This is a genomic window from Qipengyuania benthica (genome assembly GCF_030717865.1).
In the GTDB taxonomy this organism is placed as follows: domain Bacteria; phylum Pseudomonadota; class Alphaproteobacteria; order Sphingomonadales; family Sphingomonadaceae; genus Qipengyuania; species Qipengyuania benthica.
The window spans coordinates 224,285-281,955 of the sequence record NZ_JAVAIL010000003.1; the positions used below are offsets into that span (position 1 = coordinate 224,285).

A 57,671-nucleotide genomic window follows, 5' to 3' on the forward strand; every position below is an offset into this window, starting at 1 on the left:
CGCTCTCGGGCTCCAGAGCGAAGGATTCTTCGCCGCGGATTTCGAGCGTCACCGTCTTGCGGTCGGGCGCCCAGAGGCGGAAACGCGCCCGGCCCTCGCCGGTCGGTTCGGGGCCCCAGCGCCTATCCATCATTCCACCCTGCCGGTGCCGACGACGACCTTGACCGCGCGGTCCTCGACCTCGATCGTATCGCCGACCTCGCTTTCGGCCGCTTGAGGGTTGGCGCTGTCGATCACCAGAATGCGCAGCAGTTCGGCAGGCGGCGGGAGACGGAAATCGAGCGTCTCGCCGCTGCCGTTCATCAGCAGCGTGACCGCTTCGATGCTGCCGTCTTGCAGCCTGCGCGCACGCCGCATGACGAGCGCCCGGCCCTGTTCATTGTGCCAGTCCTCGTCGCTCAGATGCAATCCGCGCTCGTCGAACCAGTCGATGTCGAGAATACCCGGAGCGACCTCGGTCTCGCCATGGAGGAAATGGTTGGCCCTTATCAGCGGATATTTGCGCCGCATGTGCACCAGTCGCTGCACGAACTCGGTAAAGGCGCGCCCCTGTTCGCTGTCCAGCTGCTGCCAATCGAACCAGCTGATCTCATTGTCCTGGCAATAGGCGTTGTTGTTGCCCTGCTGGCTGCGGCCGAATTCGTCGCCGCCCAACAACATCGGCGTGCCGAGCGAGGCGAACAGCGTGGTCAGCATCGAACGCGACACGCGGTCCCGGATCGCGTTGATTTCAGGATCGTCGCTGGGTCCTTCCTCGCCCCAGTTGCAGCCGTAGTTTTCCGAGTGGCCGTCCCTATTGCCTTCCTGGTTCGCCCAATTGTGCTTCTCTTCGTAGGTGACCAAATCGCGCAGCGGCTGCCCGTCATGCGCGGCGACGAAGTTGAGGCTCGCCCAGGGGCGGCGCGCGCGGCGGTCGAACAGATCGGCCGAACCGGCTATGCGGCGGGCGAATTCGGGGCGCATCCCGTCGTCTCCGCGCCAGAACCGCCGGGTAGCGTCGCGAAACTTGTCGTTCCATTCGGCGAAGCCGGGCGGGTGATTGCCGAGCTGATAGCCGCCGGGGCCGATGTCCCAGGGTTCGGAGATCAGCTTGAGCCCATTGAGCACCGGGTCCTGACGCAGCACGTCGAAGAAACCGGAACGCGGATCGAAGCCGTTGTTGCCATCCCGTCCCAGCGTGACGCCCAGATCGAAGCGGAACCCGTCCACCCGATAGCTGGTCGCCCAGTGGCGCAGGCTGTCGGCGACCATCTGCAGCACCCGGGGATGCGACAGGTCGAGCGTGTTGCCGGTCCCGGTGTCGTTGACGCAATAGCGCGGCTCGCCTTCGACCAGGCGGTAGTAGGTGGCGTTATCGAGGCCGCGCAGGTTGAAGGTCGGCCCGAGCTCGCTGCCCTCGGCGGTATGGTTGAAGACCACGTCGAGGATGACCTCGATCCCCGCGGCGTGCAGTCGCCGGATCGCGATCCGCAATTCATCGCCATCGTCCGCCAGATAGCGCTGCTCCGGGGCGAAGAATGACAGCGTGTTGTAGCCCCAGTAATTCGCCAGACCGGCTTCCTGAAGACGGCGATCCTGCACGAAGGCATGGATCGGCAGCAATTCGAGTGCCGTGACGCCGATACGCTGCAGATGCTCGATGACCTTGGGATGGGCGAGTGCCGCATAGGTCCCGCGCTCGGTCACCGGCACATCCTCGAGCAGTCGGGTTAGCCCCTTTACATGAGCCTCGTAGATCACCGTATCGGTCCAGGGGGTGTTGGGGCGGACGTCGCCGGTCCAGTCGAAGGCATCGCTGGTGACCACCGCCTTGGGCATGGCTGCGGCACTGTCCCGGCGGTCGAAGCTGAGATCCTTGCGGCTCGAACGTACGCGGTACGAATGGAGCGAGTCCGTCCAGCGTACCGAACCCGAAAGCTGCTTCGCGTAGGGGTCGAGCAGAAGCTTGTTGGGATTGAAGCGGTGGCCGTTCTCGGGCTCGTAGCGGCCATGCGCCCTGAAGCCGTAGAGTAGGCCGGGCTTGGCTCCCGGCAGATAGCCGTGCCAGACCTCGTCGGTCCACTCGGGCAAGGGCAGGCAGGCGATCTGGCGTCGACCGCTGGGATCGAACAGGCACAGGTCGATCCTATCGGCATTGGCGGAAAAGACTGCGAAATTCACGCCGAGACCGTCGAACGACGCGCCGAGCGGGTAAGGCGAGCCGGCCTCGAGCCGGTCCGGGATATCCATCACTGGTGTGCAGCTCCCGGCTTGAGCAAGACCGCGCCCAGCGGCGGCAGCGTCAGCGCGGCGGAGGCGGGTTGCCCGTGCAACGCTTCGCCGTCGGCCTCGACCAGACCCGAATTGCCGATATTGCCGCCGCCGTAATCCATCGCATCGGAATTGAGGATCTCGTGCCACTCTCCGGATCGCGGCAGCCCCATGCGATAGGCATGGCGCGGCTCGGGGGTCATGTTGAAGACAGCCACGATCGGGTCGTGGCCCTCGACCATGCGGACGAAAGAATAGACGCTGTTGCGGGCATCGTCGCCGACGATCCAGGAAAAGCCCGCATGATCGCAGTCGCGGGCGTGGAGCGCCGGTTCGCCGGCATAGAGCCTGTTCAGATCGCCCAGCAGGCGCTGGACGGCCGCATGATCGGGCTGTTCGAGCAGGTGCCAGGGCAGCCCCTCGTCATGGTTCCATTCCTTTTCCATTCCCAGCTCGCAACCCATGAACAGCAGCTTCTTGCCCGGCTGCGTCCACATGAACGCCAGATAGGTGCGCAGATTGGCGAATTTGCGCCAGCGATCGCCGGGCATCTTGTTCCACAGGCTGCCCTTGCCATGAACGACCTCGTCATGGCTGATCGGCAGGACGTATTTTTCCGACCAGGCATAGACCATCGGAAAGGTCAGCTCGCCGTGATGCCATCCACGATGGACCGGATCGCGCTCGATGTACTGGAGCGTGTCGTGCATCCAGCCCATGTTCCATTTGTATTCGAAGCCCAAACCGCCCTCGGCCACCGGCGCGCTGACGCCCGGCCACGCGGTCGATTCTTCGGCGATGGTCATGGCGCCGGGGCAGCGCTCGGCGACCGCCTCGTTCATCGCCTTGAGAAAGGCGACGCTTTCGAGGTTCTCGCGTCCGCCATGGACATTGGGGACCCATTCTCCATGCTCGCGCGAATAATCGCGATAGAGCATCGACGCGACAGCATCGACGCGTAAACCGTCGATATGGAAGGTCTCGAGCCACCACATCGCGCTCGAAAGCAAGAAGCCTGAGACTTCGCGCCGCCCGAGATTGTAGATCAGCGTGTTCCAGTCTTGATGGAAGCCTTCCTTGGGGTCGGCGTGCTCGTAGAGCGGCGTGCCGTCGAATTGCGCCAGACCGTGGGCATCGGTGGGGAAATGGGCCGGAACCCAGTCGAGGATGACACCGATCCCCGCGCGGTGGCAGGCATCGACGAAACCGGCGAAATCGGCGGGCGAGCCGAACCGGGCTGACGGCGCGAATTGCGACAGCGGCTGATAGCCCCACGACCCGCCGAAGGGATGCTCCATGATCGGCAGCAATTCGATATGGGTGAACCCCATCTCCACCACATAGGGCACCAGCTTGTGAGCCAGGGCGTGCCAGTCGAGCGGACCGCCTTCGTCGTTCGTCATCCACGAGCCGGCATGAACTTCATAGGCTGCGATCGGGGCGTCCGGCGCATGCCGGTCCGCCCGTTCGTCCATCCAGTCGTCGTCGCTCCAGGTGAATTCGGGTGCAGGGGCGACGATCGAAGCGGTGCCGGGCGGCACCTGGGTTGCGCGGGCCAGCGGATCGGCCTTCTCGATCACATTGCCGTCGGCTCCGGCAATCTCGAACTTGTAAAGTTCGCCCGGACCGATCCGCGGGACGAACAATTCCCAGATGCCGGCGGAGTGCCGCAACCGCATCGGGTGGCGGCGTCCGTCCCACATGTTGAAGTCGCCGATCACGGATACCCTGCGCGCGTTTGGCGCCCACACCGAAAAGGCGACGCCCGACACGCCGTCCATCTCCTTGGGCTGCGCGCCGAATACGCGTGCCAGTTCGAGGTGGCGGCCTTCGCTGAACAGGTGAAGATCGTAATCGCCGATCACCGTACCAAACGAGTAGGGGTCTTCGGTCACTTGTTCCGCCCCACCCGGCCAAGTGATCCGCAGCGCGTATTCCTCGCCTTTTTTCTTGAGCTTTCCGGCGAACAGGCCCGGCGCCACCTCTTCCAGCGTTCCGCGCGGCGCGCCCTTCTTGCGGGTCACCAGCTCGACCTCCTGTGCCCCGGGCTGGAAGGTGCGCACGATCGTTCCTCCGGAGCCCTCGTGGGGGCCGAGCAACGCAAAGGGATCGTCGAGACGCCCCTCGAGCAAGGCGGCGGCGGCGGCTCCGAGCAGGTCTTCGGATGCGGTCATTCGGTTTCTCCGGAAAGCAGTTTCGCGGCAGCGCGCGCGAGACCGGCTGCGGGAACGCCGATCCAGTCGGGGCGGTTCGCCGCCTCATAGGCCACCTCATAGGCAGCCTTCTCGAGCACCAGCAGATCGAGCAGCGGGTCGTCCGCGCCGGTGTCGCTGCGGTAGCCTTCGAGGAAGGCGTCGACCGCGCGGCTGCGGAATATGGCCGCGCCTTCGTCGGCACGCGCCTCCCAAGTGTCGGCCCCCGCAGCACGCCCGCGTTCGGCCATGGCGGCGGCATAGTCGAAGGAACGCACCAGCCCTGCGACGTCGCGCAAGGGCAGATCCTTGGCGCGGCGTTCGGCGAGCGGACGGGTCGGCTCGCCCTCGAAATCGATGATCATCACATCGCTCCCGGTCACCAGCACCTGCCCCAGATGAAGATCACCGTGAATCCGCGTACGGCGACGGCCCTCGGCCCGCCGCGCGACCGCGCCAATCCGGTCGATCAGCGCGTCGCGATCCGTGTTGAGACGCTCCGCCAGCTTCGCTGTCTCCTCGTCCTGCGAGGCGCCGCGGAGCCGTTCGAGCGCGGTGTCGAATTCGCCCTTGATGCGCCCGCCCAGCTTGTCGGCCTGTTCGAGCGTCATTTCCTCCGGAGCGAACGCCGCTTCTTCGGTTTCGCGCGCGAGCACATCGTGCATCTCGCGCAGGCGACGCCCCAGATTGGCGGCGAAATTCTCGTAATTGCTGAAGCTCCAGTCGGTGTCGGTGGCCAGTCGTTCCAGCGCGCCCAGGGTCCACTGCCAGCCGTCGCCCTGATTGTAGACGAAGGCCTGCAGCAGCATGACCAGCGTCTCTTCGCCATCGGAAGCCCGTTTCACCGTACCGAACACGGGCGGCACATTGGCGAAGCCGTGCGTCACCAGATAATCGACCATTTCCGCATCGGGATGCGCGCCCGGCGCCAGCTTGCGCAGAAGTTTCAGCACCGCCTGCTGGCCCAGCACCATGGTGCTGTTGGATTGTTCGGCAGCGAGCCATTCGGGCTCGGCGTCGGGATCGAGATCGAAAGCTGCGGTCCTTTCGAAGCGCAGCTCACCGCCCTCGCTCTCCAGCTTTGCATTGTCGCGAATGCCGGCAACCACCGAGCGGGCGAATTCGCCGAGCGCAAAGCCATCGGTCAGCAGCCCGACATGGCGTTCGCGGCGAACCCGCGCGATCGCGAGATTGGATGCGTAGGGGCCGTGTTGCTGCCCCTCCCAGGCGATGCCCAGCGGCAGCGAATAGACCGCCGAGCCGGATCGGGTGGTCACCTTGACCTCACCCAGCAGCAGGTCCCTGGCGCCGGGCAAGGGGGTCAACCGCTGCAGCGCGACGGCGTTCACCGCCTCGTCCTTGGCGCCGAACCAGCGTCGGTGGGGGATGTAGTCGGGCAGGATATCGCGTTCGAGCACCTGACGGCTGTCCCCTTGCGCGACATCGGCCAGATCGGGCCGCAGCACGAAGGTGTGGCGCTCGACTTCGGCACCGGGGGCGGCGCTGGCCCAGTCGGGTGCCTGCGCCTCGTCGGTCAGCTCGAACCACAGGAAGCCATAGGGCGGCAAAGTGAGCAGATAGGGCAGCTTGCCCAGCTTGGGGAAGGTGGTGCCGCCGGTCAATTCGACCGGCACCCGCCCCTCGAATTCATGGAGGTCGAGTTCGACTGCCTGCGCGGTGCGAGAGAGGTTCGCCACGCACAATATGGTCTCGCCTTCATGCTGCCGCAGATAGGCGAGGATGCGGCGGTTGGCGGGCCGCAGAAAGGTCTGGCTGCCGCGCCCGAAAGTGTGGTGATCCTTGCGCACGGCCAACATGCGCTTGATCCAGTTGAGCAGCGAATGGCGGTCGCGTTCCTGCGCTTCCACATTGGCGGCCTCGTAGCCGTAGAGCGGGTCCTGGATCGGCGGCAGGGTCAGGCTGGCGGGGTCGGCCTTGGAAAAGCCGCCGTTGCGATCGGGCGACCATTGCATCGGCGTGCGCACCCCGTCGCGGTCGCCGAGGAAGATATTGTCCCCCATCCCGATCTCATCGCCGTAATAGAGCACCGGCGTGCCCGGCATCGTCAGCAGCAGCGCATTCATCAGTTCGATCCGGCGCCGGTCGCGCTCCATCAGCGGCGCGAGGCGGCGGCGGATGCCGAGGTTGATCCGCGCGCGGCGATCGGCGGCATAGGTGTTCCACAGATAGTCGCGCTCGGCATCGGTGACCATTTCGAGCGTCAGCTCGTCATGATTGCGCAGAAAGATCGCCCATTGCGCATCCTCGGGGATGTCCGGGGTCTGACGCATGATGTCGGTGATCGGAAAGCGGTCTTCCTGCGCCACCGCCATGTACATCCGCGGCATCAGCGGGAAGTGGAACGCCATGTGGCATTCGCTGCTGGTTCCGCCCGGCTCGCCGCCGAAATAGGCTTGCGTATCCTCGGGCCACATATTGGCTTCGGCCAGCAGCATCTTGCCCTCGTAATGCGCATCGAGATCGGCGCGGATCTTCTTCAGGACATCATGCGTCTCGGGCAGGTTCTCGTTGGAGGTGCCGTCGCGCTCGATCAGATAGGGGATCGCGTCGAGCCGGAGCCCGTCGATCCCCGCGTCGAGCCAGAAATGCATCGCCGAGAGCACCTCGGCGAGCACCTGCGGGTTTTCGAAGTTGAGATCGGGCTGGTGCGAATAGAAGCGGTGCCAGAAATAGGCGCCCGCTTCCTCGTCCCAGGTCCAGTTCGACTTCTCGGTGTCGAGGAAGATGATCCGCGTACCCGAATAGAGCTTGTCGTCGTCCGACCAGACGTAGAAATCGCGCTCCGGGCTGCCCGGCGGCGCCTTGCGCGCCGCCTGGAACCAGGGGTGCTGGTCGCTGGTGTGGTTGATCACCAGCTCGGTGATGACGCGGATGCCGCGCTGGTGCGCCGCCTCGATAAAGGCGCGGGCGTCCTCCATCGTCCCGTAATCCGACGAGACATCGCGATATTCGGCGATGTCGTACCCGTCGTCGCGACGCGGCGAGGGATAGAAGGGCAATAGCCAGATCGCGGTCACGCCGAGATCGGCGATATAGTCCAGCTTCTCCATCAGGCCCTTGAAATCGCCGATGCCGTCGTTGTTGGCGTCGAAGAAGCTCTTGACGTGGAGCTGGTAGATCACCGCATCCTTGTACCAGTAGGGATCGTCGGAGCCGGTGATGGTGGCGGTGGAGGTGAGGGGCTGCTTGTCGGTCATGCCTGCACTCCCGGAGCGGAAATGCGCCACATGCGGAACGGTTCGTCGGGATCGAGACGGATGTGCTGGACCTTGCCGTGCCAGTCGAAGCGATAGCCGCCGAACAGGTCCTCGACCGCGACCGAGCCGTCGTCGGGGAGCCCGAACTCCCACAGCGGCACGTCGAAATGGCATTCCTGCGCATTGTGCGGATCGAGGCTGACCATCACCGCGATCATCTCGGTGCTGTCGCCGCCCTCGTTCCCTGCAGCTGGTGAAGGCTTGCCGTACCACAGCACATTGGGGTTGTCGGCGGCGTAGAACCGCGTGTTGAGGTGGGTCTGCAGCGCCTCGTTGTCACGCCGCAGCTGGTTGAGCCTCGTGATGTCCTCGACGATGTCGTTGTCGCTGCGCCATTGCCGGGGGCGGATCTCGAACTTCTCGGAATCGAGATATTCCTCCTTGCCGGGGCCGAGCGGCGTCGCGTCGCACAGTTCGAAGCCCGAATAGACGCCCCACAGGCCCGACAGCGTCGCCGCGAGCACTGCGCGGATACGATGCGCCGGACGCCCACCGGTCTGTAGGAAGCCGGGATTGATGTCGGGCGTGTTGACGAAGAAGTGCGGGCGGTAGAACTCGCGCGGCGCCTCGGTGGTCAGTTCGGTGATGTAGTCGATCAGCTCCTGCTTCTCGTTGCGCCAGGTGAAATAGGTGTAGGACTGGCTGAAGCCGATCTTCGCCAGGCGGTACATCATCGTCGGCCGGGTGAAGGCTTCGGACAGGAAGATGACCTCGGGGTGCTTCGCGCGCACCTCGCCGATCATCCATTCCCAGAAGGGCAGCGGCTTGGTGTGCGGGTTGTCGACCCGGAAGGTCTTCACCCCGTGATCGACCCACAGCAGCACCACATCGCGCAACGCCTCCCACAGGCCGGGCCTGGCATCCGGACCGTAGAAATCGACATTGACGATGTCCTGATATTTCTTCGGCGGGTTCTCGGCATATTTCATGCTGCCGTCGGGGCGCCAGGCGAACCAGCCGGGGTGCTCGGTCAGCCAAGGGTGATCGGGCGCGGCCTGAATGGCGAAATCGAGCGCAATCTCGAGCCCGTGCTCCGCCGCGGCAGCGACCAGCCGGTCGAAATCCTCGAAGGTCCCGAGCTCGGGATGGATGGCGTCATGGCCTCCCTCCGCGCTGCCGATCGCATAGGGGCTGCCGGGATCGTCCTGGCCCGGGGTCAGCGTGTTGTTGGGGCCCTTGCGATTGGTCCTGCCGATCGGATGGATCGGCGGGAAATACAGCGTGTCGAAGCCCATGTCGCGCACGCGCGGCAGATGGTCGATCACATCGGCGAATGTGCCGTGGCGCTGCGGGTCCTGCGTCATCGAGCGCGGGAACAGTTCGTACCAGCTCGAGAAGCGCGCCTCGAGACGCTCCGCATCGACCTTTTGCGGCGCAGAACACAGCGCATGAGGGCGGGTATCGGCGTCTCGCATCGTTTGCGCCAGAGCTTCGTCGAGCAACACCGCCGCGCGGCTGTCGCCGCTGGCCTTGTCGAGGGCTGCAAGCTTGCCTTTGAGTGCCGAGGCGATCTTGCCCTTGGCGGTGCCCGCCGCCTGCTCGACAAGAGCCCTGCCCTCGGCTTCGTCGACCGGCTGAGCCACGCCCGCGGCCAGCTTCTTCGCGAAATCGCGCCGGAAGCCGCCGAACGCGTCGAGCCAGCCTTCGACGACATATTCATGCGGCCCCATCCGCTCGAGCGCGAAATCGGCGCTCCAGCGATCATTCGGCAATTGCGTCATGGCTTTGCGCTGCCAGGATTTGTCGCCCACCCTGCGCCAGCGCAGTTCGGCTGCGAGCTGTTCATGGCCATCCGCGTAGATCGTCGCGGTCACCGTCACGGTGTCGCCGACCACGCGCTTGGCCGGGAATTCGCCGCCTGCGACGGTAGGGGTCAGGTCCTCGAGAACGAGACGATCGCGATCGTAAAACTGGACGTGGGAGCTGCTTTTGCCCGCCGCTTTCGCTGCACGAGACGTGGTGGTTGCTTTGCGTGCGGTCATCGATGCCCAACATCTTGTCGAAAGGTGGCTGCCAGAGGCCGGGAGGTGTCCAGCCTTCTGTTCACCAACACATTTCGAAGACGCATCGTTCCAAGAGGCATGACAGTATCGGGCTGGCGGAGCGGCCACGCAGCGTTCGCAATGAGGAAACGGGCCGTCTCCTCAGTCGGATGCGGGCTCCGACAAGGTTCGACCCTGGTACTTCAGCGTCGAAGTCAGGGCGATGCGAACGCCTCCAGGCCCGATACGGTAATCGTCCGCTCCCCGCCGAACTCCTCGCGCACGGATATGAGACCCTGACGCTCCAGATGATCGAGCAGGCGACGGATACGGCTTGGAGACGAACTGCCATAGACGCGCGCCACCTCATCCTCGTCCGGCATCGCACGCCCCTGCGCTGCCGCGGCGGCGATCGCGAGATATGGCGCCAGCACATCGTCCGGCACTTTTTCGGCGAGCCGTTCGATCGCCTCGCGAAGGGGCGCCTCCAGATAGCCCAATCCCGCGCTCGCATGAGCGAACGATCGGCGAAACCGCACCATGTCGATATGTGCGCTCGGCACGCCGCGCTGTCGGCAGCGCAGTGCGAACTCACGGTATAGTGCTGCGGACGACTGGAAGGTGGCACCTTCCTCGGCTGCAAGGTCGTGCACTACCCTCGCGACGCCGTCCTCGTCCGCGCCGCCAAGCGGCGGACCTGCATTCGAGGGAGGAGCGGCTGTCGCTTCCTCTGTTCGCACGGGCTCCCGATCTTCAAATCTCGCGCCTGCTCGACTGGAGATCTCTTGCTCGATATCCACCGATCGCGCGACAGGTCGCGCCGCCGGATGGACCGGCTCGGCCGCTTGCTGGGCCAGATCGTCGTGAAGAAGAGCCTCGAGCTCGTCGCCGCTGGCAACCGGCAGCGGCGCGAGTCCCTCCGCCGCATTCTTTGCGCCGGTGTGAACCGCCCCGATCTGGACAGCGACCGGGCGGCGGCTGATCGCCGGACCGAGCCCCAGGAACTGACCGCGTTGCAGATCGCGGATGCGCTCGGCCTGTCTGCGGTCCATCCCCAGCAGATCCGCCGCCCGCTGCATGTCGATGTCGAGGAAGGTGCGACCCATCAGGAAATTCGAGGCTTCGGCGGCGACATTCTTGGCCAGCTTGGCGAGCCGCTGCGTCGCGACGATGCCGGCAAGACCGCGCTTGCGACCGCGGCACATCAGATTGGTCATGGCCGCAAGCGTCAGGCGGCGCGCATCCTCCGCCAGCTCGCCGGCGGCGGCAGGGGCGAACATCTGCGCCTCGTCCACCACCACCAGAGCGGGATACCAGTGTTCGCGCGGAGCGTCGAACAGCGCCGAAAGGAACAGCGCCGCGCAGCGGATCTGCTGCTCGACCTCCAATTCGTCCAACATCAACACCACCGAGACGCGATGCTGGCGGACGCGCCCTGCCAGTGCTGCAATCTCGCTTGCGGAATGGGCGGCCCCGTCGATCAGGACGTGATCGTAGCGATCCGCGAGGCTGGCGAAATCGCCCTCCGGATCAATCACCACCTGCTGAACGATCTGCGCGCTTTGCTCGAGCAGTCGGCGCAGCAGATGCGATTTGCCCGATCCGGAATTGCCCTGCACGAGCAGCCGTGTGGCGAGCAATTCCTCCACATCGACAAAGGTGCTGCGGCCCTCCGAATCCGTACCGATCTCGATCTGCGCGCCCATGGCGCACGGGGATAGGTGCGTACCCAACCGACGCAAAGGTGCAGCAGCCACTTATCCAGCGGTTGCGCGCAGGCACCTTGCGCTGCCAGAGAGGCCAGCCGGTTTCCGCCCTTCCGCAACGAGGAGTCAGACGCGCACCATGGCAACCATCCCCAAACTCTACGGCCTGCCGCATTCGCTCTACACCGGGAAGGTCCGCAGCTATCTGCGCAAGCAGGGTATCGCCTATCGCGAGACGGCGCCCAGCGATCCGCATTTCACCCAGACGCTGGTGCCCAAGATCGGGCGCGTGATCATTCCGGTTCTCGAACTGGCGGACGGCGCAGTGGTGCAGGACACCGTCGATATCATCGATCACTTCGAACAGGCCGGCGTCCGCTATCCTGCCTATCCGGAGACGAAGCGCCAGCGCGCTGTCGCGCATCTGTTCGAACTCTATTCGGTCGTGAGCCTCACCCGCCACGCGATGCACTACCGCTGGTCCTATCTGGCGGAGCAGGAGGCGTTTTTGCGCGACGCCTTCAGCGCCGGCGGCGACCCCGAGCGTACCGCTTCGACGATGGCCCGGATGAGCAGCTATCTGCCGATGCTGGGCGTATCGCAGGAAACGATACCGGCAATCGAAGAAAGCTATCATCAGCTGCTTGCAGGGCTGGAGGCGCATTTCGCGGCCTATCCTTATCTGCTCGGCAGCCAGCCCTCGATCGGCGACTATTCGCTATTCGGACCGCTGTTCGCGCATCTCGGCCGCGATCCGGTCCCGCTGGCGATCATGCAACGCGAAGCTCCCAAGGTGTTTCGCTGGGTCGAGCGCATGCACGCGCCCGATCTCGACCTGGTGGAGTATGGCCAGACGGGCGGCGAAGGCGGTTTCGCGCCTGGTGACCGGATCCCCGCGAGCCTGGATCCGGTGCTCGACCAGATCGCGGCCGAACTGCTGCCGGGACTGACCGACCAGCTCGAAGTCATGTGTGCCCATGTCGCGAGCGGCGCCGCCCAGCCCGGTCAGCCTGTCACCGCCAAGCCGCATCAGCGGATTATCGGCCAGACCGAAACGTCTTTTCGGGGCATCCCTTACACCGGCGGCGTGCAGCCCTATACGTTCTTCCTGTGGCAAAGGCTGCGTGAGGCGGCAGACGGCAGCGATGCCGTTCACGAACTGTTTACCCGGCATCGCCTTTCGCCCCTGCTCGATTCGCAGCTCCCGATCCGGGTCGAGCGGGCCGACAATATCGAAAAATGGGGGGCTTTCACGAACTAGCGAGCGTTGCTGCCCGACTTCGCGGCTCGAGCTGCTTGTTTGCTTTTCCGCAGGCGGAACCTTCCAGCGCTTCTAGCCGTCAGTCCAGCATGCACAGCGCGCCGAAACCCAAGGAAATCTTCGACAAGGCTGCTGCGGAAGGGAAACGACGTCTCGACCAAAGCCTCGCGGCTCTCCTCGCCACGGGCTTCATCGCCGGCTTTACGATCATCTTCGGCAGCACCGCACAGGCGCTCATCCATTCGGCCGCGCAGCCGCAATTCGGCGAATTCGCCTCGGTACTCGGAGCGCTTGGCTTCGCAACCGGGGTTGTCTTCCTGATCATCGGCCGCGCCGAGCTCTTCAACGAGAACTTCTTCGATCCGATCGCCACGGCCTTCGAAGGAAAGGAACGCGACATTCCCAGGCGCATGGCGCGGCTGTGGGTGTTCACCTTCGTGCTGAACATTGTGGGCGGCACCATCCTGATCCTGGTCCTGTCGGTCGAAGGGGCCCTCCACGAGGGTGCTCGCCAATCGATAGCGTCCATGGCCTTGGAACTGGCCAACCGCGATCCCCTGGCGACCTTCGCGCGCTCGATCATCGGTGGAGCGCTCGTAGCCCTGCTCTCCTTCCTCGTAATCGCCGCTCAGAGCCAGGGCGCACGCGCGATGATGGCTTTCGCGGTCGGATTCATGCTCGCGCTGGGACCGTTCGAACACGTGGTGGTGTCAACGCTCCACATGCTGTTCGGCGTGTTCATCGGCGCCGATCTGGCAGCGCAGCATCTCGCAAAGGTCGCAGCGATCTCGCTCGCCGGCAATCTGGTGGGAGGGATCGGGCTGGTGACGCTGTCGCATGCCGCGCAGGCCCTGGCCGAAGATGGCGGCTAGGAACCTAGCCGCTTGCCCCTGCGCCGTTGCGACCTCGAACCGGTACGTTTGATCTGAATCATGGCATTCGATTTTCGCTGTGTCATACTGTCTGGCGCCCGCGAAACGCGCCGGCGCCGAAAATGACAATCCCCAGGTCGGCGAAAGAAACGCATCTCGATGATGAACATTGCAACCTTGACCATGAACCCGACAATCGACGTTTCCTTCGAAACCGACCGGGTGTTTCACACTCGCAAGATGCGGGGCCGCAACGAGTGCCACGCCCCGGGCGGCGGTGGGATCAATGTCGCGCGGGTCTTCGTCCGTCTCGGCGGCAATGCCCGGTGCTACTATCTCTCGGGCGGTGCGACGGGCGCGGCGCTCGATGGGCTCATCGATCTCCATCAGCTGGTACGGAGCCGCATTGCGATTGCGGGGGAGACCCGGGTGAGCACCTCGGTCTACGAGCGCGGTAGTGGCCACGAATACCGCTTCGTGACCGAAGGACCCACGGTTTCGCCCGGCGAATGGCAGGACTGCCTCGACCGCATCGGCGAAGTGCGCTGCGACTATCTGGTGGTGAGCGGATCGCTTCCCCGCGGTGTTCCCGAGGACTTTTACGCGCAAGTGGCGGATCGCGCGAACGAGCGGGATATTCGCGTCGTCCTCGACAGTTCCGGACGGGGCCTTGCGGGGGGTCTCGCCGGTCGGGGGATATACCTAGTCAAACCGAGCATCGGTGAATTGCGCAGTTTGACCGGTCGGGATCTTGCCAGCGACGAGACGATCGCCGAGGCCGCGAAGGGGATTGTCGATCGCGGCGAAGCGGAGCATGTGGCGGTGACCATGGGCCGCGACGGCGGACTGCTGTGCAACGCTTCGGGCGTGCTGCGACTGCCGGCGGTGCCCATCAAAGCTGCGAGTACCGTGGGCGCGGGCGACAGCTTTCTCGCAGCCATGGTGCACTCCCTGGCGAGCGGTCAGGCCCCCGGCGACGCCTTTCGCTTCGGTCTTGCGGCAGGCGCTGCCGCCGCCCTAACTCCGGGAACGGATCTGGCGCAGCCAGACGAAATCCGGCGGCTGTTCGCGGATAGCGGTGCTTCCTCTGCCCGGTGAGAGGACTCCTTGATCGTGGCGTGTCCGGCCCGCGCAGTTCCAGCCTGCCAATCGTTCTCCGCCGCAGAAGAGGGATAGCACGACGATGGTGAGACAAGCCCTGTGGCACGCCCGCACTGCCGAGGAGGTGATCGAGACGCTAGATGCCGATCGTGCGGGCCTGACCAGCGAGGCGGTTAAGACCCGGCTCGACATCCATGGCCCCAACACCTTGCCGGAAGCGAAATCGGTCTCTCCGCTGCTGCGCTTCCTGAGCCAGTTCAACAATCCTTTGATCTACTTCCTGCTTGCCGCAGCGCTGGCCGCCTTTTTGCTCGACCATGCAATCGATGCCGCGGTCATACTCCTCGTGGTGCTGGTGAACGCCACTGTCGGTTTCGTGCAGGAAGGGCGCGCGGAGCAGGCGCTGAGCGGCATGCGCGGTCTCATTTCTCCGCATGCCAAGGTGCTGCGCGAAGGCGAGAAACGCGAAGTCGACGTCGCCGAGCTCGTGCCAGGGGACGTAGTCGTGATCGAAGCCGGAGACCGCGTTCCGGCAGATCTGAGACTTCTTCGCGCGCGCAGCCTCGCCATCGAAGAGGCGGCGCTCACGGGAGAATCCGTTGCCGCCGAAAAGGGCGAGGAGCCGGTGGTCGAGGGCGCCTCGCTGGGCGACCGCACCTCGATGGCGTTTTCGGGCACACTGGTTGCGCGTGGCCAGGCAACCGGAATGGTCGTGGCGACCGGGAGCAATACCGAAATCGGCAAGATCAGCGGAATGCTGCAGCAAGTGCCGACGCTCGTGACGCCGCTCCTGCGGCAGATCAATTCCTTCGCCCGCCTGCTGACCCTGGTAATCCTTGTCTTCGGCGCGGCGCTGTTCGCTTTTGCAGTCCTGGTGCGCGGTTTTGAGTGGGTCGACGCGCTGATCGCCGTTGTCGCCGTGGCCGTGGGGGCAATCCCGGAAGGGCTGCCCGCGGTCATCACAATCACGCTTGCCATCGGCGTTCAGCGGATGGCCGCGCGCCGCGCCGTGATACGCAAGCTGCCGGCGGTGGAATCGCTTGGTGCCACCAGCGTGATCTGCACCGACAAGACGGGTACGCTGACCCGCAACGAGATGACCGTGGCCCGCCTGCTGACCGGGGATCGCGAATATACCGTCAGCGGTATCGGCTATGCGCCGGAAGGCGAAGTGACGCCAGTCGAGGGCTCGCCGGACGATGCCGAGACGCCGCGCGATCTGATCCGCTGCGGCGCGCTGTGCAACGATGCGCGGCTGGTGGAGGACGGTGGGCAATGGGGCGTCGCGGGCGATCCGATGGAAGGTGCGCTGCTCGCGCTCGCCGCCAAGGCCGGTCTGGAAACAGAAGGGCTGCAGCGCGACTGGCAACGACTGGACGAAATCCCGTTCGATGCATCCTATCGCTATATGGCCACGCTGCACCGGACACCCGGCGGCGACCGCGTCGCTTTCATCAAGGGTGCGCCCGAGGCGGTGCTGGCGCTGTGCGGCGACGAAGCTCGGGCAGTGGACTGGCAAGCCCTGGTCGAACGCTCGGCTTCAGACGGCGAACGCCTGCTCGGTTTTGCGATGTTGCCGGTCGGCGAGGGCGCCGAGCACATTGGGCATGGCGATCTGGCAGGTGCGCAGATGCTCGGGCTGATGGGCTTCATCGATCCACCGCGCGAGGAAGCCAAGCGGGCGATCGCCGAGTGCCGTTCTGCCGGCATCGCCGTCAAGATGATCACCGGCGATCACGCTGCGACAGCCGGGGCGATCGCGCGCCAGCTCGAACTCGCCGATGATCCGCAGGCACTCACCGGTGCGCAGATCGAGGCGATGGATGACGACGAACTCTCCCGTTGCGTACCCGAGGTTGCGGTCTTCGCGCGCGCCAGCCCCGAACACAAGCTCAGGATCGTGCGGGCACTCCAGGCGCACGGTCATATCGTCGCGATGACCGGAGACGGGGTCAACGACGCGCCCTCGCTCAAGCAGGCCGACGTCGGGACCGCTATGGGTGTCACCGGCACCGAGGCGGCGCGCGAGGCCTCGGAGATGGTGCTGCTCGACGACAATTTCGCTTCGATCGTTGCCGCCGTGCGCGAGGGGCGCACTGTCCATGACAATATCCGCAAGGTTATCGCCTGGACGCTGCCCACCAATGGCGGCGAGGCGATCGTCGTCATCCTCGCCATCCTCGCCGGATTCACGCTGCCGCTAACCGCCACCCAAATCTTGTGGATCAATCTCGTCACCGCATCCACCCTCGGGCTGGTGCTGGCATTCGAGCCGTCGGAGCCCGGTGTCATGGACAGGCCGCCGCGCCAGCGCGACGCCTCGCTGCTGACCGGATTGCTGTTGTGGCGCATCGTGCTGGTATCGACGCTGTTCGCAGCTGCCGTACTGCTCGTTTTCTTCGGTGTGCAGGCACAAGGCTCCAGCGTCGAGACGGCACGGACGATGGCCGTCAACATGCTGGTGGTGGCGGAGATCTTCTACCTGTTCAACGTGCGCTTCCTGCACATGCGATCGGCAACACTCAAGGGAGCGCTCGGAACCAAACCCGTGCTGATTGCTCTAGCGGTCGTCGTCGCGGCGCAGCTCGCCTTCACCTATCTGCCGTTTCTGCAGCGCGTGTTCGACACAAGGCCGCTGAGCCTGGCGCAGGGCGCAGCTATCATCGGTCTCGGAGCAGGCCTGTTCCTCATCCTCGAAGTGGAGAAGTCGATCGTGCGGCGCCTTCAGCGCGGGCAGTCGGATCGCAGTACGACCCGCTCATAGACTCCGCTTGCTCGACCTTGCGCCTGTCGGCTTGGGTTTCGCCGCGGTCACTGCGCAGTGTAGCCGCCGTCGATCACGAGCTCGCTGCCGGTGACGAACTTCGCCTCGTCGGAAGCCAGATAGAGGATACCCGCCGCGATATCGTCCGGCTCGCCGACATGGCCGATCGGATGGCGCTCATCGAGGCTGCTGCGGAACGCCTCTACATCCTCGCCGGACCGACGCGCCAGATCCTCGACCAGCGGCGTCCAGATGAAGCCCGGATGCACCGAATTCACCCGGATTCTTTCCTTCGCGTAGGTCAGTGCGTCGGTCTTGGTCATCAGTCGCACGGCGCCCTTCGATGCATGATAGGCCGGAATATCCTGGGCGCTGATGATGCCGTAGATCGATGAAAGATTGACGATAGCCCCGCCGCCCGCGCGGCGCAGGTGGGGGATAGCGTGCTTGGTGCAGAAGAACACACCCCGCACATTGACGTTCATCACCTCGTCCCATTCCTCTGCGCTGAGTTCGTCGGTCGCCTTGTTCTCGCCGGCGATTCCGGCGTTGTTGACGAGGATATCCAGCTTGCCGAATTCGTCCGCGACTTCGCCCAACACCCGCTTCACCGCGCCTTCGTCGGTGACGTCCAGGTTCCAGTAGTGCGCCCTTCCCCCACCCGACTCAATGCTTTGGGCAAGCCGCTCACCATCTTCGTCGAGAATGTCGGCGATCGCGACTGCGGCGCCCTCGCGCGCCATCATTGCGCAGGTGGCAGCACCGATCCCATGCGACCCGCCGGTGACGATTGCGACCTTGTGTGCCAGACGCGCCATCGTTGTGCCTCTCTTCGGACCCTGTTGCAGCAGAATGAAACGCGGCACCTCTAGAGCTTCGTTCGCTTGCAGGTGCGCCGGGAATTCGACGGGAATTCGACGGGAATTCGAGCTGAGAACGCCGTGGTCTGGTCGTTGTTCCGAGGTTAAACTGCTCAGAGGCGGAACTCTCGTGGATAGATGCAGGTTGACCGATTGATAGCGCGCCCGCACGATGTGGGTATCCGTCAAGAGATCCAAACAGCATGATCGCCTCGAGCAGAAGCAATGAAAAGGCGCACGGAGCGCCTGAATCGGATAAGTCCAGGTTCGGGTCTGCTGCGGTGTTGCGCGCTTTCATCTTCGACATGGACGGCGTTGTCACAAACACCGCAGTCGCTCACTTCACCTGCTGGAAGGAGGTCTTCGACGGCTTGCTTCGCAGCCGCTCCGGCGACGATTTCGTGGGCGACGATTTCAGGGACGACGCTCCGGGGGGCGACAATCTTGGAGCGTTCACCCGCCGGGACTATCTCGATCATGTCGACGGCATCCCCCGCCTGGCAGGAATTCGCGCCTTCTTAGAGTCCCGCGAAATCGACCTGCCCGAAGGCGAGGAAGGCGACCGAACTCCTGCGACGGTTCGGGGCCTCGGCTTCCTGAAGAACCAGTGCTTCGATCGGTGGCTCGCTCAGAACGAAGTGCCGACGTTCGAGGACACCCGCGCCCTGATCGATGTGCTCAAGGCGAACGGTGTCACGGTCGGGATTTTCTCCGCGAGCCGGAACGCAAATCGAGTGATCGAGAGCGCCGGACTGGGAGGATTTTTCGACGCCATCGTCAGCGGCGATGATGCCGAGGAGCAAAACCTCGCCGCCAAGCCCGATCCGGCGATGCTGGTGGAGACCGCGAGGCAGCTCGGAATCGAGCCGCGAGAAACCGCCGTCGTCGAGGATGCGCTTGCAGGAGTCGAGGCCGGATCGAGGGGGCGCTTCGCCCTGACGGTGGGAATCAACCGCCAGGAGGACCATGCCGACTCGCAGCGGCATGCGCTCCGCGCCCATGGTGCCGACCTCGTCGTGCGCGACCTGCGCCGGCTGCTCACTGCCGATGGTTCGGGTCTCAGGACGGTCGGCAATCTTCCGGCGGTGTGGGATCGGCAGGACGAGCTGGTGTCGCAGATCGGCAGCCGTCCGCTTGCTGTCTTCCTCGATTACGACGGCACGCTGACCCCGATCGTGCGGAACCACCGCAAGGCGCATATCTCCGACAAGATGGTCGAGGCGGTCGCGCAGCTCGCAGAACAGTGTCCGACGGCGATCATCAGCGGGCGCGACCTCGATGACGTTCGCGACCGGGTCGGGCTCGACAGCGTATTTTATGCCGGCAGCCACGGCTTCGACATCGCCGGTCCCGGCGGCTTGAAGATGCGGCCCGAGGGGGCGGAGAAATTCCTGCGACCGATCGCGGAAGCCGAGCAGGACCTCAGGCGCGCCATCGAGGGTATCGACGGCGCCGAGGTCGAGCGAAAGACTTTCTCGATCGCAGTCCATTTCCGGAACGCAGCCGAAGAGGACGTCGAGCGGCTCGAGAGCGCGGTGGACGAAGTCGTCGGCCGCCACGCCGACCTGCGCAGGAGCAGGGGAAAGAAAGTCTTGCAGGTCGAGCCGCGTGCCGAGTGGAACAAGGGAAAGGCGATCGAATGGCTGCTCGCCAACACCCGCCTCGGCGAACGCGATGCGCTGCCGCTCTACATCGGCGACGATATCACCGATGAGGATGCCTTTGCAGCTCTTGCGGACGACGGAATTTCGATCGTCGTCAAGGATGGCGGGTACATCACAACGGCCGACTATGCACTCGAGAATAGCGCAGACGTCGGCCGCTTCCTGGTGTGGCTGAGCGAATGCGTGGAGAAGCAGGCCCGATGACGGCCTGGTCCCTCGTCTACCCCGACTACATCCCGGCGCAGGAGGGTCTGCGCGAAACCCTATGCGCCCTGGGCAATGGCTACATCGTCTCGCGCGCCTGCGCGCCGGACAGCTTCGCGGATGACGTGCATTACCCAGGCACCTATCTCGCGGGAGGCTACGATCGGCTGGTGTCGAGCGTGGGCGACCGGGAAATCGAGAACGAGGACCTCGTCAATCTCCCCAACTGGCTGCCGCTGATGCTGCGTATCGGCGATGGCGAGTGGATCGGCCCGGACTCAGTGGAGCAGCTCGGCTATCGTCAGGAACTCGACCTCAAGACGGGCGTGCTATCCCGCGTGCTGCGGTTTCGCGATGCGGACGGAAGGGTAACGCGCTGGGACGAGCGACGCATCGTCTCGATGCACGATCCCCATCTCGCGGCGATGAGCGTGCGCGTGACACCGGAGAACTGGTCGGAGACGCTGACCTTGCGTTCGGCGATCGACGCCAGCGTCATCAACTGGGGCGTGGAGCGCTACCGCGCGCTCGAGGGACGCCATCTGGAGACACTCGACAGTCGCTGCGAAGAAAGCGGAGTGATCTCTCTGCGCACCCGCATGGTCCAGGCGCGCCACGAGATCGCGCTTGCCGCTCGCAACGATGTGAAATTGGAGGGAGCGCATATTGCGCCTGCGCGCACCGAGACTCTGCCCGACATGGTTGCGCAGGAGTTCGAGATCGAGGCGCGCGAGGGTCGATCCATCAGCATCAGCAAGATCGCGGCCTATTTCAGCTCGAAAGACACCGCGACGACCGAGCCGCTGCAGGAGGCGGTCGCTCACGTCCAGCATGCGCCGGGCTTCCACGAACTCTGCCAGCAGCATGTAGAAGCCTGGTCGCACCTTTGGGAGCAGTGCGATATCGAGCTCGAGAGCACGTCGAACGACGAGGCGCAGCGCAAGCTGCGCCTGCATATTTTCCACTTGCTCCAGACTGCCTCGGCGCATTCGGTGGACAGAGACGTTGGGGTGCCGCCGCGCGGCTGGCATGGCGAGGCCTACCGGGGTCACATCATGTGGGACGAGCTGTTCATCTTCCCCTATCTGACGCTGCGGATGCCGTTCCTGACGCGCGCACTCCTGGGCTACAGGTTCCGCCGGCTCGACGAGGCACGCCGCGCCGCGCGCGAGGCTGGTTTGAAGGGGGCGATGTTCCCCTGGATGAGCGGTTCGAACGGGCGCGAGGAAAGCCAGCGCATCCACTTGAACCCCCGTTCGGGGCGCTGGATTCCCGACAACACCTGGCGCCAGCGGCATATCGGCGCCGCGATCTGCTACAACATCTGGGAGTATGTCGAGGCCACCGCGGACCGGGACTTCCTGCGCGATTTCGGGGCCGAGCTGTTCTTCGAGATCGCCCGCTTCTGGTCCAGCCTGGCTCAAAAGCGCCCGGACGGACGCTACGGCATACGCGGCGTGATGGGGCCCGACGAATTTCACACCGCCTACCCGGGTGCCGACCCCGAAACAGCGGGCGGCGTCGACAACAACGCCTACACCAATCTGATGGTGTCGTGGCTGCTGACGCGCGCGTTCGACGTGCTGGACCTGATTCCGAGCGACCAGCGCCGCCGGCTCTGCGAGAAGCTGGACCTCACCGAAGACGAACTGACGCGCTGGAACGAGGTGAGCCGCAAGCTGTTCATACCGATCCAGGACGACGGGATAATCGCCCAGTTCGAGGGCTATGAGAATCTGAAGGAGTTTCCCTGGGAGGAGTTTGGCGAAAAATACGGCGACCTTCAGCGGCTCGACCGCATCCTCGAGGGCGAAGGAAAAGATCCCAACGACTACAAGGTCTCCAAGCAGGCCGACCTGCTGATGATCTTCTATCTGTTCAGCCGCGAGGAGATCGAACTGATCTTCGACCGACTCGGCTATGAATTCACGCCGGACATGATCTGGCGGAACATCCAGTATTACATGGAGCGAACTTCGCACGGCTCGACTTTGAGCTGGCTGGCGCACGCTTGGGTGCTGGCACGGGCCGACCGGCAACGCTCCTGGCAACTGGCGCTGAAGGCGCTCGATAGCGACGTCGGCGACCTCCAAGGAGGAACGACCGCCGAGGGCATTCATCTCGGCGCGATGGCCGGCACCGTCGATCTGATCCAGCGCTGCTACACCGGACTCGAGACTCGCTCCGGAGCGCTGATGCTGAACCCTCGCCTGCCCGAGCAGGTGGAGCGGCTCGTGACGACGGTGCATTATCGCCGCCAGATCCTCGATCTCGAGATCACCCAGGAGAGACTGACCGTCTCGAGCCGGGTGATGACCGCCCATCCGATCACGGTCACCTATCGAGGCGAGAGCCGCGAGATGAGCCCCGGACAGTCCTTCGTCTTCGTCCTGGTTCCGGAAACGAAGCCCGACCGGAACATCCGCGAGCACGGGCAGAGGCGCGTCCGCGAGGGCTCTACACCGGTACAGCAGGAGGAAATTGCACCATGAACGAGACGGAACTTGTTCTGCAACTTGCCGAGTTGAATCGGCAGGACGGCGACCGGGTGGGCGGCAAGAATGCTTCGCTGGGCGAGATGATCGGAAACCTGCGCGACTCGGGCATTCGCGTACCCGGCGGCTTTGCCACGACCGCGGCCGCCTACTGGCGTTATGTCGAGGCCAACGGGCTCGAGAAGCCCATCGCCGAGCAGATCGGCCAGCTAAAGGACGACTTGAGCAATCTCCATCAGGTCGGCGAGGCGATCCGGCGGAAAATCCGCGAGGGCGGCTTTCCGCCCGATCTGGAGGAAGCCATACGTTCGTCCTACCGCGCGATGGGCGAGAAGGGACCGGCCAAGGTCGCCGTGCGTTCCAGCGCCACTGCCGAGGACCTGCCGGAGGCCAGCTTCGCGGGCCAGCTCGAAACCTTTCTCAACGTGGAGGGCGAGAGCGCGTTGCTGGATGCCTGTCGCAATTGCTACGCCTCGCTCTTCACCGACCGCGCCATCAGCTATCGCGAGAATCACGGCTTCGATCATCTGGATATCGCCCTGTCGGTGGGCGTGCAGCGAATGGTCCGATCGGACCTCGCCTCCTCGGGTGTCATGTTCTCGATCGACACCGAGACGGGATTCCCGCGTTCCGTCCTGATCACCGGCGCCTGGGGTCTGGGCGAGACGGTGGTGCAGGGGATGGTCGATCCGGACGAGTTCCAGGTGTTCAAGCCGCTGCTCGACCGGCCCGAATTCAAGCCGATCATCGAGAAGAAGGTCGGCGCCAAGTCCCAGAAGATGGTTTATGGAAACAAGGCGGCGACCGAGCTGGTCGAAACCGCTCCGGAGGAGCGACGCCGCCTGGTGATCGATGACGACGAAGTCCTGACGCTGGCGCGGTGGGCGACGATCATCGAGCGCCATTACGGCCTGCCGATGGACATGGAGTGGGCCAAGGATGGCGAAACGAACGAGCTCTTCATCGTCCAGGCCCGCCCGGAGACGGTGCAGTCGCGCCGCGAGGCGGGACAGCTGAGGTCGTACAGTCTCAAGAAGAAGGGCAAGGTGCTGGTCTCGGGAGTGGCCATCGGCGATGCAATCGCCACAGGACCCGTGATCCGGCTGGATAGCCCCGACGAGATCGAACGGTTCGAGACCGGCGCGATCCTGGTCACCGGCATGACCGATCCCGACTGGGTTCCGATCATGAAAAAGGCCGCAGCCATCGTCACCGATCACGGCGGGCGAACCAGCCACGCAGCCATCGTCAGCCGGGAGCTCGGTCTGTCGGCGATCGTCGGCACCGGCGACGCCACGAAGACGTTCGAGAATGGCCAGGCGGTCACCGTATCCTGCGCCGAGGGAGACGAGGGCCGGGTCTACGAAGGAGCGCTCGAATTCGAGGTGACCGACATCGACCTCTCTGAAATACCCGAGACGCGGACCAAGGCGATGGTGAACCTCGCCAATCCCGCGAGCGCCTTTCGCTGGTGGCGTCTTCCGAGCGACGGGGTCGGTCTGGCACGGATGGAGTTCGTCATCTCCAACCACATCAAGGTGCATCCGATGGCACTCGTCCGCTTCGACGAGGTCGAGGACGAGGACGACCGCAAGCAGATCGAGGAGCTGACCCGGGGCTTCGAGACCAAGACCGACTTTTTCGTCGATACGCTTGCCCGCGGCATTGCGCGAATTGCGGCCGCGCACCATCCGAACCCGGTCATCGTTCGGATGAGCGATTTCAAGACCAACGAGTATGCCGATCTTCTCGGCGGTGAAGCCTTCGAGCCGAAGGAAGAAAATCCGATGCTGGGGTGGCGCGGGGCCAGCCGATACTATCATCCGGATTATCGCGAGGGCTTCGCGCTCGAATGTCTGGCGATCCGCCGGGCCCGCGAAGAGATCGGGCTCGACAACATCGTGATGATGATCCCGTTCTGCCGCACGCCCCAGGAGGCAGATCGAGTCCTCGAAGAGATGGCCAAGCATGGCCTGATGCGGGGCAAGGCGGGGCTCGAGGTCTACGTGATGGCCGAGCTACCCTCGAACGTGCTGCTCGCCGATAAGTTTGCCACCCGTTTCGACGGCTTCTCGATCGGCTCGAACGACCTGACGCAGCTGACGCTCGGGATCGATCGCGACAGCGACCGGCTCAGCTCGCTATTCGACGAACGGAACGAGGCGGTGACGAAGACGATCGCCGAGCTGCTCGCCGCAGCGAAACGCACCGGAACGCACACCGGGATCTGTGGTCAGGCGCCCAGCGACCACCCCGAGTTCGCCCGCTTTCTGGTCGAACACGGCATCGATTCGATCTCGGTCACTCCCGACAGCTTCCTACGCGTGAAGCAGCAGATCGCAATGGCCGAGGCCGCTCTCGCGGGGGAGCGGACCTAGGGGTTCCGGTGAGGGCGGGAGATGGCCATGAGACCCATAGTCCTACCGATGCGAAAACAATCTCGGGATGGGCGGCCTTTTGGCTGGAGGTTCCACGCCTCTACGGCTGGGTGTCCTCCTCGACCTCGGCGCTAGGCAAGGACAAACGGCAGACCAGCCCCTCGGGTCGGTAGTCGATCAGGACCTCGGCTTGGAACGTCCTTCCGACGACTTGCTTGATCAGGCTCGTGCCAAAGCCCTGCCGCTCGGGCGGCTTCACCAGGGGGCCTCCTGTTTCCCGCCACTCGATCAGAAGCAGGTGCTTGCCCTGTTCGACGGAGCGCTCCGATGTCACGGTTACGCGGCCCTGCGGGTGGCTGAAGGCGCCATACTTGATCGAATTCGTTCCCAATTCGTGAAAAGCCAGGGCAAGAGGCTGAACCGCAGTTGAGCGCAACGACACTTGTTCGCCTTTTATATTAATGTTCGTCCCGTCTGCGTTGCGATATTGTCCGAGTTCGGCATCCAACAGATCAGCCAGGCTGATGCTATCCTGAACGCCCCGCTCCATAAATGACTGCGTTCCGGCCAGGACCTTGATCCGCTCCTGCAGCGAGCTTTCGAGTTCGGTAACGCTCGTACTGTTCTTGGCGCTGAGCCAAACCAAAGCACTGAACACTGTAAACAGGTTCTTGATACGGTGGTCCATCTCCTGGGCGACGGCCTCGCGCTGCTCCTCCAGGTCTTTGCGCAGGGTGATGTCCCGGTGAACCACGGTCAGAACCGTTCTGCCGTCGACAAACCGCCGCGAGAGCGCTGCCTCGCCCGGGAACTCCTCGCCATTCTTCCGGCGGCCCCAGACTTCACGCTGGTGACCCATGAGCCGGCCTTCGACGTCCTCTTCCGAGCCAAACTGCTTAACCTGTCGAACGTGCGCGTCTCTGTAGCGCTCCGGTAGCAGCATCTCCACTCGCTGCCCCAGCACCTCGGCCGCACTGTAGCCGAAGCACCGTTCCGCAGCCGCATTGAAGAAAAGCATGCGCCCCTCTTCGTCGGTGCAGATCACCGGATCCGCAACGATCGCCAGAACGTCGATATCGATCGGCGTCCTCCCGGATTGCGCCGACGGGGAGAACAGCAAGGTGTCTTGTGCTTCTTCACTCATATCGGTGCATCCGCGTTCAGATAGGCTGGCTCGAAATGCGCAAGACTCGCAAGTCTCTGACCGGCGAAAAGCCCGGCAAAAAGCGACGCTTGCGTCATTCAAGAGCATTCGATTCAGGTCGCAAAGCTACTGCACGCGCCTGCACGCTCCTGTTGAGGTGAGCGGGAGCCACGCCCCTGATTTCGGCGTGAGCTCCGCTACGTCCGCTACTGTAACAGGATGGGCCGGATAAGCACACTCTTCGATCGGATCAGCTCGGGTCGAAAATGCTTCGCGAAAGGAAAAGCGTTCCTAACCGCCGCAAGTCAGGCGAGGACGCCGGGCATCCACGCTTCCTGCCTCGCAGATGGCGAACCGCCCAGGCAAGGGTCGAACGCGGCTGACCGACAACCCGGCGCAATTGAAAGGCCAGCGGAAACTGCGGGCGTCGGGTCGCAGCGGTCGTGGATCGCCCGACGATGATTCGGTGGATGGCGCTCAGAAGCTACCAGTAAGGCGCGACCGCCCAATACTCGTACACGCGAGTCTGATAGCCGCGATCATATTGTTGATCGCGATCGTCGTCTCGATGAGTGGGGGCGTTGCGGAGTTCGTCTTCGGTCACGTCGAGCTTGTAGCCGCCCACCTGCGTATCGTAATCGAACTTCTCCCAAGGGAGGCTGTGAAGCTCGCCACCCATTCCCAGGAAGCTGCCGACTGCGATCTCCACGTCGCGTGCCTGACCGCTCAATTTGTCTATCATCACCCTGCGGACGGTGCCGATTTTTTCGCCCGTTGCACCGTAGACGCTGGTGCCTTCCACTCGATCGCTTGCGATCACGGAATGGTCATTGGTCCTGGCATCCGACATGGCTTCTCTCCTCGCGCACAAACTACGGAAAATGAGGCGCCACCTGCCTGGAGCGGATGCTCCTCATGCGACCAACGTGTGCGGCGACGGTTTGTGCCCTGCCCGGTCGTCGATCTCAGATCATGCCCCTGGCCATGTCGGCGATGGGATCTCCCGGCGGTCCGCCATTGGCAGCGAGTTCGCGGAAGGCGCGGTTCTGCGACATAAAGACCTTGCCGTTGAGCTCGTCGACGAAGTGCGTCCGCTTCAGCCGGTCCATCACCGGCCCCTTCACCTCGGACAGGTGGAGGCCGATTCCGCCATCGGCCATGCGGTGGTTGATCGCTTCCAGGCTCTCGAGGCCCGAAGCGTCGATCTCGTTCACCGCGCTGCACATCAGGATCACGTGGCGAACCGCGGGCCGGTCGGCGACTTCCTCCAGCACGTATTCTTCCAGCCAGCGGGCGTTGAGATAGGTCAGGCTCTCGTCGATGCGGATCGAGAGGACGTGGGGCACGGTGAAAACCTTGTGCCGCTCCACGTTGCGGAAATGCTCGGTCTCGGGAACGCGGCCCACGATCGCGGCATGGGGACGGCTTGCACGCCACAGGTAAAGCAGCAGACCGACCGCCACCCCGGCGATCACGCCCAGCTCCACTCCGGCAAGCAGGGTGATGACGATGGTGACGAAATGGGCGGCAAAATCCGCTTTCGAATAGCGCCAGAGCTGACCCGGTGTCTTGAGATCGACCAGGCTCAGCACGGCGACGATGATCGTGGCGGCCAGCGTTGCGATCGGCAGGCTGAACAGCAGGGGCGTCAGGAACAGGCCGGCAAGCGCAATCCCTACCGCGGTGTAGGCTCCCGCCGCCGGGGTCTCTGCCCCCGCATCGAAATTGACCACCGAACGGGCGAAGCCGCCGGTGACCGGGTAGCCGCCCGAAAACGCGCTGGCGACGTTCGCTGCACCCAGACCGATCAGCTCCTGGTTCGGAGCGATCCGCTGGCGCCGCTTGGCAGCAAGGGTCTGCGCCACCGAAACGCTCTCGACGAAGCCGATGATCGAGATGAGCAGCGCCGGCACCCAAAGCCGCCCGATCAGCTCGAGATCGGTCGAAGGCACCGCAAATGGCGGCAGGCCCTGGGGGATCGCCCCGACGAGGTTCACACCCCGCGCGCCGAGATCGAACATGATGACCGCAACGATCGTGAGGATCACCGCCACCACCGGTCCGGCCTTGGCGGCGATATCGGCTGCGCGAGGGCTCAGCCCGACCTGGACGAGCGCCGGCTTCAATCCCTTGCGAACCCAGAACAGGAACAGGGTTGCGGGCACGCCCACCGCCACCGTCCATGGATTGATCGTATCGATCCCGGAGGCCAGTTCGCCGAGCATCTCGGGCCAGGTGTCGCCGCGCGCCGACACTCCCAGAATGTGTTTGAGCTGGCTGGTCGCGATCAGGATTCCGCTGGCGCTGATGAACCCGCTGATGACGGGGTGGGACAGCAGATTGGCGAGGAAGCCCATCCTGAGCAGGCCGAGCACGGCCAGCATCACGCCGGAAAGGGCCGCAAGCGTTATCGCCGCCTCGAGATAAAGCTCGGTGCCTTGCGCCGCCACTGCGCCCGCCGCGCTCGCCGTCATCAAGGACACAACCGCAACCGGCCCGACCGCCAGCGTACGGCTGGTGCCGAAAACGGCGTAGGCGACCAGCGGGAGGATCGACGCGTAAAGGCCGACCACCGGCGGCAGCCCCGCCAGCAGCGCATAGGCGAGGCTCTGCGGGATCAGCATGATCGTGACGATGATCGCCGCGACCAGATCGTTGGTCAGGACCGTGCCGTTGTAGGTCCGGCCCCATTGGAGGATCGGGAGGTATTGCGACAGCAGGCCGGTGCGCCTGCCCTGCCCCGCGGTATCGACGCGAGCCGCGCCCGCGTCGGGATCGCTCGCAGCCATCAGGCGGCAGCCCTCACGCGCGGCTTGACCAGCCACTCACGCCCCTTGAGCATGCCATTCCAGTAGATCCAGGGCAGAGCTTCCGACTTCAGCAACCAGCTCAGCTTGCGCGGACGCGTGCCGTCGATCATCCATTCGGGAAAGGTGGGCAGCAGCTTCCCGTCATAGCCGAATTCGGCAAGCACGATCTTGCCGCGCTCCACGGTCAGCGGGCAGGAGCCGTAGCCATCGTAGTCGGCGCCGGGTTGTCCGCCATCGAGAGCGGCAAGCGCATTCACCGCCACGATCGGCGCCTGCTTGCGCACCGCTGCGGCGGTCTTGGCATTCGGAGTGGAGCCGGCATCGCCGACGCCGAAAACGTTCGGATAGCGGACATGCTGCAGGGTGAACTTGTCGATATCGACGAAGCCGCTCTCCGGGTTCGCCAGCGGACTGTCCGCCACGAATTGCGGTGCGACCTGGGGCGGCACGGCGTGGAGCATGTCGAACTCGACCGTTTCCTCCCCCGCCTCGGTCTTGAACGTCGCTTTGCGATCGGGTCCATCGACCGCGATCAGCGTCTGGTTAAGCTTCAGGTCGATGCCGTATTTTTCGACATATTCCATCAGCGCAGGGACATATTCCTTGACCCCGAACAGCACGCCGCCCGCATTGCGAAATTCGACATCGATGTCGTTCAGGACGCCACGGTCGAGCCATGCGTCGCACGAAAGATACATCGCCTTCTGCGGCGCGCCCGCGCATTTGATCGGCATTGGCGGCTGGCTGAAAATCGCGCGGCCCGATTTGAGACCGCGGACCAGCTCCCAGGTGTAGGGTGCCAGATCGAAGCGGTAATTCGAGGTCACTCCATTGCGACCGAGTGTTTCCTCGATCCCTTCGATCCTTTCCCACGCCAGACGTATGCCGGGGGCGACGATCAGGATCTTGTAGGTGACGGTGCTGCCATCGACGAGAGTGACTTGGCTGCTTTCGGGCTGGAACGATGCCGCGGCCTGTCGGATCCAATGGGCCTGCTTCGGCATCACACTCGCGGTCGGACGCCGTGTGACCGCCGCTTCGAACACGCCGCCGCCCACCATCGTCCAGCCCGGCTGGTAATAATGGTCCTCGCTCGGCTCGACGATCGCGAAGTCCAACAAGGGGCGCCTTTTCAGCATCGAAGAAGCGGTCGCGATCCCGGCGGATCCCCCGCCGATGATGACGACCTCGTGGTTCAGTCTTTGTGCCATGACGAACTCTCCGGCTCTTGTTGGTTACTCGCCCAATCGGCCACGCATCGAAGACAGGTCGTAGCCTGCCCGCTGCGCTCGCCCGATGCGTTCGTCCGCGCTCAGCTCCTCGGTATTCGCGAGGGCGTGGAGGGTGATCGAGCGGGTGCCGGTGCGGCAATATGCCAGCACCTTGCCCTCCGCCCGCTCGCAAGCCTCGGCGAATGCCGCGACGGCGGAAGGCGGAAATTCGCCGCCGGAAACGGGGATGTGGTGGAAGCAAAGACCAGCGGCCTGCGCTGCCTCGCGCATGGTCCCGGCGGGCGGCTGACCCGGTTCCTCTGCATCGGGACGATTGCAGATGATGGTGTCGAAACCCGCGTCGGCGACAGCCTGCAGCTCTTCCGGGCGCAGCTGCGGTGCAACCGCGAACCTGTCCGCAACCTGGGTGAAATTCATGCTCTGACCCTTTCGAAAACCGTCACGCCAGCCATTCCTGCCAACATTGCAGCGACGAAAATCGCGGCGGCGGCGGGTTCGACGACGAGGGCGGCAATCCCCGGTCCGGGACACAGACCCGCAATCCCCCAGCCGATCCCGAACAGTGCGGAACCGCCGAGCAGGCGCGGCGTCAGGTCGGATCGGGTCGGAAGATGGAACTGCGTCGCAAGGAGCGGCTCTGCCATGCGTGGCACCAGGCGCCAGGCGATGGCCATGACGATCATCGCTCCGCCCATCACGAAGGCAAGCGTGGGATCCCAATCTCCGAACAGATCGAGGAACCCCCGCACCCGCGCAGGATTGGTCATTCCGCCAAGCGCCAGACCGGCTCCGAACAGCGTGCCGGACACGAGCGATACAATCGCGCTGCGCATCACAGCACCTCCAGCCCGAGGGCGTTCATGGCGGCGACCGTCGCGATGCCCGCCGCCATGAAGATCGCCGTGGCGACGATCGACCGGGTGGACAGGCGACTGACACCGCAAACGCCGTGCCCGCTGGTGCACCCACTCCCCAGGCGGGTACCGATCCCGACCAGCAGCCCGGCAATGGCGAGGGTCAGCGGACTGGCGAAGCTCGCGGCCATCCCGCCCGACAGGAGCACCACGACCAGCGCGCCGAGCGGCAGGCCGAGCACGAACAGCCAGGCTCCGCTGCGCGCAATACCGCTGCCGCCGAGGCCGACCGCCTTCGCGGCCAGCCCCGAAACCCCGGCGATCCGACCCAGCGCCAGCAGCATCAGCGCGGCGGCAAGGCCGATGAGCACGCCGCCCGCCAGCCCGGCGAGCGGCGCTGCATCCGGATAGCCCGCCAGGGTCATACCGCGTTGACCGGTATCTTGATGTAGCTGACGCCGTTTTCTTCGGGATCGGGCAGCCGCCCGCCGCGAATATTCACCTGCACCGAGGGCATGATGAGGTTGGGCATCGCCAGCGTCTTGTCGCGGGCGCTACGCATTGCGACGAACTCCTCCTCGGTCACGCCATCCTTGACGTGGACATTGCCTTCGCGCTGCTGCCCGACCGTCGTTTCCCAGGCGTATTCGTCGCGGCCCGGCGCCTTGTAATCGTGGCACAGGAACAGCCGCGTTTCATCGGGAAGCGAGAGCAGGCGCCGGATCGAGCGGAACAGCTGGCTCGCGTCGCCCCCCGGGAAATCGGCACGGGCCGTCCCGAAGTCGGGCATGAAGATGGTGTCTCCGACGAAAGCGGCGTCGCCGATGATGAAGGCCATATCGGCCGGAGTGTGGCCGGGCACGTGGAGCGCTATTCCTTCCAGCTCGCCGACCTTGAAGGTTTCGCCATCCTCGAACAGCTTGTCGAACTGCGAGCCGTCGCGCTCGAAATCGGTTCCCGCGTTGAAGAGCTTGCCGAAGACTTCCTGCACCCGGATGATGTCGCGGCCGATCGCCAGTTTTCCGCCCAGCTTCTCCTGCAGATAGGGAGCGGCCGAGATGTGATCCGCATGGGCATGAGTCTCGATCAGCCAAGTCACTTTCAGCTTTTTCGAATTGACGTATTCGATGATGCGGTCGGCCGATCCGTTCGATGTCCGCCCCGAAGCCGCCTCGAAGTCGAGCACCGAGTCGATGATCGCCGCCTCGGCGGTTTTCGGATCGTGCACGACATAGGATATCGTGTTGGTGGCTTCGTCGAAAAAGCCCGCTATCGAGGGGCGCAGACACCGATCGGCCCGTGCGCGAGCGATCTGAGCGGAGGCCTGAGCAAGCGCCTTGTCGTCCGACATATCCGTTCTCCATTCAATTACATAAACTGTTTATATGTATTGCGTTTAACATGTCAAGTGCTATGCGTACGGGATGAACGAGAACAGCGATGAACGCGAAGCGCCCTGCGCAGGCCTGCGGATCGGCGATTTTGCGCCGGACTTTTCCGCCCGCAGCACCACCGGCGATCTGCGCCTGTCGGATTATCGCGGCCGCTGGCTGATATTGTTTTCGCACCCGGCGGACTTCACTCCGGTCTGCACGACCGAATTCGTCGCCCTCGCCCGATCGGCGGATCTCTTCGAGCAGCGCGATTGCGCCTTGATGGCGCTGTCGGTCGACAGCCTGTTCTCGCATTTCGCGTGGCTGCGGATGATCCGCGATCGCTTCGACATCGAAGTGCGCTTCCCGATCGTCGAGGATCCGACGCTTGTCATCTGTCGCGGCTACGGGATGGTCGCGCCGCATGACAACGACAGCGGTACGGTCCGCTCCACCTTCTTCATCGATCCGGAAGGGGTCATCCGGGCGATGACCTGCTACCCGGCAAATGTCGGCCGCTCGACGCCGGAAATCCTGCGGACCCTGGATGCATTGCAGGCGGTCGATAGCGGACCCGTGCTTGCGCCCGCCAATTGGGAGCGGGGCCAGAACCTCTTGCGCCAGCCGGCCGCCACGCTGGACGACGTATTCGGAGCCAGGGAGCAGACCGAATGGTTCCTGAAGGAAACCCCGGGGGCTCCGTCGCAGTGACCGAGGACGAACTCGTGGCGAGCCTCAAGGCGGCCGCCCATCCCGTCCGGTTGCGGATCTTGCGTGCATTGTCGGGCGCGGAGCGCAACGTGGGGGAGATCGATGCGCAAGCCGAGATCGGGCAGCCGACCCTGTCTCAGCAGCTCGCCGTCTTGCGCAAGGCCGGGCTGGTGACGACCCGCAAAGAAGCGAAACTGGTCTTCTACCGGATCGACGAAGCGAAGCTGGAGGCTTTGTCGGTTGCGTTCGGCGGTCTGGGTGGACGAAGCGAGGCGTCCGGCAGCGAGAAACGGAAAGCAGCCCAGGGAGTGGCCAATTTCGCCCGGCTGGGGTGATACTTGAGGTGTGTCCTGGCCGGTGTGTATCTCGGCGCGCCCTCGATCCGACTTTGCAGTCGATCCAGCGGATCGGGTAAGCTACCGAAGAAGCTGAAGAATCTGTCGCCAGCCGCGACGGAACGGAGGATGCCGATGCTCGAACAATTTCTTGGCCGGGACGATTTCGACGTCTTGCCCCACCTGGTCGCGATCGGTCTGGCCTATATTCTCGCCTTTCCCATCGGCTGGAACCGCGAAAAGACCGAGCGAAGTGCCGGATTGAGGACCTTCCCGCTGGTCGCCGTCGCCAGTTGCGGCTTCATACAGGCGGCCGAATCGCTGACCGCCGACACTCCCGAAGCGATGGCGCGCATCGTCGAGGGGCTGATCACCGGAATGGGCTTCATCGGAGGCGGGGCAATCCTCAGGCTGAAGGATTCGGTAAAGGGCACTGCGACAGCGGCGAGTTTGTGGATAACCGGTGCCATCGGCGCTTCGGTCGCTCTCGGGAGTCTGGATGTTGCCGTGATGCTGTCGGTGGTGACCGTAGCCACGCTCTGGATCATGGCGCCGATCAAGCATATCGGGCCCCTGAAAGAGGGCGACGACGAGGGTAGTTCCGACAAGGGGGAGGCGCGGCAAGAGCACGCGTGAGCCCCTCGCGCTCTTCATGGCCCATGGAAAGCGGACTCGCCTCGCCACGATGCGGCCGATAACCTCGGCGAGGAGTTGCAGTTGCGGACCCGCCGCCGCCGATTCCCGGTCCGACGCCTTCGGAACGTCGTCCCGGTACGAAGGAGGCTCTACGCCGCCGGCTGAAGCGGTTCCGATCGGCCGAGACGCCAGTCGATCCACGCCCCATAGGGGTGACAGATCGCCAGCAGTCGGCTCTCTCCGCTCGGCCAGCAGGTTAGGCGCAGCTGGACCTCTTCGCGCGCTTCGGTCCATTCGAAGCTGATCCGGACCAGCGGTCGTTCGATGTCGGCCCGCTCGCCCGCTGCGACGACCGTTCGTTCGACCGCCAGGCGCTCGTCAACGGTCAGATATTGGAGCAGCATCGAGTGAAAGACGGCGCGGCAGCGTCCCGACGGCTGCGGTTCGTTCAGTCGCTCCGTGAGCCAGGTGAGAGCGTTTGCGCGATCGACGCGCGGCGGATGGCGTCGCGCGATCGTCAACGCAGCGCGAAGACGCTCGGCGCGGCTCGGCTGATCTGCAAAGACGAAGGAAAGGAGCCGCTCGCGCGTGGCTTCGTCGGAGGTATCGAGCGGGCTGAGATCGACGCCGCGCGCCGCCAGTACCTGCACGCCGGAGGCAGGCGGCGGGGGGCCGTGCCACTCGGGATCGATCCTGACGGGAGAATCCGGCGCACCGGCCGCCACCCCGCCGAGGTGATAGCCATAATGCGCGAGATTGAGGTTGAGACCGGCGCTGGAGCCAAGCTCGAGCAGTTCGAAAGGCAAGCCGAAGGTATCTTGCGCCACCGCCAAGGCAGCCATGATGGCGCCGGCGCGGCACACCTCGTTGGTCTGCGGCGGGTGGCGCATCCAGGTCGCGATGAACTCGTCTTCCGCCGCCATGGCTGCAGCGAGCGCGCCGTCGAAGTCGTGATGCTGGTGCCGATACAGGGAACTCAGCGCGTGATGGCGCCCACGCCGGGCAAGAGCGTGGATCGCCGCGTTGAACCGCATCCCCAGTGCCGCCGCCGCCCGGTCGCCCGGCCAGGACTGGATCAGCGTGGCCGTTCGCGGTGCCGATGCAAGCTGGCGCTCGCCTGCTTCCAGCACCGCCGCAACGAATGGTGAGCCCAACGTCCGCGCGATGGACGCCTGACGGGACAACTCGTTGCTGCCCTCAAAATGCGCAGTCATATTCCTCCCTTCGGCCATCTTGCGAAGCAGACGGCGCGAGGTGATCTTCTCAAGCTCGGGTCGATCGCGGCAGGCAAGCCGCCGCCAATCAGAATTCCTGCCAGTCGTTGCCGGGATTCGCGTTCGCGACGGCCACCGGCGGCAGCAGGGTTCTCTTGCTCCCGTTGTAATTTGCCGGGATCGGGCGAGGCGATGTCCCAGCGCCGACGTTGAACGCCCGTGCCTGCTTCGTGAGGCCCTCGACTTCGCCGGCGAGATTGCGTGCCGCGGCAGAGGTCTGCTCTACCATCGCCGCATTCTGCTGGGTCGCCTGATCCATGCTGCCGATCGCCGCGCTGATCTGTGTGATCGCCGTCGACTGCGCCTGATTGTCGGTGGCGATGCGGGCGAGCAATTCATGAACCTCCGCGACATCGCCGGAGATGTCCTCCAGCGCACCATCGACCTTCTGAACCATCTCCACCGCAGCGGTAACATCGCTCTGCGTCGCGGTGAGCTGATCGCGGGCACGTGCGGCCTCCTCTTCGGAGCGCATGGCCAGCGCGCTGACGAGGTCGGCGACCACGGCGAACCCCCGTCCCGCCTCGCCGGCCCGACCCGCTTCCACGGCGGCGTTCATCGCCAGGACCCGCGTCTGGAAGGCGATCTTGTCGAGGCCTTCGATGACGCTGTCGATGCCCTTTGCGCTTTCCCCGACGCGGCTCATCGCTTCGACCGCCCGATCCGCGGTGGTACGCCCCTGCGTGACGGTGCCGATGGCCTCGTCGGCGCGCTGGACCGTGCTGGTGGCCGCCGTGGCCGTGGCCTTGAGGCGTTCGTCCATCTGGGTAACGGCGGCAGCGGTCTGTTCGAGACTGGCCGCGTTGGCTTCGGTTCGGCGCGCCAGATCCTCCGAGGCCTGGGCAATCTCGTCCGATCCGGTGCGGATGCTCGAGGTTGTGTCCATGACCGAGCCGATCAGCCCGCGCAGGGCGTTCACCGCGTCGTTGAAGTTGGTCTTGACCGCGGTATAGCTCGCGGGAAACTCCTGATCGATCTTGACCGTGAGATTGCCTCCGGCGAGTTCCGAGAGACGTTCGGAAATGGTCTCGACGACCATCTTCTGCTCTGCCTCGGCCTTCGCGCTCGCCAGATCGGTGGCGTGCTTGGCCACCGCTGCATCGCGGAACACGAGAACCGCCCGCGCCATGTCGCCGAGTTCGTCTCCGCGGTCGGTATCGGGAACATCCACATCGTTCTTGCCTGCGGCAAGATCGGACATCGTCCGTGTCAGGTCCGTCACCGGGCGTGCGATCAATCGCGTCAGGACTATCGCCAGGGTAATGGCGATGCCGATCAGCGCGACAGCTCCCAGGATCAGCGCGACGAGCGCGGAGGCGATCGCCGCTTCCTGGCTCGCGCTGTTCTGTTCTATGCGCGCGGTTTCGGCGTCTTTGATGTCGCGCAAGGGCAGCACTGCCGCGCTGGTCAGCACCGCCTTTCCGGCGCTGCGTGCATCGGCGGCGGCTTCGTCGCGCCGACCGGCCTGGACCATGGCGATCAGCCGATCGCTCCAATCCTGGCGCCATTTGAGCGTTTCTTCCCGGCTTGTCAGGAGAGCCGCTTCCATCGCCGGATCGGTCAGGATCTCTTCGAGTTCGACCGAGGTACGGTCGTAATCGTCGCGCCCTTCGTAATAGGATTTTAGGTAGGCTTCATCGCCGGTCACGATGAAACCCCGCATCTGGCTGTTCTGGCGGAGCAGAGCGGTTTCCAGTGCGAGCGCCTTGGCGTAGATCGACTGGCTCAGATTGTTTTCATCCGTGGCGCTGCGGATCGACGAGATATTGACGAAGAACACCAGCATCACGATCGCCGCGGTTGCGCAGATCGCCAGAAAGGAAAGCCCCAGCTTCCTCGGAATTCTCATAGATTTCAGCACTGTTCGCCTCTCGGTGGGTCTTTTCGTAGGGACTGTCGGCACCGGTGCCGGAGCGCGCAATGCGCCCCGGCACCGGACCCGTTAGAAGGAGAGACGAACCGAAGCGGTCACCGTCCGGCCATTCAGCGCACGCGCGGTGACGAGGCCGCCGGCCGGGATTGCCCCTTGGGTGACGTCGGTGAGCGCAAGCTTGTCGAACAGATTGTTCCCGACCAGCGCCAGCTGCACCCTGTCGTTGAGACGCAGCTGGGCGAAGCCGTTCACCAGCGTGTAGCCCGGCAGGCGTAGCTGGTTGGTGTCCTGGGCGAAGCTCTCGGTCGTACCGACGAAGTTGGCACCGATCGTGAACCGTTCGGTCTCGAACTGCGGCGTCACCTGGAAGATGAGATCCGGCTGGTGCCGCGGCGTGTTGCCGATCACCGCCGCGTTGAACTCATCGTCGACGATCGAGGCGTTGGTATAGGTGGCCCCCGCGGTGACGCTGAACGGACCGCGCTGATAGGCGGCCTCCGCCTCGAGCCCATAGGCACGATAAGTGCGGAAGATCCGCTCCACCTGCGTGGTGCCATCGGGCCGCGCATTGATCTGCAGATTGCGTTCGTCGGTCTTGGCCCAGAAGGCGGTGAGGTTGAGCGTCAGGTCCGCCTGGCGATATTTGACGCCACCCTCGGCCTGCTTGACGATGTCGTAGGCGTCGGACGGATCCGTCAGACCGCCGCTCACGGGATCGACCGCCGGGCTGAACAGGATGCGGTCAGCAGCAGCGCGGCCACCGCGGCTGTAGCGGGCGAACACCGCCAGCGGCTCGGAAATCCGATAGTTGATGCCGCCCGAATAGCTGACGAAATCATAGTCGAAATCGACGGGTGCCGGAGTGGTCAGCGGGATTACGGCGGTGCGGCTCTCGGCAGGCGAGATCACGCCGTTTCCGTCGATGTCGTAGGGCTGCGTCCCGATACGGCCGCCTCCCAGCTCGGATCCGAAGACCGAGCCCTGGGCGCTACCGCTGTTGAACCGCACACTCGCGCCGATCGCGACCTTGCCGATGTGGTAGTTCAGCGAGCCATAAGGCGCATTGGTGCTGAAGGCGACGTCGTACTTGCGACGGTACGCGTCGGCAACGACCCCGGCGCTATAGGCGAACACGCCTTCCTGCGTCTGGGAAATTCCCGTCGCCGTGGTCACATCGATCAGCGACAATTCGCCGCCACCACGCACATCGGTCACGACCGAATTGAACAGCCAGTCCGTCTGAACCTCCTGACGCGACTTGTAGAAGCCTGCGGTGAAGGTCAGCTTGCCGCCACCAAGATCCCATACGCGGCTGGCACGCAGATCGTTGGACATATTGTCGACGCTGTTCAGGCGGAAGTTCTCGAACAGCGAAATCGCCAGCAAACCGTTGCCGTTCAGTGCCGCCGGGTCGGTGATCGCCTGGCCTGCATTGGGGCCGCTAGCATAGCTGAGCTGTGCACCCGGACCGCCGAGCGATCTGCCGATAGCCGAAGCGGGCGCAATCGTGAGCGGGAAGTTCTGGAACAACTCGCCCGAAATATCGGCGTAGCGGAAGCGCTCGGTGACCGTCCATTCGCCGATGTCGAACTTGGATTCCAGTCCGATCGCCTTCACCACCGGATGAACGCCATTGCGCACGTCGTAGCGTGCGAGATTGTTCTCGCCGTCCAGCGACACGAAATTGGCGACGTTGGGCGAGAGGAGTGCATCGCTGCTGAGGTCGAAATTCGGCAGCGTCTCGAAGGTGGGGTTTTCATTGGTCCCGGTGACGCGGATTGGCGCCTGCAGGTAGGTGGGCACGCGATCATCGAGATATTTGCCGTGCAGACGAACATAGCCGCCGGCGAATTCCTTGGTGATGTTCGCCTTGATCTGGCCGCCGCGATAGGCGGTGAAGCCGGTCTCGCGCGGGCCTTCGCCTTCGCGATAGAAGCCGCCGACATGGAAGCGAAGCGTCGGGCTGATCCGGCCGCCGTAGTCGAAGTCGAGCCGGTAAAGATCATGGTCGATCCCGGTCGATGCCTGGATGGCGCCGCCTTCGACTTCGCCGGTCTTCGAGATGAAGTTGATGACGCCGCCGGGCGAATTCGAAGCAAAGGTCGAGGACGAGCCGCCGCGGATCGCTTCCACCGCTGCCAGATTAAGGTCGCTGCGGATGAACACATCGGCGCCCAGGAACGAAAGGTCGCCGAATTCCAGGACGGGCAGGCCGTCTTCCTGGAACTGCAGATATTTGGAACCCGTCGAGGCCAGCGGCAGGCCGCGGATCGTGTAGCTGTTGTTGGCGACGCCGCCAGCGGCTTCGACGCGAACGCCCGGAATATTGCGGACGATCTCGGCGACCGAGTTCGCGCCCAGTTCCTGGATTTCCTCGGCGCTGAGCGCACTGGTCGAAATGGCCGCATCGAGGACGTCGCGGCCCTTGGCCACACCGGTGGAGAACACTTGGCGCGGCTTCTGGTCTTCGCTGGAATCCTCCCCGGTCGTGGCGGCCTGAGCGAATGCATCGGATGCGAACAGCGCGAACGGCGCCGCCGCCAGAAGGAGGTAGGTGGTTTTCATCGTTTTCCCTGACAATTGGATTGTAGGGAAGTTATAGGATCATATCCTCGGGGCGGGTCGGGACGCGAAAATTTAAAAATCCCTCTGCGCGGCGTAAGTTCTTGTTAACCCTTCAGCAATCCTCCGCTTCTAGGTGCACTCCCCCAGCCCACTCGCTGCGCGCTCACATTCCCCTCCTGGAGCGCACGAAAGCTCGCGAACCTATGTCCGGCCCGAACCAAGCGCTCCGTCGATGACGACCGATGTTTCTTTGCTCGAGCAGGAAAACGTAGCCCGAGGAATCGGCCTCCGAATAGCCTCGGCGGGTTTTTTCTCGGCGACGGCGGCCTTGCTCAAGCTTGCATCGGAACAGGGCGTGGTCGCTCCGGAGATGATGTTCTACCGGGCGCTTTTCGGCCTGCCGGTGGTGCTCTTGTGGGTATTTGCCACCGGAGGTGTGGGCGCTCTGTCCACACAGCGACCGCTTGCGCATCTCGGGCGGACGGCCCTCGGGATACTCTCGATCCTGTGCAGCTTGCAGGCGCTTGTGATGCTGCCTTTGGCGGAGGCCGCTACGATCAGCTTCACAATGCCGATTTTCGCCACCCTGCTGTCATGGCTCCTGCTCCGCGAGCACGTCGGCTGGCGTCGCGGGTTGGCGCTGGTTTGCGGCTTGCTCGGCGTGGTCGTGATCATGCGCCCGGGAGGGGCTGGCGGAAGCGCGCTGCCGATAGCGGGAGTGGTTGTGGGCCTATTTGCCGCATTGGGCACTGCCGGCGTCACTATTGCGCTGCGCCAGATGCGAGAGACCGAGCATGTCGCCGCCATCGTCTTCTGGTTCTTCGCGGGCTCAGCGATCGTGGGTCTCGTTCTCCTGCCGCTTTTCGGTCGCGTTCACGATGCTGAGACCATCGCCCTGCTGGCAGCCGCCGGAGTGGCCGGTGGCCTGATGCAGATCACCATGACCGCCTCGCTCCAGTCCGCGCCCGTGTCTGTGCTGGCCCCTTTCGACTACCTCCAGATCGTCGGGGCGGTCGTTCTGGGCTGGGCTCTGCTTGCGACGGTGCCCACGGTGAACACGCTTGCAGGCGCCCTAATCATAAGCGGCAGCGGACTTTTCACCGCCTGGCGCGAACGCGTCCTGCATCGGGAGCGGATTGCCGCTGCGCCGACTGGTCCATAGCGCTGCTCGCCCGGGCTATTCAAAGCTCGACGCAAGCGAGCATTTCAGTGCAGACGGTCTCTATCCGCTGCCATCGGTCAGCGGTTCTCGGACAAAGAGCCGCACGTCAGATCTGCGATGATGGAGGCGGTATTCTCCCGCGGCGCGGAAAACCATGGAGGGCAGCATCGCTCGTTCGGGCCATGGGATGGGCCGCATGATAGAAATTCGCACTACCGGCCCCGATCGCCGTCCTCCGCGATGGACGGAAGTGCCGCTTGTGCCTTCGCGAAAGACGCGGGCGCTTCTTGCTGTTCGCCGGGACCGCGGCTCCGCAGCACTGTCCGATTGCACCGGCTAGAGCGACTGGCCGTCGTCGATGGTGATGGTCGAACCCGTGAGATGCGCTGCTCTGTCCGAGCAAAGGTAAAGCACCATCTCGTCCAAGGCGTCGATCGCCATGATCCGGCGGCGATGCCATCCGGCGATCTGGGCCCGGCCGCCCTCGGAATCGAACCAGTCGCCGACCAGTTCGGTACGGATATAGCCGGGTTGGACGGTATTCACGTTGATCCCCAGCCGCACCCACTCGCGCGCAAACTGTCGCGCAAGATGCGCGACGCCCGCCTTGCTGGCCGCGTATGCCGCATCGCCCTGTCCGGTAAGCTGCGCAGTGATCGATCCGATGATCACGATCCTTCCGGCGCCCGTCTCGCGACTCCCGGCAGCGATCATGCGGCGGGCCGCTTCGGATGCGGTGAGGTGAACGCCGAGCAAATTGGTGTCGATGACCTGCCGAACCTCCGCTTCGGCCACTTCGATCGAGCGTCCGTAGCGTGAGATCCCGGCATTCGCGACTACGGTATCGACCGAGCCGAAGCGATCTTCCGCCAGCGAGAACGCCTCGGCGACCGACGTGCCGTCCGTCACGTCCATCGGAACCGCGATTGCGGCTCCACCGTCCTCGGCAATGGCTTGCGCAATCTCTTCGGTAAGTCGGGTCCGGCGCGCGGCAAGCACGACATTCGCCCCCGCCGCTGCCATCGGTTGCGCCAAATGCGCGCCAATCCCTGACGACGCGCCAGCGATCAGACAGGTTCGCCCTTCAAGAGACTGATGGTGCACTGAGCTTCCGTCTTCCGTTCTTGCGTCGATGCTTTTGCGATCCCTCGGCAGCACGCTACCGCCTGTTCGGCGCCACGAGAGTGTTCGCCTCGGCGTAGCGGTCCAGCCAGTCTCGCGGAGGAAGCGGCAGAGCCCGGCTGTCGCTCGTGCGGGCGGGAGAAAATGCGCGCACTGGCTCGGCGCTGCGCACCTGTTCGAGCCATCCCACTCCGTCGAACTGTCCGCTGTTGCCGCGCGTCGTGACGAGATCCAGATCCCCATCGCCGTCCAGGTCGCGCGCGATAAAGGCGTCGTACATGCCTCGCACCCGGCGGGAGACGTCGTGACGAACCCACTCGCTGCCGCCAACGCCCGGGTTCGCGAACCAAGCGATCCGCCCGACGCTGGAATCGGGCGTGACCGTTGGGCTGTCGAAATCTCGCTCGGCATCCGAATAGCCGCCAGCGATTATGTTGAGGCCGGAATAGGCGCCGGTGACGACATCGAGGTCGCCATTGCCGTCGAAGTCGGCGAGTTCGATGCCGATCACCATGTCGGGCAGGATATCGCCGATCCGGTGATAGCTCCACGGCTGGGCGAGCGAGGCGGGTTGCTGCAACCAGCCCAGTGCAGGCACGCCGTTGGGTGCGCGGGGATCGCCGCAGTGTTCGCTCACCCCGACCACCAGATCGAGGCGTCCATCGCCGTTCATGTCGGCAAAGTCCGACTGAAAGGCGGTCGTCATGATCGAACAGGGCGAGCCGTCCGGATCGATCTCGATGGGTCGGATTGCGATCTCGACGCTGCCGTTTCTGTCGGTGCCGCGGTTCTCGAGGATGAAGGCCAATTGCTCCATACGGGCCGCCGCAAGCACGTCGATATCGCCGTCGTTGTCGATATCGACGGGCATCGCGGTGTTGGGAACGTCTCGCGCCAAGAGGACCTGCTCGTGCCAGTTCGCATCGAGCAGAGGGTCACCCGAGAGCGTAAACAGGGATGTCGTGCGATCCGCGCGCGGAGCATCGGGATCGATGATGTCGCTGCCGCCCTTGTTCGCGGCCAGGACGTCGAGACGCCCATCGCCGGTGACATCGGCGATGAAGACCCGCAGCCAGGATCCTCGGCCCCTGGAGGCCTCGGGGATATGCGATTCCCATCCGGCCGACCGCGCGTCGGGTCCCGGATTGCGGAAGTAGGCGAGATGCGCTTCCTCGCAGGCGACGACGAGATCGGGCCAGCCATCGCCGTCGAGATCGCCCACGGCAACGTCTTCGATCGCCCCGACCACCGCGCCGCTTGCGACGGTAATCAAAGTCCAGACGTCGGGGTCGGCGCTCCCGAAGGCGATACGCAAATGGTTCGAATCCTCGTGGACCGAGACGATGTCGGTGAAGCCGTCGCGATCGATATCGCCTTCCACCAGCCCGTCGCCACCCCTCAGCGGCACGCCGCCATTCGTCATCTCGTCGTCGATCAGATGCTCGCGCCACGAGATGTAGGTGCCGTCGGCGGCTTGTGCATCGGTCGGAGTCTCCGCAACGGTCGGCAGCGGAACAGGATTAGCGAGCAATGCTCCGGGGTTCGCGACAAGCAAGGCCGTCGCCGCAGCCTTGACGATACCGATCGTGCTTTTCGGGCACTTTCGCATGTCAGAGGGCGATCGGCTCGCTGGAGGGGCTTGCATCGAGGTCGGCGCGGATCGATCGCGAAGCCAGCAGGTAATGCATGCCGCCCCACAGCGAGGCGACGCAGCCGGTCAGCATCATTGCCAAGGCCAGCGGATTCTCGACGCCCTGGGCGGCGAAGCGGTCGCTCAGGAAGCCGACGATCACCGGGCCGAGGCCCAGACCGATCAGATTGATGAAGAAGAAGAAGATCGCCGAAGTCAGCGCGCGCATCCGCAGCCCGACCAGTCCGTGCGACACGGCCAACGCCGGGCCGAGATAGGAGGCGGAGAGAAAGTGGAACGCGCCGGTGAGCAGCAGCGCCAGGGTGAGCGTCGGGGTCGTCAGAATGACCAGCAGGATCGGAGTCACGGCGAGCAGGAGGATCGCCGGGCCCCAGACATACCAGCGCGCATCGCGCACCCCCAGCCGGTCGGTCATCCAGCCCCCGAAGAAGGAGCCTGCGCCGCCACCGAAGCCGGCAGTCAGCGCCATCCACACCCCGAGTTCGCCCAGACCGATCTCGAAATTGCGCAGGAAATAGGACGGCAGCCAGTTGCCGATGGCGTAGATGACCAGCGCCTGCAGGCTTCCCGCGAGGGCGAGGTGCCGAAACGACCGGCGCGACCACAGGAAGCGAACCACTTCGAGGAAGGGCGGCGGCGGCGCGGTGTCGCTTTCGCGGCCTTCCGACCAGCCGCGAACCGGCTCCTTGACCGTCAGACGCAGGAAGATCGCCACCGCCACTCCGGGCAGGCCCACCACGAAGAAGGCGGTGCGCCAGCCGAACGTCTCGGCGATCCAGCCGCCCAGTGCAAAGCCGAGCAGAATGCCGATGTAGATCCCGATCGAATAGATCGACAGCGCTGTCGCCCGTTCCTCCTTGCGGAAGATGTCCGAAATCATCGAGTGCGAGGGCGGGCTTCCGCCGGCCTCGCCGACGCCCACGCCGATCCGCGCCGTCAGCAATTGGAGATAGTTCTGGGCCAGACCGCTCACCGCGGTCATCAGGCTCCAGACGGTCAGCGCGAGTGCGACGATGCTGCGCCGCTTGCCGCGATCCGCCCAGCGGGCGATCGGGATGCCGCAGGAGACGTAGAACAGCGCGAAGGCGAAGCCCGACAGGAGCCCGAGCTGGGTATCCGAGAGCAGCAGTTCCGCCTTGATCTGCTCCTGCAGTATGACGAGCAGCTGCCGATCGACGAAGTTGAGCGCATAGACCAGCGTCAGGACCGCCAGCACGAAATAGCGGTAGGAAGGCTTGGCATAGGGGTTCGGCCCGGACGGGGCGACGGCCTCCGGTAGCGCTGCGGTTGCCTGTGTCATCGAATGCTCCTCCCCGATACGATCATTGTTTTATCCGTGTGGTAGACGGCTCTTCAGGCTCCGCCGCGAGGCCGATCGCTTGACCCCATGAGCGACCCAGCTCGCGTTGGCGGCGGCTGAATGCCTCGTGCAGTTCGAACATGCCTGGCCTGGGATCGCGCCCGGCGACAGGCGTATCGACGAAGCGGAGGTAGTTCTGCTGCGACCCGTAGGCCTGCCAGTCCGGAAGACCCTCGCCATGGGGATTGCCGCTCGCCGCGAAGCTGGTCCAGTAGTCGAGCATCGCATCCGACACCGCGCGATCGGAGGTACCGTCAGGCACCGGCCAGCGGTCGGGCAGCGCCTCGGCGTCCAGATTGCCGAAGGAGAAGGGCAGTTCGCTGGCGTGGAACCCGCACAGATCGCGCCGTTCGGCAGCAGGGTAGCAATGGTCGAAGATGTAGAAATAGGATTCCAGGCCCAGGTCGCGCTGGCTCAGCGCGATGCGCTCGCCCGACCATCCGAAGATGCCGTCGCCGGCGGCATCGAGCAGTGCGTCCGCACCCTCGCCCGCCGGATAGAGCCGCAGGAATTCGGGTGCGAGATTGCCGTAGATGCTCTCGATGCGCTCTTCGTATTCTTTCAGCGATGACGGCATCCGGGGCCCCGGGCCGCCTTCGGGCCGGAACTCGTGGGCGTTGAAACCGACGATCACGGGGACGCGAGCCTGATCGCCGCTGTCGAATATATCGACCAGCTGGCGCGGCAGGACCACCCCGTCGATCGTGCCTTGAGGAATGAACCCTGCCGCGGTGGCCCGCTCGGTCAGATCCTGCGCCTCGAGTGCGCGCGCCGCGGCGATGTCGGACGCGCCAAGATCGGACAGCAATTCCGCGCCGATCCGTTCGGCGGAAGGCGTTCGGTTATCGTCCTGCGACAGCTCCGGGAAGCTGCGGACGTTGGTGCTCTGGATAATCGCTTTGCCGAACAGCCCGCGAGCCTGCGGAGAGACCATGAGATAGGTGGTGGAGAGCGCACCGGCGGATTCTCCCATCACGGTAACGTTCGCGGGATCGCCTCCGAAGGCGGCGATATTGTCGCGCACCCATTCGAGCGCCGCTATCTGGTCGAGCAGACCGTAATTGCCCGAAATTCCCGCTGGGGATTCCCCGCTCAGCTCCTCGTGCGCCAACCAGCCGAGCGGCCCCAGCCGGTAATTGACCGAAACGAAGACCACCCCGCGGCTGGCGTAGTTGTTGCCGTCGTAGAGCGGCAGGCTGGATACGCCGATACGCAGCGAGCCGCCGTGCAGCCAGACGATCACCGGTGCCCTTCGCGCATCCGCGGGCGACCAGACGTTGAGGCTCAGGCAATCTTCGGATGTCGCGGCGGGCGGGTCGTTGTAGATACTCCGCGCGGGCACCGGCGGCTGGATGCAGGCCGGCCCGAATTCCCGCGCATCGCGAACGCCGGTCCACGAGGCCGGCCTTTGCGGCGGCTTCCAGCGCCGTTCGCCCACAGCGGCGGCGGCATAGGGAATGCCCTTGAAGCTGCGGATTCCCGAATTCTCGATCCCGCGCAGCGCGCCTGGTTCGATGCCGACTTCGGGACCGGAGGCCGCCTCGATCGGCGAGCTCGAATGGGCGCACCCCGCCAGTGCAAGTGCGAGGCCCAGCAGCGACATTTTGCCCCGGCATGTCGTGCCGATCGTCATGCCGGAACTCCGTACAGGTTCTGCAATTCCCGCTTGTCGATCTTGCCGGTGGCGGCGAGCGGCATCTGCGCCACCCGGATGACAGCGTCGGGCACCCACCATCTGGCAAATTGCCGGCGCAGCGGGTCGAGCAGATCATCGTCGGCGATAGTGGCACCCTCGGCGATCTCGACGACCATCACGGGGCGCTCGCCCCATTTGGGATGCGTCCGCGCGATAACCGCGACCTTGCCGACCTGCGGCAGCGAACCGACCACCCCCTCGATCTCCACCGGGTTGACCCATTCCCCTCCCGACTTGATCAGATCCTTGGTTCGCCCGGTGATCTGCAGCGCCCCGCATTCGTCGATCACCGCGAGATCGCCTGTATCGAACCACCCGTCGCTCGTGGCCGCCTGCTCTTGCCCGAAATACCGCTCCACCACCGAGGGGCCGCGGACGTGGAGCCTGCCCTCTTGCTCGCGCTGACTGTCGAGGGGCTCCCCGTCATGGCCGAACAGCAGGAGGTCGATCCCGAGCGCCGGGCTGCCCGAATTGCCGGAATCGGCCTGGTGCTCAGGGCGCGTCGCAGTGCCGAGCGGCGAAATTTCCGTCATCCCCCAGGTTTGCTGAACCTCGACACCGCGATCGCAGATCCTTGTGCTCAAGGCAGCCGGCATGGGAGCGCCGCCCACCATCACCCGGCGCAGCGACGGAACCTCGATCCTTTCGCGATCGAGGTGGTCGAACAAATCCAGCCACACCGTCGGCACGCCGGCCGCGATAGTGACGCCATGTTCGACGATGAGACGCGCGAGGCTCGCCCCATCGGTGTTGCGGCCGGGGAGGACGAGCGTGGCTCCCACCGCGGGGCAGGAAAACGGCAGCCCCCAGGCGTTCGCATGGAACATGGGGACCGCGGGAAGCACCACGTCGCGTTCGGTAATCCCGGACACATCAGCCTGAAGCTGCCGCAGGGTGTGGAGAAAATTGCCGCGATGCGTGTAGGTGACGCCCTTGGGCGACCCGGTCGTACCCGATGTGAAGCATAGGCCGCAGGGCAGGTTTTCGTCGAAACCGCCCCATTCGATGCCGGGAAGGTCCTGTCTCTCGCCCAACCGCTGCACGCGGACCGCAGCAGCCAGCGAAGCGGGAATTTCGTCCCAGCCGTCTATCACGAACAGCGTCTCCAGCATCGTGCCCTGCGCAACGACCTGCTCAGCCAGCGCAAGCTGATCGAAGCTCGCGACCATGATCCTCGCCTGCGACTGGCGCAGCATCGACGCCAGCGCATCGGCCGACAGGCGCGGATTGAGCGTATGGCAGACCGAACCGATTCCCATGATCGCATACCAGCACGCCATGTGTTCCGCCGAATTCCACGCGAGAGTCGCGACGCACTCGCCACGAACGAGACCGACTTCGCGCAGCTCGGCGGAAATCCCCTTGGCCCCGGCCGCGAGGTCGCGATAGCCAAGCCCGAAATCGCAACCAGAGCCGCTCGCCGTTACGACCTGCTTGTCGCAGTGCCACTTCGCGGCATGCCCGATGATCTTTTCTAGCGTGAGCGGATAGTCTTGAAGCGCGCCGTGGATCATTTGCAGCGCCCAGTGGGCCCGGGATTTTCAGGCGAAGCAATGCCGACATTCCAGTGCCAGGGAAGATCGCCTGCAAGGAGCCGGCGACACACCAGTCGATCCTGAAGATCGAAGGCGGCGCCGATCCCTCCCCGCCGGACGAGGGTGCCGTCGTCGAACACCATCATGGAGCGCGCATCGCCGTAGGCCGGCCATTCGGGCACGCCAGCCGCGTTGGGGTTGCCGTCCTTTGCGAACGCGGCCCAATACTCGAGCAGAGTGGCTGCGAATTCGCGTTCGGCGGGAGTAGCGGGAATGGCGGGCCAGGCTGTGGTTACGTGATCGACATTGCCGAGAACGTACGGGATTTCAGACGCGTGGAAGGCGCGCAGCCCGGCAGTGTCGGCGGCAGGATAGCCGTGGTCGAACAGATAGAGATAGGATGGCTCGCCCAGTTCCGCCTGGCTTTCGACCATCTTCTCGGCGGTCCAGCCGTACATTGCGTCGCGCGTCGCAGCGAGCATGCTCTCGTCGATGTCGCTGGCAGGATACAATTCGAGAAAGGCGTCGGCGAGATCGCCGTAGCTCCCGGCGATCGCATCGGTGTACTCCTGCTCACTGTCTGGCGGCGGAGGAAGCAGACGTCGCAGGCTGCGGATTTCACCGCTGTTGAAGCCGGCCAGCAGCGGCACGCGCGCCTGCTCGCCGCGGTCGAATGTCTCGACCGTCTGGCGCGGCAAGACCGTCCCGTCGATCGTGCCCCAGGTGAGATAGCCGGCCGCTATCGCCTCGTCGGTAAGCGTTTGCGCATCCAGCGCCCGCAACTCGCCGATGTCCTGCGCTCCGAGCTTGTTCTGCAGCCAGAGTCCCGCCGCTTCAGCCGACGGATGCCCATGCGCGGTCCGGTTCAGTTCGGGGCTCGAAATCAAATAGCCGCTTTGCGAGATCGCCCGCTGGAACAGTCCGCGCGCCTCCGGAGATGCCAGCAGGTAGAGGACGCTGAGCGCGCCCGCGGATTCGCCCGCGATCGTAACGCGTTCGGGGTCTCCGCCGAACGCGGCGATATTGGCCTTTATCCAGCGCAGTGCGGCGATCTGGTCGAGAAGGCCGTAATTGCCCGATATTCCACGTTCGGATTCCGCGCTGAGTTCGGGATGCGCCAGATAGCCGAGCGGGCCGAGCCGGTAGTTTATCGAGACGTAGACCACACCCTTACGAGCCAGACTTTCTCCGTCGTACATGCCGAACCGCGAGCCGCCCGAAACCAGCGCACCGCCGTGGATCCACACGAAGACCGGCGCGTCGCGCGCCGCGACATCGCCCCAGATATTGAGGGTCAGACAATCCTCGCCCGCCGGGGCGGGATCGTCCGCATAGATCGAACTGGCGGAGGGGTTCGCCTCCAACTGGACGCAGGAATTGCCGAACTCGCCTGCATCCCTGATGCCGGACCACGGCGCTAGCTTCTCCGGCGGCTTCCAACGCCGAACGCCGACGGGTGGCTTGGCGAAGGGAATACCCTTGAAACTGCGGATGTCGCCAGCAATCCTTCCCTGAAGCGCCCCGGCGGGTGCGGCCACCACGGATTGGTCGTGGCCTGCGACGGACGGTTGCTCCGCCATCGACATGCACGAACTCGTCAGCAGACCTGCTGCGAACAGCGAAAAAATGGAACCTGGCGACCTCATGTGCTCGTATCTCCGGTGCGTAGCGTTGCTATTCGGAAAGTCCTCGCAGCCAGGAGCAATCCCGGCGGCGAGGACCCCCGGCTTCAAAACGCCAGACTCGTACGCACTCCGAAGGTTCGGGGCTGAAGCCGGGCGTAGCGACCATCGAGGAAAGCTTCGGGATGGACGTAGGTGATCGCGTCATTGTCGAAGACGTTCTCGACATAGGCCGTCACCGAAAAGTCGCGCGTGAATCGTACCCCCGCATAAAAATTGGCGAAGGTATAGGCTTCGGTCACGTCGTATTGCGGCGACTGGACTCCGGGTTGTCCGGGAACGTTGGGGAACAATCCCGGGTAGGATCCGACGTACGACACGCTTCCGGTGGCGAAGGCTTCTTCGGTGTCGCCTACGGGCACCGTGTAGGTTGCCGAAGCCGAGCCCGAGAATTTGGGGGCGGCAAGGCGGACGCCGTCGACGGCACCGGAAATGGCAGCCTCTTCGGCTGAAAGCGTATCGATCTTCGCGTCGATATATGCGCCGTTGGCAGACAGTCGGAGCTGGTCGGTCGGGCGGGCGATGAACTCGAGCTCGATACCCTTGCTGACGGCGCCGCCGATGTTGGTCGCGAACTGGATCGAATCCGAGACCCGGTTGGCCTGCACCTGGATATTGTTCCAGTCGATGTAGAACGCCGCGACGTTCGCGATCAGGCGACCGCTGAACAGCGAACTCTTGATGCCGACCTCGTAATTGGTGAGCTTGTCGGAGGATGCACCGGCGGGGATGATGATATCGGTCGGATCGACGGTACTCGCGAGGCCTGCTCGCGCGTTGACTACCGGCGGCCGAAACCCTGTCGAAACGGTTGCGTAGGTCGTCACGTCGTTGCTGGGCTTGAACGAGGCGCTGGCTTTCCAGCTCAGCTGACTGTCGCTGGCCTCGAGACCCACCTCCGGGGCGATGGGCGTAACGGTCAGCGCGAAGTTCCGCAGGCCAAAAATCGCCGCGGTCAGGTAATTGCTGTTGTAGCCCCCGCCGCGGGTGATCGTCTGCACCTCGGTGCCGCCATAACGGAGTCCGCCGGTCAGCCAGAAGCTATCGGAGAACCGGAATGTCGCCTCGCCGAAGACCGCCTTCTCTGTGATGTCGGTGTAATTGGCGAAGCGCTGGTAGTATTCGTCAGGCAGACCGGTAAGGTTGCGTTCCCTGAGAAATTCGAGCGACGATCGGTAATCGAAGGTTACGTCGCGCCGCTTGTCGAAATAGAATGCGCCCACGATCCAGTCGAAGGGGCCGTCGTTCGGAGCCGATGCGACGCGGGTTTCCTGCACGAAGATCGTATCGTAACCGACCGCGTCCAATGCGAAGGGGAGGGTCTGGTTGAAGGTGCCAGCCAGATCGACGATGAAGGCACCGTTGATATCCGCAAAAGTGCTGGAGCTGGTGAGCTCGGCGAAGCCCATGTCCCAGACCACAGTGGCGTTGAGATTGCTCAATTCGCTCTGGAAGAGGTCGGGCCGGTCGGTCCTGCGGACGAACGTGCCCAGATCGGGGTTGGTCAGGCCGGAATCGGCGGGCTTGCTGTATTCGTAGTTCCCCGTAATCCTTACCGAGAAATTGGACGCCGGTTCGACCATGAACGACGCCCGTACGCCGTAATTGCTCAACGAGTTGGCGTCGTCGATGCCAGTGCCGATATTGTCGACCCAGCCGTCCTCGTTCTTGTAGAAACCGACCAGCCGCAGAGCGGCCTCGTCTCGCTTGATCGGCAGGTTGACCATCGCATTGTAGCGCTGCCGGATTCCGCCATTCTCGGTGTAGCCAAGATCGACGAGCGCGGATGCCTCGAACTCGTTGGGATTGGGCGCATTGGTGATGATGCGCATCGCGCCGGCCAGCGAACCCGAACCGAACAGCGTCCCCTGCGGGCCGCGGAGGAATTCGACCCGCTGAACGTCGTAGAGGTTGGGATCGAGGATCGTCGAATTGCCGTTCGCCGAGATCGGCAGTTCGTCGATATAAATAGCCACCGGGGCCTGCAGACCCGCGCTGTAGCCATTGGTCGAAATCCCGCGGGCGGTGAAATTGTTGAAGTTCTGGGTCGGCCGGTTGAGCACCACGCCCGGCGTTTCGCGCGCGAGCCGCTCGTATCCGACGATGCCCTTGGCGGTCAGTTCTTCCTGCTGGAAGACGCTGACGCTGAGCGGGACGTCCTGAACATCGGCTTCGCGGCGGGTTGCGGTGACGATGATGACATCATTGCGGTCGTCGCCGGCGGGAGAAATCTCGCCGATCGTGTCGGCTTCGGTGTCGGGGGCGTCCGCTTCCTGGGCGTAGGACGGGCTGGCCGCCAGCACGATGGCAAACGCCGAAGCGGTCGCCGCAAAATGCGATCTCATGGTTCTCTCCCTGCTTTCATCACGGATTTTTCGGTTCCGCCTGCCCGCTTGCCTACCACCGTTCGCGCGGTTGTCAACATTCACTCTTGCGAGCGTGAATGTTTTGAATGCAACTGTCTATCCTGCCGTCGCGCAAGCATCGCCGCGCCGACGGAACCTCTGCAATCGCTTGATTTCCGACGATCAGACGCGGCTTGCGGTTATTCACGTTTTGGATAATGTTCGACCCAGCCCGCCCGCATGCGCGCAGCGGTTGAGCGAGCAAGTCATGCGGGATCGAATGCGATGTCCGCATTCGCTCGCATCGGGAACTACAGGAGTCCGTTCATTGGCATCGAAGAAGAGCAAGCCGGCCAAAGCGCAAACCAAGGCGGAGCGCCGGGCCGAAACCACCGAGCAAATGCTCGATGCTGCGGAGATGCTGTTTTCCCGCCGCGGCTTTCACGGTGTTGCCCTCAAGGACGTCTCGGCCGAGATCGGCGTGCATCACACTTTGGTGAACTATTACTTCGGCGACAAACAGACCCTGTTCGACGAGGTTTTCGCCCGCCGTGCCATCGAAGCGAACCGGGTTCGCATGGAGGCGCTGGAGAAGTACGATGAGGAAGCGGGCGAAAATGTGACGGTCGAAGGCGCTTTGCGCGCGTTTCTGGATACCAACCTCGATCTATACGAAGGCGGTCCAGGCTGGCGCCACGCCGGAACGATGGCTGCCCTGGTCGCCAGCACTCCGGAATGGGGCGCGGAGATGTTCGACAAATGGTTCGACCCGGTCGTCCTGAGACTGACGGGTCTTCTGGAGCGCGCGATGCCGGAATGCGACCGGGCCGAGATATTCTGGGGTTTTCATTTCGTATCGGGTGCGCTCATGCTTACCCTCGCTCGCACGGGACGGATCGACAAGCTGTCCGACGGCCTTTGCAAATCGGACGATTTCGAGGCAATCAAGGACAGATTGGCCCGGTTCATGGCTGCAGGTTTTTACGAGATCTGCAGACCGCAGCATAGCTGAGCGTGTGGCTATCGAGAGCAAGCCCCCATGGGGCGACTACCGTGGTGGCGCGTCGGGCGTAGATGCTCTGTGGGCTTGCGGATCGCAAAATATCGTCGTCCAACTCGCCGACAGCTTCCGCAAACGATAGCGCGAAGCAAACGGGCATCATCGCGCGAGGCGGATCAACTCGGGCGAGCGTTGCAGTAGCCGAAGGGATGGGCCGGCTTGCGAGGACGAATCCTGTAGCCGCTCCTGGCCGCTATTCCTTACCAGCCATCGCCTTTGCTTTGACCGGACCGCTCGATTTATAGAAAGAGATTGCAGAGTGAGTGGCGAGAATGTCCGCTTCAGTCTCTGACAGCATCGCGCTGCGAACCAGCACCATCGCACTCAACTTTTCGACCAGGAGCGCGCCCCGCGCTCCCGACACCCGCAGCAGCGCTTCCAGCGACTGTTCTTCCGGGCGACTCGCGATCGCGATGCGATCGGGACAGAGCCCCAGCTGGGAAACCAGACCGAGAACGCGCAGCGGCATCTCCAGACCCCGTGCCCCGCGGACCTCGAGCAGCCTGACCTTTTCTGCTTGCGACATGCCTCACCGCCGACCGGTCAGGCCGCCAGAGCGGTACCTTGTCGCACCCGCTCCCGGGCCAGACCGTCGGCGGCCAGGTTCGGCGCGACGTCGAGCTGGTCTGCGCGAGCCAGCACCCGCGCGAGTCGCTCCGCCGTTCCGTCGACGCGGCGGACCACTTCGGCTTCATCCCAGCCAAGATGTTCGGCCGCCACATTGATGATGCCGCCGGCGTTGACCACGCAGTCGGGGGCGTAGAGGATGCCGCGCTCGGCGAGGCGGACTCCGTCCTGCTCCGACACTAGCTGGTTGTTGGCGGCGCCGCAGACGATCTTGGCCCTCACCCTTGCCGTGCTGGCTTCGCCGAACACACCCCCCAGCGCACAGGGCGCGAGGATGTCTGCCTTGATGCTGCAGAAATCGCTTGTGGCTGCCACTTCTGCGCCCGTTTGAGTGGCTAGGGCAGCCAGTCGCTCGGAATTGGTATCGGCCAGGATCAGCTTCGCACCGCCCGCATGGAGCAGGCGTGCCAGCGCACCCCCAACGTTGCCCACGCCCTGGATCGCGACAGTGCAATCCGCCAACGGGCGCCCCAGATGCTCCAGCGCAAGATATCTCATCGCCCCGAACACGCCCCGCGCCGTCCAGGGTGAGGGATCTCCGCCGGGCCGACCGGGCACCTGCGCGAGCCCCGCCACATGCTTGGTCTCGGACGAAATGGCTTCCATGTCTGTCACGCAAGTACCGACATCCTCGGCGGTCAGATAGCGCCCGCGCAGCTTCTCCACCTCGCGGCCGAAAGCGCGAAACAGTTTCTCCCGGTCGTACTGCCCCTCGGGGACCCGCAACACAGCCTTGCCTCCGCCCAACGGGAGCTCGGCGAGCGCGTTCTTGTAGGTCATCCCGCGCGCCAGCCGCGCTGCATCGACCGTCATCTCCTCGCGCGAGGGATAGTGCCAGAAGCGACAGCCGCCTGCACCCGGCCCGAGCGCCGTCGAATGCAGGGCGATTACGCCATCCAGTCCCGCCTCTTCGTCGCGGAGTACGAAGTACTCGGTATCCAGTTCATCCCGCGTATGATTTTTCATCGAAACCCTCCTGATTGGCTTGCGGGCATTATCGATCCCGGCAGCAGGAAAGTCCTGTCTCATTTTGATGGATTGGCTAAGGTTTGCGGTTATGCTTACCAGAATCAGCTTCCTAGGAGACCATTTTGACCCCGCTCGACGATTACGAGAAGAAAATTCTCCGCGAGCTCCAGCGCAACGCCAAACAAACCACGGCAGAGATCGCCGAGAAGGTCGGGCTTTCGCCCTCGCCCTGCTGGCGCCGGATATCGCGGATGGAGCGCGACGGGGTAATCCTGGGTCATGTGGCGCTCGTCGATCGGCGCGCGGTGGGGTTGAATGCACATATTTTCGCGCAGGTGAAGCTCAACGCCCACGGGCGCGCCAATCTCGACGAGTTCAGCGCGGCGATCGGTGCCTTCCCCGAGGTTCTCGATGCCTATGTGCTCATGGGCACGACCGACTTCATGCTGCGCATCGTCGCCGAAGATATCGACGCCTATGAGCGGTTCTTCTTCGACAGCCTCAGCAAGCTGCCAGGGGTTCAGGAGATCAACTCGACTGTCGCGCTGTCGCAGATCAAGTCGAGCAACGAACTGCCGATATGATCCGCGTGCCGCGAGCGGTTCCCGGCCCGGGCAAGCTTACAGTTCGCGAGCCGCTTCCGCCGCACGCATCAGCCGGAGGACATTGCCGCTGGTCATCTTCTCGATGTCTCGGCGGCTGTAGCCCGCCTGGAGCAGGCGTTGAGTCACTACCGGCAATGCCGTGATGTCTTCCAGGCCCTGGATCCCTCCGCCGCCGTCCCAGTCGGCACCGAAGCAGACGTGATCCACTCCGGCTCCCTCGATCAGCTGCAAGAGAGCATCCATATATTGCTCGAAGCTGGTGGCCCACATCGGCTCGGTCTTGTCGAGCGCGCGCCATTGGCGGCTCAGCTCCTGCTGTTCCGCGACTGAGAGATCGGCGATGCCTTCGTAGCGACCGAACAGGAGCCCGCGCTCTTCGGTCATGTTCATGGTGCTGAGGAACACGGTCGACATGCACATGGCGCCCCCGCTTTCCGCAAGGCGCCGGATTCGCGCGTCGTCGAGATTGCGCGGGTGATCGAACGCCGCCCTTGGCGAGCTGTGCGACAGCACCAGCGGGGTCTTGGACAAAGCGACCATCTCGTCGAAAGCCGCATCCGAAGAGTGGCTGGCATCGATCACCATGCCGAGGCGGTTCATTTCCGCTACCCAGGCGCGGCCGAGCGGGCTCAGCCCGTTCCATCTGGCCTCGCCGCCCGCGGCATCGGCGAACTGGTTGGTGCCGGAATGGACCGGACCTGCCATGCGAACCCCGCGATCGTAGAATTCGCGCAGCAGCGACAGGTCTTCGCCAAGCGGATAGCTGTTCTCGATCGCCTTGAGCGCGATCAGCTTGTCTGCAGCCGCCAGGGCCTCGACTTCGTCGGCGCTCCGCGCGAACCGAATCATCTCCGGATGGCCACCGATTTCGCGATCGATCGCATCGGAACGCTCGCGCGCGAAAGCCAGTGCCTCGCGATAGCCGGCAGGGGTCAATGCTCCCTGCTCGGTGTAGATGACGAAGAACCCGCCATCGAGATGCCCCTCGGCCATCCGCCCCAGATCGACCTGGGCAATTTCGCTCGCGACGTCATGGCGCGCGGAAAAATCCCAGCCGGCGCGACCGAAATTGATCGGCGTGTCGAGATGGGTGTCGAGCACCAGCAGGTCGCGGTGAAGCCCCGCAATATCCGCAGGACCCTGCGTCACTGTAGGAGCACAGCCACTCAGGCCGAGCGTCGCGATGCATGCGGCGGCGATAGTTCTCATTCCGTTTCTCCGACCGGCGCCAGATCGAGATCCCGATAATCCCAGCTGAAATCCGCGATCGGGCTGACCGCCTTCATCGATACTTTCGCTACCGCACCATCGGCATCGAGCGCGAAGGTGACGAAGGCCGGTTCGATCGCGGAATCCTCGAAGACCGTCTTGAAGGTATCATACTGCCAATGCTCGAGCCGGCCAGCCATTCGCGGGGTGGTGGTGAAGTCGATCGTCAGCCCCTGCTGATCTTCGCCGATCACCACATCGCCGTACCAGGCATCGCGATAGCGTCCGGCATAGCGTGACGGGTCGAGCGAAGGTCCGACATCGACCGGCGTCGCCCCGGCCTGCTCGAGGAACTGCCTCCCGCCCTCCAGCCGTTCTTCGAACCAGTCCTGCCATTTCGTCGTCCAGTCGAAATCGGGTTCGTCAAGGTAGTGATCGAGCAGGTCGTAGGTCAGACCGAGCAGCATGCCGCTTTCTTCGGAGTTCAGCATGATCGCGAAGCCGACATCGAGATCGGGGATCATAACCACCCGGGTGATCGAGCCGAACACGCCGCCACCGTGCGAAATGATCCGGTGGCCGCGATAGTCCTGGACCTGCCAGCCCAGGGCGTAGGACCGATAGGTGGGTTCGGCCGGCTTCAACTGCTCCGGTAGCGTCTGGTTCGGCATCGCCGTAACGGGCGCCCACATTTCACGGGCCTGCTCTTCGCTGAAGAGCCTTCCGCCCCCGGGCAACGCGCCATGCGCCAGCTGGATCTTCAACCAGGCCGCCATGTCCTCCGCGCTAAGAGCGAGGCCGCCCGCCGGGGCTGCGCTGCGGCCCAGCTCGTCG

42 protein-coding genes (2 of these 42 running past the window's edge) are annotated in these 57,671 nt (G+C 64.2%); 13 read left to right on the forward strand and 29 right to left on the reverse strand.

All coding sequences use genetic code 11. From position 1 onward, the window contains the following. The 6 genes from treZ to Q9K01_RS10075 form a co-directional block, all read right to left on the reverse strand. Nucleotides 1-133 carry the start of a malto-oligosyltrehalose trehalohydrolase gene (treZ, locus tag Q9K01_RS10050; RefSeq protein ID WP_305930115.1) on the reverse strand. 1,583 nt of this gene lie to the left of the window's left edge, so 133 of the gene's 1,716 nt are visible here — the first part of the coding sequence; the start codon lies at nucleotides 131-133; its stop codon lies beyond the left edge, outside the window. Beyond that, nucleotides 130-2,229 (reverse strand): glycogen debranching protein GlgX, encoded by a 2,100-nt coding sequence (glgX, locus tag Q9K01_RS10055; RefSeq protein WP_305930481.1) that lies wholly within the window; start codon nucleotides 2,227-2,229, stop codon nucleotides 130-132. The genes treZ and glgX overlap by 4 nt, the downstream gene beginning before the upstream one ends. Then, nucleotides 2,229-4,424, reverse strand: a complete 2,196-nt coding sequence (glgB, locus tag Q9K01_RS10060) for a 1,4-alpha-glucan branching protein GlgB (protein WP_305930116.1) — start codon at nucleotides 4,422-4,424, stop codon at nucleotides 2,229-2,231. The genes glgX and glgB overlap by 1 nt, the downstream gene beginning before the upstream one ends. After that, nucleotides 4,421-7,660 (reverse strand): maltose alpha-D-glucosyltransferase, encoded by a 3,240-nt coding sequence (treS, locus tag Q9K01_RS10065; RefSeq protein WP_305930117.1) that lies wholly within the window; start codon nucleotides 7,658-7,660, stop codon nucleotides 4,421-4,423. The genes glgB and treS overlap by 4 nt, the downstream gene beginning before the upstream one ends. Continuing rightward, nucleotides 7,657-9,702, reverse strand: coding sequence for an alpha-1,4-glucan--maltose-1-phosphate maltosyltransferase (locus Q9K01_RS10070; RefSeq protein ID WP_305930118.1), 2,046 nt, complete (start codon nucleotides 9,700-9,702; stop codon nucleotides 7,657-7,659). The genes treS and Q9K01_RS10070 overlap by 4 nt, the downstream gene beginning before the upstream one ends. A gap of 215 nt (nucleotides 9,703-9,917) precedes the next feature. Beyond that, complete coding sequence (locus Q9K01_RS10075; protein ID WP_305930119.1) at nucleotides 9,918-11,408, reverse strand: helicase HerA domain-containing protein; 1,491 nt, start codon at nucleotides 11,406-11,408, stop codon at nucleotides 9,918-9,920. 139 nt (nucleotides 11,409-11,547) lie between these two features. Here Q9K01_RS10075 and Q9K01_RS10080 point away from each other — a divergent pair, with 139 nt between their 5' ends. The 4 genes from Q9K01_RS10080 (at nucleotide 11,548) to Q9K01_RS10095 (ending at nucleotide 17,406) form a co-directional block, all read left to right on the forward strand. Continuing rightward, complete coding sequence (locus Q9K01_RS10080) at nucleotides 11,548-12,669, forward strand: glutathione S-transferase family protein (protein ID WP_305930120.1); 1,122 nt, start codon at nucleotides 11,548-11,550, stop codon at nucleotides 12,667-12,669. An 89-nt stretch (nucleotides 12,670-12,758) separates the two neighbouring features. Then, a complete protein-coding gene (locus Q9K01_RS10085) occupies nucleotides 12,759-13,541 on the forward strand; it encodes a formate/nitrite transporter family protein (protein WP_305930121.1) in 783 nt (260 codons plus the stop codon). 159 nt (nucleotides 13,542-13,700) lie between these two features. Further along, on the forward strand, nucleotides 13,701-14,639 hold the full coding sequence (locus tag Q9K01_RS10090) for a 1-phosphofructokinase family hexose kinase (protein WP_305930122.1): 939 nt from the start codon (nucleotides 13,701-13,703) through the stop codon (nucleotides 14,637-14,639). Between the two features lie 85 nt (nucleotides 14,640-14,724). Then, nucleotides 14,725-17,406: a cation-translocating P-type ATPase gene (locus Q9K01_RS10095; RefSeq protein ID WP_305930123.1), complete on the forward strand. Its 2,682-nt coding sequence runs from the start codon at nucleotides 14,725-14,727 to the stop codon at nucleotides 17,404-17,406. Nucleotides 17,407-17,453: 47 nt separating this feature from the next. Here the strand turns inward: Q9K01_RS10095 and Q9K01_RS10100 are convergent, their stop codons facing one another. Further along, nucleotides 17,454-18,455: an SDR family NAD(P)-dependent oxidoreductase gene (locus Q9K01_RS10100; protein WP_305930124.1), complete on the reverse strand. Its 1,002-nt coding sequence runs from the start codon at nucleotides 18,453-18,455 to the stop codon at nucleotides 17,454-17,456. 14 nt (nucleotides 18,456-18,469) lie between these two features. Between Q9K01_RS10100 and otsB the strand changes: the two genes are divergently transcribed. From otsB to ppsA, 3 genes are read left to right on the forward strand one after another with little or no spacing between them, the layout of a single operon-like run. Further along, nucleotides 18,470-20,134 carry a trehalose-phosphatase gene (gene otsB, locus Q9K01_RS10105; RefSeq protein WP_305930125.1) on the forward strand — a complete coding sequence of 555 codons (1,665 nt, stop codon included), beginning with the start codon at nucleotides 18,470-18,472 and terminating at the stop codon, nucleotides 20,132-20,134. Beyond that, complete coding sequence (locus Q9K01_RS10110) at nucleotides 20,131-22,626, forward strand: glycoside hydrolase family 65 protein (RefSeq protein WP_305930126.1); 2,496 nt, start codon at nucleotides 20,131-20,133, stop codon at nucleotides 22,624-22,626. The genes otsB and Q9K01_RS10110 overlap by 4 nt, the downstream gene beginning before the upstream one ends. Continuing rightward, nucleotides 22,623-25,007 carry a phosphoenolpyruvate synthase gene (gene ppsA, locus Q9K01_RS10115; protein ID WP_305930127.1) on the forward strand — a complete coding sequence of 795 codons (2,385 nt, stop codon included), beginning with the start codon at nucleotides 22,623-22,625 and terminating at the stop codon, nucleotides 25,005-25,007. Before Q9K01_RS10110 ends, ppsA begins: the two co-directional genes overlap by 4 nt. A gap of 100 nt (nucleotides 25,008-25,107) precedes the next feature. On the opposite strand, the gene Q9K01_RS10120 is transcribed toward ppsA, so the two are convergent. The 8 genes from Q9K01_RS10120 to Q9K01_RS10155 all read right to left on the reverse strand — a co-directional run bounded on the left by Q9K01_RS10120 (nucleotide 25,108) and on the right by Q9K01_RS10155 (nucleotide 32,398). Beyond that, the gene (locus tag Q9K01_RS10120; RefSeq protein WP_305930128.1) at nucleotides 25,108-26,151 is read right to left on the reverse strand and encodes a PAS domain S-box protein; all 1,044 of its coding nucleotides are present in this window, start codon (nucleotides 26,149-26,151) and stop codon (nucleotides 25,108-25,110) included. A 484-nt stretch (nucleotides 26,152-26,635) separates the two neighbouring features. Continuing rightward, nucleotides 26,636-27,001, reverse strand: a complete 366-nt coding sequence (locus Q9K01_RS10125; RefSeq protein WP_305930129.1) for a PRC-barrel domain-containing protein — start codon at nucleotides 26,999-27,001, stop codon at nucleotides 26,636-26,638. A 115-nt stretch (nucleotides 27,002-27,116) separates the two neighbouring features. Continuing rightward, a complete protein-coding gene (locus Q9K01_RS10130; protein WP_305930130.1) occupies nucleotides 27,117-28,976 on the reverse strand; it encodes a SulP family inorganic anion transporter in 1,860 nt (619 codons plus the stop codon). Beyond that, nucleotides 28,940-30,172 carry an NAD(P)/FAD-dependent oxidoreductase gene (locus Q9K01_RS10135; RefSeq protein ID WP_305930131.1) on the reverse strand — a complete coding sequence of 411 codons (1,233 nt, stop codon included), beginning with the start codon at nucleotides 30,170-30,172 and terminating at the stop codon, nucleotides 28,940-28,942. Before Q9K01_RS10135 ends, Q9K01_RS10130 begins: the two co-directional genes overlap by 37 nt. 24 nt (nucleotides 30,173-30,196) lie before the next feature. Next, complete coding sequence (locus Q9K01_RS10140) at nucleotides 30,197-30,610, reverse strand: protein tyrosine phosphatase family protein (protein WP_305930132.1); 414 nt, start codon at nucleotides 30,608-30,610, stop codon at nucleotides 30,197-30,199. Next, complete coding sequence (locus Q9K01_RS10145) at nucleotides 30,607-31,026, reverse strand: DUF6691 family protein (RefSeq protein ID WP_305930133.1); 420 nt, start codon at nucleotides 31,024-31,026, stop codon at nucleotides 30,607-30,609. Before Q9K01_RS10145 ends, Q9K01_RS10140 begins: the two co-directional genes overlap by 4 nt. Further along, nucleotides 31,026-31,472, reverse strand: coding sequence for a YeeE/YedE family protein (locus tag Q9K01_RS10150; protein WP_305930134.1), 447 nt, complete (start codon nucleotides 31,470-31,472; stop codon nucleotides 31,026-31,028). The genes Q9K01_RS10145 and Q9K01_RS10150 overlap by 1 nt, the downstream gene beginning before the upstream one ends. Beyond that, on the reverse strand, nucleotides 31,469-32,398 hold the full coding sequence (locus Q9K01_RS10155; protein WP_305930135.1) for an MBL fold metallo-hydrolase: 930 nt from the start codon (nucleotides 32,396-32,398) through the stop codon (nucleotides 31,469-31,471). Before Q9K01_RS10155 ends, Q9K01_RS10150 begins: the two co-directional genes overlap by 4 nt. Before the next feature lie 73 nt (nucleotides 32,399-32,471). Between Q9K01_RS10155 and Q9K01_RS10160 the strand changes: the two genes are divergently transcribed. The 3 genes from Q9K01_RS10160 to Q9K01_RS10170 all read left to right on the forward strand — a co-directional run bounded on the left by Q9K01_RS10160 (nucleotide 32,472) and on the right by Q9K01_RS10170 (nucleotide 34,102). Continuing rightward, the gene (locus Q9K01_RS10160) at nucleotides 32,472-33,131 is read left to right on the forward strand and encodes a peroxiredoxin (RefSeq protein WP_305930136.1); all 660 of its coding nucleotides are present in this window, start codon (nucleotides 32,472-32,474) and stop codon (nucleotides 33,129-33,131) included. Beyond that, entirely contained in the window at nucleotides 33,128-33,466 is a 339-nt protein-coding gene (locus Q9K01_RS10165) for an ArsR/SmtB family transcription factor (protein ID WP_305930137.1), read from the forward strand. Before Q9K01_RS10160 ends, Q9K01_RS10165 begins: the two co-directional genes overlap by 4 nt. 135 nt (nucleotides 33,467-33,601) lie before the next feature. Further along, nucleotides 33,602-34,102 carry an MgtC/SapB family protein gene (locus Q9K01_RS10170; protein ID WP_305930138.1) on the forward strand — a complete coding sequence of 167 codons (501 nt, stop codon included), beginning with the start codon at nucleotides 33,602-33,604 and terminating at the stop codon, nucleotides 34,100-34,102. Between the two features lie 149 nt (nucleotides 34,103-34,251). Here the strand turns inward: Q9K01_RS10170 and Q9K01_RS10175 are convergent, their stop codons facing one another. The 3 genes from Q9K01_RS10175 to Q9K01_RS10185 all read right to left on the reverse strand — a co-directional run bounded on the left by Q9K01_RS10175 (nucleotide 34,252) and on the right by Q9K01_RS10185 (nucleotide 39,814). Beyond that, nucleotides 34,252-35,316 (reverse strand): DUF2332 domain-containing protein, encoded by a 1,065-nt coding sequence (locus Q9K01_RS10175; protein ID WP_305930139.1) that lies wholly within the window; start codon nucleotides 35,314-35,316, stop codon nucleotides 34,252-34,254. Nucleotides 35,317-35,404: 88 nt separating this feature from the next. Continuing rightward, nucleotides 35,405-37,225 (reverse strand): methyl-accepting chemotaxis protein, encoded by a 1,821-nt coding sequence (locus tag Q9K01_RS10180; RefSeq protein WP_305930140.1) that lies wholly within the window; start codon nucleotides 37,223-37,225, stop codon nucleotides 35,405-35,407. A 93-nt stretch (nucleotides 37,226-37,318) separates the two neighbouring features. Further along, on the reverse strand, nucleotides 37,319-39,814 hold the full coding sequence (locus Q9K01_RS10185) for a TonB-dependent receptor domain-containing protein (protein ID WP_305930141.1): 2,496 nt from the start codon (nucleotides 39,812-39,814) through the stop codon (nucleotides 37,319-37,321). A gap of 250 nt (nucleotides 39,815-40,064) precedes the next feature. Between Q9K01_RS10185 and Q9K01_RS10190 the strand changes: the two genes are divergently transcribed. Then, nucleotides 40,065-40,976, forward strand: a complete 912-nt coding sequence (locus tag Q9K01_RS10190) for a DMT family transporter (RefSeq protein WP_305930142.1) — start codon at nucleotides 40,065-40,067, stop codon at nucleotides 40,974-40,976. 336 nt (nucleotides 40,977-41,312) lie between these two features. Here the strand turns inward: Q9K01_RS10190 and Q9K01_RS10195 are convergent, their stop codons facing one another. The 7 genes from Q9K01_RS10195 to Q9K01_RS10225 form a co-directional block, all read right to left on the reverse strand. Beyond that, nucleotides 41,313-42,134, reverse strand: coding sequence for an SDR family NAD(P)-dependent oxidoreductase (locus Q9K01_RS10195; protein WP_340324266.1), 822 nt, complete (start codon nucleotides 42,132-42,134; stop codon nucleotides 41,313-41,315). Nucleotide 42,135: 1 nt separating this feature from the next. Then, nucleotides 42,136-43,707: an FG-GAP repeat domain-containing protein gene (locus Q9K01_RS10200; protein ID WP_305930144.1), complete on the reverse strand. Its 1,572-nt coding sequence runs from the start codon at nucleotides 43,705-43,707 to the stop codon at nucleotides 42,136-42,138. 1 nt (nucleotide 43,708) lies between these two features. Continuing rightward, complete coding sequence (locus Q9K01_RS10205; protein WP_305930145.1) at nucleotides 43,709-45,049, reverse strand: spinster family MFS transporter; 1,341 nt, start codon at nucleotides 45,047-45,049, stop codon at nucleotides 43,709-43,711. Nucleotides 45,050-45,071: 22 nt separating this feature from the next. Beyond that, entirely contained in the window at nucleotides 45,072-46,742 is a 1,671-nt protein-coding gene (locus tag Q9K01_RS10210; RefSeq protein WP_305930146.1) for a carboxylesterase/lipase family protein, read from the reverse strand. Continuing rightward, nucleotides 46,739-48,319, reverse strand: a complete 1,581-nt coding sequence (locus tag Q9K01_RS10215) for an AMP-binding protein (protein WP_305930147.1) — start codon at nucleotides 48,317-48,319, stop codon at nucleotides 46,739-46,741. Before Q9K01_RS10215 ends, Q9K01_RS10210 begins: the two co-directional genes overlap by 4 nt. Then, entirely contained in the window at nucleotides 48,316-49,920 is a 1,605-nt protein-coding gene (locus tag Q9K01_RS10220) for a carboxylesterase/lipase family protein (RefSeq protein ID WP_305930148.1), read from the reverse strand. Before Q9K01_RS10220 ends, Q9K01_RS10215 begins: the two co-directional genes overlap by 4 nt. 149 nt (nucleotides 49,921-50,069) lie before the next feature. Continuing rightward, nucleotides 50,070-52,367, reverse strand: coding sequence for a TonB-dependent receptor (locus Q9K01_RS10225; RefSeq protein WP_305930149.1), 2,298 nt, complete (start codon nucleotides 52,365-52,367; stop codon nucleotides 50,070-50,072). Between Q9K01_RS10225 and Q9K01_RS10230 the strand changes: the two genes are divergently transcribed. Next, the gene (locus Q9K01_RS10230) at nucleotides 52,327-53,379 is read left to right on the forward strand and encodes a TetR/AcrR family transcriptional regulator (protein ID WP_305930150.1); all 1,053 of its coding nucleotides are present in this window, start codon (nucleotides 52,327-52,329) and stop codon (nucleotides 53,377-53,379) included. The two genes, Q9K01_RS10225 and Q9K01_RS10230, sit on opposite strands and share 41 nt — an antisense overlap. Before the next feature lie 241 nt (nucleotides 53,380-53,620). Here the strand turns inward: Q9K01_RS10230 and Q9K01_RS10235 are convergent, their stop codons facing one another. Both Q9K01_RS10235 and Q9K01_RS10240 read right to left on the reverse strand, forming a co-directional pair. Beyond that, nucleotides 53,621-53,953 (reverse strand): hypothetical protein, encoded by a 333-nt coding sequence (locus Q9K01_RS10235; protein ID WP_305930151.1) that lies wholly within the window; start codon nucleotides 53,951-53,953, stop codon nucleotides 53,621-53,623. Between the two features lie 17 nt (nucleotides 53,954-53,970). Continuing rightward, nucleotides 53,971-55,020: a Glu/Leu/Phe/Val family dehydrogenase gene (locus Q9K01_RS10240; protein WP_305930152.1), complete on the reverse strand. Its 1,050-nt coding sequence runs from the start codon at nucleotides 55,018-55,020 to the stop codon at nucleotides 53,971-53,973. A gap of 125 nt (nucleotides 55,021-55,145) precedes the next feature. On the opposite strand from Q9K01_RS10240, the gene Q9K01_RS10245 reads away from it, so the two are divergent. After that, the gene (locus Q9K01_RS10245) at nucleotides 55,146-55,607 is read left to right on the forward strand and encodes an Lrp/AsnC family transcriptional regulator (RefSeq protein ID WP_305930153.1); all 462 of its coding nucleotides are present in this window, start codon (nucleotides 55,146-55,148) and stop codon (nucleotides 55,605-55,607) included. Between the two features lie 36 nt (nucleotides 55,608-55,643). Here the strand turns inward: Q9K01_RS10245 and Q9K01_RS10250 are convergent, their stop codons facing one another. Together Q9K01_RS10250 and Q9K01_RS10255 are read right to left on the reverse strand one after the other, a co-directional pair. After that, nucleotides 55,644-56,837: a dipeptidase gene (locus Q9K01_RS10250; protein ID WP_305930154.1), complete on the reverse strand. Its 1,194-nt coding sequence runs from the start codon at nucleotides 56,835-56,837 to the stop codon at nucleotides 55,644-55,646. After that, a protein-coding gene (locus Q9K01_RS10255) for a serine hydrolase (RefSeq protein ID WP_305930155.1) crosses the window boundary here: on the reverse strand, nucleotides 56,834-57,671 show its 3' portion. Its footprint extends 740 nt past the window's final position; only the last 838 of its 1,578 coding nucleotides appear in the window; its start codon lies off the right edge, out of view — the gene reads right to left on this strand; the stop codon is at nucleotides 56,834-56,836. Before Q9K01_RS10255 ends, Q9K01_RS10250 begins: the two co-directional genes overlap by 4 nt.

Excerpts from the sequence above, each read along its gene's own strand:
- glgX (WP_305930481.1), bottom strand. The coding sequence starts at position 2,229 with ATGGATATCCCGGACCGGCTCGAGGCCGGCTCGCCTTACCCGCTCGGC.
- glgB (WP_305930116.1), bottom strand. The coding sequence starts at position 4,424 with ATGACCGCATCCGAAGACCTGCTCGGAGCCGCCGCCGCCGCCTTGCTC.
- treS (WP_305930117.1), bottom strand. The coding sequence starts at position 7,660 with ATGACCGACAAGCAGCCCCTCACCTCCACCGCCACCATCACCGGCTCC.
- Q9K01_RS10070 (WP_305930118.1), bottom strand. The coding sequence starts at position 9,702 with ATGACCGCACGCAAAGCAACCACCACGTCTCGTGCAGCGAAAGCGGCG.
- Q9K01_RS10075 (WP_305930119.1), bottom strand. The coding sequence starts at position 11,408 with ATGGGCGCGCAGATCGAGATCGGTACGGATTCGGAGGGCCGCAGCACC.
- Q9K01_RS10080 (WP_305930120.1), top strand. The coding sequence starts at position 11,548 with ATGGCAACCATCCCCAAACTCTACGGCCTGCCGCATTCGCTCTACACC.
- Q9K01_RS10085 (WP_305930121.1), top strand. The coding sequence starts at position 12,759 with ATGCACAGCGCGCCGAAACCCAAGGAAATCTTCGACAAGGCTGCTGCG.
- Q9K01_RS10090 (WP_305930122.1), top strand. The coding sequence starts at position 13,701 with ATGATGAACATTGCAACCTTGACCATGAACCCGACAATCGACGTTTCC.
- Q9K01_RS10095 (WP_305930123.1), top strand. The coding sequence starts at position 14,725 with ATGGTGAGACAAGCCCTGTGGCACGCCCGCACTGCCGAGGAGGTGATC.
- otsB (WP_305930125.1), top strand. The coding sequence starts at position 18,470 with ATGATCGCCTCGAGCAGAAGCAATGAAAAGGCGCACGGAGCGCCTGAA.
- Q9K01_RS10110 (WP_305930126.1), top strand. The coding sequence starts at position 20,131 with ATGACGGCCTGGTCCCTCGTCTACCCCGACTACATCCCGGCGCAGGAG.
- ppsA (WP_305930127.1), top strand. The coding sequence starts at position 22,623 with ATGAACGAGACGGAACTTGTTCTGCAACTTGCCGAGTTGAATCGGCAG.
- Q9K01_RS10120 (WP_305930128.1), bottom strand. The coding sequence starts at position 26,151 with ATGAGTGAAGAAGCACAAGACACCTTGCTGTTCTCCCCGTCGGCGCAA.
- Q9K01_RS10125 (WP_305930129.1), bottom strand. The coding sequence starts at position 27,001 with ATGTCGGATGCCAGGACCAATGACCATTCCGTGATCGCAAGCGATCGA.
- Q9K01_RS10135 (WP_305930131.1), bottom strand. The coding sequence starts at position 30,172 with ATGGCACAAAGACTGAACCACGAGGTCGTCATCATCGGCGGGGGATCC.
- Q9K01_RS10140 (WP_305930132.1), bottom strand. The coding sequence starts at position 30,610 with ATGAATTTCACCCAGGTTGCGGACAGGTTCGCGGTTGCACCGCAGCTG.
- Q9K01_RS10145 (WP_305930133.1), bottom strand. The coding sequence starts at position 31,026 with ATGCGCAGCGCGATTGTATCGCTCGTGTCCGGCACGCTGTTCGGAGCC.
- Q9K01_RS10150 (WP_305930134.1), bottom strand. The coding sequence starts at position 31,472 with ATGACCCTGGCGGGCTATCCGGATGCAGCGCCGCTCGCCGGGCTGGCG.
- Q9K01_RS10155 (WP_305930135.1), bottom strand. The coding sequence starts at position 32,398 with ATGTCGGACGACAAGGCGCTTGCTCAGGCCTCCGCTCAGATCGCTCGC.
- Q9K01_RS10160 (WP_305930136.1), top strand. The coding sequence starts at position 32,472 with ATGAACGAGAACAGCGATGAACGCGAAGCGCCCTGCGCAGGCCTGCGG.
- Q9K01_RS10170 (WP_305930138.1), top strand. The coding sequence starts at position 33,602 with ATGCTCGAACAATTTCTTGGCCGGGACGATTTCGACGTCTTGCCCCAC.
- Q9K01_RS10175 (WP_305930139.1), bottom strand. The coding sequence starts at position 35,316 with ATGACTGCGCATTTTGAGGGCAGCAACGAGTTGTCCCGTCAGGCGTCC.
- Q9K01_RS10180 (WP_305930140.1), bottom strand. The coding sequence starts at position 37,225 with ATGAGAATTCCGAGGAAGCTGGGGCTTTCCTTTCTGGCGATCTGCGCA.
- Q9K01_RS10185 (WP_305930141.1), bottom strand. The coding sequence starts at position 39,814 with ATGAAAACCACCTACCTCCTTCTGGCGGCGGCGCCGTTCGCGCTGTTC.
- Q9K01_RS10200 (WP_305930144.1), bottom strand. The coding sequence starts at position 43,707 with ATGCGAAAGTGCCCGAAAAGCACGATCGGTATCGTCAAGGCTGCGGCG.
- Q9K01_RS10205 (WP_305930145.1), bottom strand. The coding sequence starts at position 45,049 with ATGACACAGGCAACCGCAGCGCTACCGGAGGCCGTCGCCCCGTCCGGG.
- Q9K01_RS10210 (WP_305930146.1), bottom strand. The coding sequence starts at position 46,742 with ATGACGATCGGCACGACATGCCGGGGCAAAATGTCGCTGCTGGGCCTC.
- Q9K01_RS10215 (WP_305930147.1), bottom strand. The coding sequence starts at position 48,319 with ATGATCCACGGCGCGCTTCAAGACTATCCGCTCACGCTAGAAAAGATC.
- Q9K01_RS10220 (WP_305930148.1), bottom strand. The coding sequence starts at position 49,920 with ATGGCGGAGCAACCGTCCGTCGCAGGCCACGACCAATCCGTGGTGGCC.
- Q9K01_RS10230 (WP_305930150.1), top strand. The coding sequence starts at position 52,327 with ATGGCAAACGCCGAAGCGGTCGCCGCAAAATGCGATCTCATGGTTCTC.
- Q9K01_RS10225 (WP_305930149.1), bottom strand. The coding sequence starts at position 52,367 with ATGAGATCGCATTTTGCGGCGACCGCTTCGGCGTTTGCCATCGTGCTG.
- Q9K01_RS10235 (WP_305930151.1), bottom strand. The coding sequence starts at position 53,953 with ATGTCGCAAGCAGAAAAGGTCAGGCTGCTCGAGGTCCGCGGGGCACGG.
- Q9K01_RS10240 (WP_305930152.1), bottom strand. The coding sequence starts at position 55,020 with ATGAAAAATCATACGCGGGATGAACTGGATACCGAGTACTTCGTACTC.
- Q9K01_RS10250 (WP_305930154.1), bottom strand. The coding sequence starts at position 56,837 with ATGAGAACTATCGCCGCCGCATGCATCGCGACGCTCGGCCTGAGTGGC.